Genomic DNA, 57671 nt, shown 5'->3' with positions numbered 1-57671 from the left:
AAATCCATTAGTGATCAGCAGCGCATTCAATTCTGGGTTATAATATGTGCCGTTGTTTTTTAACTCAGTTGTAAACCCAAGATCCTCTGCCATGCTTGAGATAGCCATGCTTCTGAATTTACCCAATCGCTTCCTCCTTCCTTTATTAAGATTTCTTGATAGTTAAAGATGAATTGCATCGGTTACAAGTTAAGACCAAACTTTCATCATTCACATAAAGGTCACTAACTGCGAAATGCTCTCCGCCTATTTCATCAGTACCGTAAATCTCGGAATCGAATGACAGGTGTATCTCGTGGTGACCAAAGTCATAATCAGAAATTTCACTATGTAAAAATCGTTCCTTATTAAACTCTGCTTCGTTTCCACACGTACAAGTTAGATTTAAAATCATTTCAATTTCTCCTTTTTAGATCATTTCTTGATATATCAAAAAGGCAGAGATTCAATCTCCCCACCTTTCTAATATGTAAAGCATTTAATTAAGCACCATGCCCAAATCCCGCTGTGTTGAAATCAGAAGCCGTATCAATTTGTGTACCTGCAACTACACCTCCAAAGAAAATTGCAGCTGCTACAATAGTAAGTGCGAATACTTTTTTCATTTTTTCACCTCCCTTCAAGCGATTAATTCATCTTAAACTGCCAATACTTCAAGAATGAGTTTATCTGTGCCTAACTTTTCAAGTTCAAGTAGTGGCAAGTTAGCAGAGAATTTATCCCCACTTAACTTAAAGTGCTTAATAGACTTATAGAAATATCCGTCTGAGCCGTACGCAAGCCCTTTTAGATACATATGCATACCTAACTGGTTGTCATCGTGTTCCTCGGCTTCTAGGGCTTCTAGAATTGATTTAGCAATTGACATTTCACCTTTGCGAATGTAGCTGTGAGCAACCTCTTGTCGGTCACTAATTTCCTCTGAGTCATGATGTAACCATTTGTTTTCTTTTCCCCATAAATTTTCAAGGAAGCACAAACTTCTTAAAGCTTGGATTGATCTCTCTCTGTTCTCAGTTGAATGTTCTAATGCAAAGAGAAAACATTTTTTACTTGAATCGTAGTCTGTAAACATTTGAGAGTTACCTTGCGCTAAATACGAATAGGCTGTAATTCTTCTTACATTGGAGTTGAGTATCCCATAGCTTGAATAATAGCGCACTCTTTCCAGCTTATTCTGCCTTAGTGAACAGTTAGCTAAGAGTAACATCAATCGGCTGTGGAACGATTGCTTAACATATGACTCTTCTAAACTTTCAATCACAACGTCTTCTGACAACGAATCAAGTCTGTTAAATTGGTTATTCCATAATGCGAAATACATCGGAATGATTCGACTGTAAACTTTCATCTCGTCTGTTTTTAATTTGAAACTCCCTAGTAACCTGACCAAATCTTCAGAATTTACAAGACCTTTTTCAGCATCCCTTTGTGCTTTGTAAGTCTTAGCCCACTCTAGACTTTTAATGTTAGCTGTGTTGTTAAGGATATTCTCGATGTGAGTATCAAGCTTTTCAATTTCAGCGTTAACAGAAAAGTATTCTAACGCTTGTCTTGAGCATTGCTTTCCTGGATCGAGCGTTGGTATGTATTCACTCATCATTTCCATTTCTCTGCCTGGATCAATTTCTTTAACAATATCTATGATGCTTTGAATATCAGATGTTTCCTTACTAGGTTCGTTCAGAAATCGGTAAAAACCACTTCTATCTGTATATCCTGCTATCTTTGCCAATTTCATAGCCATTGAAGAATCGTCTTCACACTTGCTTTTGATGAATGCTTTTAATTTGCTCAATCCAATATCCCCCTATTTATCTCTATATGAATTGCAATGTTCTATCTATCTCAACATCAGCTGCAGGATCAAATAGCTTGATCATCTTGTTGATTTCACTCTTTGGGAGCAAGTCAAATTCTCTGATATGCCTGTTGTGTTGAAGCCATAATGGAAATCGGTCTAATATATCTTCATTCTGTGCTATGAACTCATGCATCATTATGTTTTGCGCTAGTTGCCAAGATGAGAAGTTTTGCATATCTCTCATTATAAATCACCTCGCTTCCAATTAGATGTAAATTTATAATTGTGGGTTATTCAGTTGTCAAAGAACGTGAGTTGATTCTTAACGATTATCATAAATCAATTATAAATCATTGCATCATATGAATCAACATATTTCACATTTTTTATTTTTTATGATGCGTTTGATTATATTTGATTCATGATGTATAATTCGATATTGAGGTGAGAAATTTGAAAAGTAGTAATCATTTTTCCGAATTCCGAGATAATTTAGGTCAGTTCTTAAAAGTTAAAAGAGCATATCTCAATATAAGCTCTTCTGAATTATCTAGAACTTTAGGAAAAAACAGATCTTATGTAAGTCAGATAGAAAACGGATACAACAAAAAGCCAGATTATATAACTATGCGAAAAATGTTTCGTATTCTAGGTCTACCCGAAGAAGAAATTAAACCAGCGCTAAAACATTTCAATATCAGCCCTTCTTTAGAAGAAGAAATTGAAATGCATTGGGAAGAAGAACAAGAAAAAAAAATCGAAGAGGAAAATCAAGAGGCTCAAAATAATCCTGACTATGTGCCTCAGAAAGTTTTAGACTATATAGAAGAACAAAAAAGCCATGAAGAAATTGTCGTAGATAAAATAGATCGTATATCCGACAACTTAAAATCAGCTTTGGATTTGGGCTACTACGGATTTAATATCGCTGAGGGTTTATACAATTGTACCGAGGCCATGAAAAGCAAAAAAGAGTTCTTTTTATTCTTTGCTCATTTCTTTAAAGACATCAGTCCATACAATTTAGATGAGAAAGCATTATTGAGAGTCCTCAACACTTTAATCGAAGAGGAAAATCGAATTAACGAAGAAATGATTGCTTTTGGCAAACCACGCTTAAGAGAAAAAATTCGTTCTTTAGATACATCAGATGATATTTGGATCTAAATTTAATGTTTTAAAAGGAGGTGAATAGATGACATATTCTAACCAATTGATCTCATTACTAGCGAATTTATTATAGTAAATTACATAAGAGAGTTCATTCAGGGCTCTCTCTCATAATTAAAATCGAAAGGTGGCATTTTATTGGCAAGTTTCCGTAAAAGAGGTACGACATGGCAGTATAGAATTAAATATAAGGATCCTGTAACACAAGAAGTAACAGAGCTTTCTAAAGGTGGATTTAGTACAAAAAAAGAAGCACAAATTGCTGCTTCAAAACATGAGGAATTACTTAGAAGTGATATAGAGGTTGGTGGTGGAGAAACATCTTTAAAACATTTTCTTATTGAATGGTTAGAAGTTTATAAAAAAGGAAAGGTTGCAAAAAACACGTTTAACATTCACAAAAGAAATATTGAGAATAAAATCCTCCCCTACTTCAAAGAGATTAAGCTAAAAGACATAACACCAATGAGATACCAAAAATTCATAAATACTCTTGAGGAATCAGGTAAATACAGCACAAGAACTATCGAGATCATACACGGTACAATGTATCACGCTTTATCGATGGCTGTTAGACCACTCAAAAAAATTTCATCAAACCCATGCGATGGAGTTGTATTGCCCAAAAAAGATCGATCCAAATCCAAACACAGTTTGGAATATATCAACTCTGAGGACATTGGAAAGTTCTTAAAAACAGCTCGTCAGGACAACTATATCTATTACATTTATTTTAAGACTTTGATTGAAACTGGAATGAGAAAAGGTGAAGCTGCTGCTCTTCAACGAAAAGATATTGATCTAAAAAATCGGACAATAGCCATAAACAAATCACTAGACTTCCAAAGAGACCCTGGTGAAGAAGTATTCGGAAACACAAAAACATATCACTCAGAACGAACAATCAAGATTACTGAATCTTTTGCAAAGGAACTTCATGCTCATATGAAGTGGATCAACGATAACAAAATGGTCTTTAATGAAATATACGATCATGATCTAGATCTTGTTTTCTGCAGAGAAAAAGGAGATCCCTTACCAAAGTCCTCCCTCTTCAATGCTCTAAAAAGAATATTAAAAAAGGCTGAAATTGAAAATATCCCAATCCATGGACTAAGACATACTCACGCCGTTCTTCTGTTGGAAGCTGGCCAAAGTATGAAGTTCATCCAAGAAAGATTGGGACATAAAAACATAAGCATAACTTCTGACGTATACGCTCATATAAGTGAAAAACTCGAAAATAAATCTGTGGACAGTTTCGAGAATTACATCAACTCAATTCTGAGTTGAAATTTTTTGTTGAATTTGGTGGTCAAAAAGTGGTCAAACCATTTAATGGTTGTGGTCACTATAAATTTGACCACCAAATTCTTTTTATAAACCCTTTTAAATCAACGTTTATTTATTAATACTGAGACATATACTGATCGCGTTCCCATGGGTGTACTTGGGTGCGGAACATATCCCATTCAATTTCTTTTGATTCGATGAAGTGCTCGAATAGGTGATCGCCTAGTGCGTTGATCATGACTTCGTTTGATTTCAGCAGCTCGAGTGCTTCTGCAAGTGTTGCAGGAAGGTCAGAGATGCCGTTTTCAAGACGCTCTTCTTTGTCCATGACATAGATGTTTCTGTCGATTGGTGCTGGTGCTTCTAGTTTGTTTTTGATTCCGTCAAGACCTGCTGCAAGTAATACGCTTAGTGCAAGGTATGGGTTTGCAGATGGGTCTACGCTGCGCACTTCTACACGTGTGCTGATGCCGCGTGATGCCGGGATACGGATCAACGGGCTGCGGTTTTGTGCACTCCATGCCACATAGCAAGGTGCTTCATAGCCAGGTACAAGACGCTTGTAAGAGTTTACCGTTGGGTTTGTGACCGCTGTAAAGCTTGTTGCGTGCTTGACGATACCTGCGATAAAGTGTCTAGCAGTCTCGCTTAATTGTAAATCTGCTTTTTCATCAAAGAATGCGTTTTTACCATTTTTGAATAATGATAGGTTACAGTGCATACCAGATCCGTTTACACCGAACAATGGTTTTGGCATGAATGTCGCATGAAGACCATGCTTTCTCGCAATGGTTTTGACAACGAGTTTGAATGTTTGAATGTCATCACAAGAACGGATCGCGCCTGCATATTTGAAATCAATTTCATGCTGTCCAGGTGCTACTTCGTGGTGAGATGCTTCAATTTCAAAGCCCATTTCTTCAAGCTCTAGCACGATATCACGGCGGCAGTTTTCGCCTAGATCTGTTGGTGCAAGGTCAAAGTATCCGCCTTTATCGTTTAGTTCAAGCGTTGGCTCGCCTTTTTCATCTAATTTAAATAAGAAGAATTCTGGCTCAGGTCCAAGGTTGAAATCACTAAATCCTAGTTCTTCCATTTCCTTTAAGATACGCTTTAAGTTGTTACGCGGGTCTCCATCAAATGGTGTCCCGTCTGGCTTATAAATGTCACAAATAAAGCGTGCAACTTTACCTTTTTCTGCTGTCCAAGGGAAAATAACAAATGTGTTTAGATCTGGGTATAGGTACATATCTGATTCTTCGATACGTACGAATCCTTCAATAGATGAACCGTCAAACATACATTTGTTATCGAGAGCTTTTTCTAACTGGCTCACAGGAATCTCAACATTTTTAATCGTTCCGAGAATGTCTGTAAATTGCAGACGGATGTACTTTACGTTTTCCTCATTTACTAATTTTACGATATCTTCTCTTGTGTACTTTGCCATTTCGTAAAACTCCTCCCCTACAAAAGGTAAAATGTGTATAGCAATGCTTTTGCTAATTGGTTAACGGAAGAACCTTGACATATCCCCCTGCCTAAAGGTCGTTCCTTGTTGGAAACGTCCAGCCTGAATGAGTTCCTTCTTCAGTAGCTTCCTGAGTTCATCATCTGTCAAGTTGTGCTTAGCTGTAGCTTTTTCATCCGTCTTTGTATCAGACGATGGATTTTCTGCCTCAGCTTTGGCAAAAAGCTTTTTGATTCCCGCCATGTTTACACCTTGTTCGATGAGGTTTTTAATTTCTAGTAATTTATCAACATCATGAAAAGAAAATAATCGGCGATTTCCATCACTTCTTGCTGGAAATACTAAACCATTTTCCTCATAATAGCGAATTTGTCTTGCAGATAATTCTGTTAGCTGCATGACAATCCCAATTGGGAATAAAGGCATTGAGCGGCGAATGTTATCACTCATCTCAACTGTCTCCTCCTCTTTGCTTAAATTTATTATATGTCATGTTATATTATGTGTCAACAAGATGTTAGGAATATTAACATGGATTTTTTTATTGAGCAGGTACTTCAATAAAACCTTGTTCCAATAAGGCATCGACAGCACTGCAAATCGCATTTTTCACATGGGCATACGTGAGTCCGCCTTGAACATAGGCAGTATAAGGCGGTCTGATCGGACCATCGGCTGATAATTCGATACTGGCCCCTTGTACAAAGGTGCCCGCTGCCATAATGACATCGTCCTCGTAGCCCGGCATATAGCTTGCATGTGGTGTGACGTGACTATTAATCGGAGATGCATACTGGATTGCCTGACAGAACGCAATCATTTTTTTAGGATCTCCAAATTCGACTGATTGAATCAAATCCGTTCTTTTCGCATTCCACGCTGGGTTTGTTTGGAATCCGAGCTTCTCAAGAAAACGAGCCGTAAACACTGCGCCTTTTAAGCTTTGAGCGACAACATGCGGCGCCAAGAAAAAGCCTTGATACATTTCTTGGAGCGCATACAGCGATGCACCCGCTTCACTGCCGATGCCTGGAGATGTCATTCGATAAGAGCAAGCTTCTACCCATTTTTCTTTTCCAACGATGTAGCCGCCTGTTTTGGCAAGGCCACCGCCTGGGTTTTTAATGAGTGAACCGGCCATGAGGTCAGCTCCGACATGACACGGCTCTTTTAATTCAGTAAATTCACCATAACAGTTATCTACAAACACAATGATTTCTTCATTCATCTCTTTCACAAATGAAATCATTTGCTCAATTTCTTCTATAGTAAAGGATGGTCTTGACGCATAGCCTTTTGAACGCTGAATGCCGATGACTTTTGTTTTAGAGGAAATCGACTCTTTTACTTTCTCATAATCGACGGATCCATCTTGTCGTAAATCAATGGCTTTGTAGTCAATCTGGAAGTCTTTTAATGAGCCTGTCCCTTCTTTCCCGCGAATCCCGACAATTTCTTCTAGCGTATCGTATGGTTTTCCCGTCATATAGATCAATTCATCGCCAGGTCTCAGCACACCAAATAAGGCAATGGAAATTGCGTGTGTGCCGGAAATGATCTGCGGACGCACAAGCCCGCTTTCTCCTCCGAAGACATCCGCATAAATCTTTTCTAATGTGTCTCTCCCCATATCATCGTAGCCATATCCAGTTGTTGGATTAAAGTGAGAGTCACTGACTTTGTGCTTTCGATAGCTTTCAAGCACCCGCCACTCATTTTGTTCGCTCTTTTGATCAATTTGCTGATGCACGTGTAAAATCTCTTGTTCTGTTTCTGCTGCTGCTTTTTCTAAAATACTGCCGTGTTTTAATGTGTGAAACATCTTGATTTAATTCCTTTCCAACATATACTTCTTGATTTGACCTAAAATGGTCTGATCCTCACCACTAAATCCGGTGATATCATAAATCTCTGCTTCTTTTTGAAATTCTAGTGATTCCACAAGCGTTTCTGATTTTAATGCGGAGATGAGCTTGCCTTCATGCGCTGGAATCTTTACATGATATGGCTTTAAAAAGGCTTTTTTCAGCTCAGCCATAATATCCGCTTTTAACCTTTTTACATCTTCTTTGTGCTTAGCACTGATTAAGATGTGGCGATGCTTTGAAGATGGGATGAAATCTGGTCTAATTTGATCTTCCTTGTTATAAACAGTCAGCATCGGAATACGGTCCGCTTCTAATTCTTCTAAAAGCTCATGAACCGTTCGTTCGTGTCCTTCATAATCCTCATTAGAAGAGTCGATGACATGAAGCAAATAATCGGCTTCCTTCACTTCTTCAAGGGTGGAACGAAATGCGGCAATCAGTGTGGTCGGAAGGTCTTGGATAAAGCCAACCGTATCCGAAATGAGCACACTGTAGCCAGATTCTAATGTCATCTTACGTGTCATTGGATCAAGTGTCGCAAACAGCAGGTCCTCTTCATGACTATCCGCTTCTGTTAATTGGTTAAACAAAGTTGATTTTCCGGCATTCGTATACCCGACAATGGCAATTTGGAACACACCATTTTTCTTTCGGCGCTCTCGGTATCTTGTGCGGTGTTCTTTAACTGCAGATAACTGCCCGTTAATTTCGTGAATGCGGTTTCGAATATGGCGTCTGTCTGTTTCAAGTTTTGTTTCACCTGGACCTCTTGCGCCAATTCCGCCCCCTTGTCTTGAAAGGCTGATCCCTTGTCCACTTAGTCTCGGCAAGGCATACTGAAGCTGGGCAAGCTCTATTTGCAGCTTCCCCTCTCTTGTACGGGCTCTTTTTGCAAAGATATCTAAAATCAATTGCGTACGATCAATAATTTTCACATCTAAAGCAGTCGCCAAAGCTTTTAGCTGGCTTGGAGAAAGCTCGTCGTTAAAAATAATGACATCACATTCGAGTTCCTCGCAAAGCACTTCAAGTTCTTCTACTTTCCCTTTACCGATATACGTTGCACTGTCTTGTCTATTTCTCTTCTGCGTCATCACGCTGACAGCTTCACCGCCAGCCGTTTTGGTTAAGGAAGCTAATTCTTCCATTGAGTATTGAAAGCGTTCATCCGTTACATGCGGCAATTGGCAGCCGACAAGGATCGCTTTTTCAGTCATTTCATGTTCATTCAACGTTAGTTGTTTCCTTTCTGTACTTAAGTTTTCAGTAGTACCATCATACCAAACACATCACACGTATACCACTATTCGGATGGTTTATTTTAGTGACTCTTTATAAAAAGGATACGCCATTTCAAGAAGGCGTATCCTCTTTCATTTGAAGATCGTGACTTTTAATGGTCAGCAGATCTTTTTTATCATAATGATCCACAAGAAGCAGTCTCATCGCCTGGGTTCGTATGGCTTTTTCAATGGTGTTTCGCACAAACCGGCCGTTGCTGAATTTTGCCGGGCTTGTGGTACTTTTAATGTGCATTAAATAATCCCGCAGCTTCCATTCGGCTTCTTGTGTAAATACATATTCTCTGTCTGTCATCATTCGTTTAGCAATATCCATGAGCTGATCGACTGTATAATCAGGAAAGCTGATGTTGATTGGAAATCTTGATTGCAGGCCGGGGTTTAAAGAAAGAAAATGATCCATTTCCTTGGAGTAGCCAGCAAGAATGAGAATGAATTCGTGCTGTTTGTCCTCCATATGTTTTACAAGGGTATCAATCGCCTCTTTTCCAAAATCCTTTTCTCCTCCGCGTGCAAGAGAATAGGCTTCGTCAATGAACAAAATACCACCTAGTGATTTTTTAATTAAATCCCTTGTTTTTTGCGCTGTATGACCAATGTACTCTCCAACAAGATCACCGCGTTCTGCTTCAATTAAGTGACCCTTTGAGAGCACATTCATTTCAAAGAAAAGCTTCCCGACAAGTCTTGCAACTGTGGTTTTTCCTGTGCCAGGATTTCCTTTGAACATCATATGAAGCGCCTGCTTTCCTACCTTTAACCCTTGTTCCTGCCGCTTTTGATTAACAAAAATCCAAGCATAAATCTCTTTTATGTTTCGTTTCATTTCATCCATACCGACAAGGCTGTTCATTTCACGCTCTATTTCCCGTAAGATGCTGTGTTTTGCCTCATTTTTTTGCAAGGCTTCCAGATATTCAGCCTCAGAGTCTGCATCAACCAATACTTGCTTTTGTCCGTTAAGTATAATATTAATTTGGCCGTTGTTTTTATATGTGACAGCTCGCTCCAACGTATTCACCTCTCGCTCTTCTCTCTTTATTCTATTCGGGTGGAGCTGTAATCGTGACAATCGCCCGCTTAAGCCCAAGTTTGCTGTCAAAATGACCCGAGATACCGAATATTGTAGGGATTTCTGCGGTTTCCCAGGAAATGATGTGCTATTTCCATTGTATTCATCCCGTTTGGGCGGACAAACCAACAATTTGCTTTTTCTTAGAAAAATGTAGCTTTTTGATCACAAATGATGCAGAAAAGAGTCTCAATGATTTCCGCATTTTGTACAGGCAATTCTTCTATTTTCTCATAAAATAAAGACGAGGTGATGAATAGATGGTGAAAATTTTTATTGATCCTGGCCACGGAGGAACAGATTCTGGAGCTAGTGCTAATGGACTTTTGGAGAAAAATATAACACTTCAAATCGCGCTTTTATTGAGAGACATTTTGATTAGTGAATATGATGGGGTTTCCGTCCGCTTAAGTCGTTCAACTGACCAATCCGTCACTTTGTCCCAGCGTACGAATGCGGCAAACAGCTGGGGGGCTGACTATTTCGTGTCTATTCATATTAATGCTGGCGGGGGCACAGGGTTTGAAAGCTATGTGTATCCAGGCGTTTCAGCACCGACCACCACGTATCGCAATGCCCTTCATGATGAAATTGTCCGCTCGGTTGATTTTGCTAACCGCGGCAAGAAAACTGCGAACTTCCACGTTCTTCGAGAAACTTCTATGCCCGCTATTTTAACAGAGAATGGTTTCATCGATACGGCAGCTGATGCTAATAAGCTCCGCAACGCAACCTTCCTTCAAGGCATCGCTCGCGCTCATGCGACTGGTCTAGAAGAAGCCTTTCAATTGAAAAAAAAAGCAAGTAATCTTTATAAAGTGCAGGCAGGAGCTTTCAAAGTGAAAGCCAATGCAGATGAATTAGCAGCCACACTTAAATCCAAAGGCTTTGACGCGTTTGTTGTATTAGACGGCGGCATGTTCCGAGTGCAGGCCGGGGCTTTCCGTACAAAGCAAAATGCAGATGATCTCGTCGCAAGATTGAAGCAGGCTGGTCACGACGCATTCGTTTTCCAATAAGCTGAAGCTGTTGTAACGAAACAAACCGGCTCAAGTCTTCTGCTGAGCCGGTTTGTTGTGTATTCATTTACGCTAAGATGTTAACGACAAATTGAGACCATGTTTCAAGACGATCAAAGTATTCAGGCTTTTTCAAATCGGCTGCTTTCATCCATTTTCCTGAGATTTGATCTGTTTCTTTCACTTCCACATGAGCACCCGGAGATAGCTCAAGCGCTGATAACAGTCCGATGTGCACACGGCCGACACTGTTGTCATCGTCATTGATTAAACCAAGGGTTTTCATTTCAAGTTTGTCTTCTTCTTGAATAGAAAGTTCTTCGTCGAGCTCACGATCTGTATTTTCTTTTAGAATCTCAGCAAAGTTTTTTCCTTCGATGAAATTCATATGCCCCCCAAAGCCAAGAGATAACTTATGATGTAAGCGAGTCTCTCCCCCGCCTTGAAGTCTTTCGTATACATACACTTCGTCCTCACGCTTAATCACGACATAAGGAATCGGCTGCTTGAAGTCAGGATTTTCTTCTGCATCGCCTCTTCGCATTTGCTCGAAGTGCTCTTCGATTTCTTTCATAATGGTGCTGATTGTTTTCTCTTCACTGTTCACACCATTAAACGCAAGTGATTCGTTTTGGAACACGCGTGCGCGTGGTGCAACTAAAATAATTTCGTCCATTTTTCCCATGTTCGGTAACCTCCAGTATGTAACACATTGTTAGAAATGGCAAAAAGCCAAAACGAGTGATGCGTTTTGACTTTTACGCTTTCCTTATGATTCATCTCCAAAGAAGAAGTCGTCATCTTTTAACGGCTCAACTGTTGCTTTTTTGTAGCCGTTCCCTTTCATTGAGAAAAAGTCATGCGACTTTGTTTTTGTATTGAGTCCGTTCAATACAATAGGGTTGATCTCTTCTTCTTCAAAGTAAGGGGCAAATCCAAGGTTCATTAACGCTTTATTGGCATTGTAACGAATGAACTTTTTCACATCATGCGATAAATTGACTTGGTCATAAATATCTTCAGTGTAATGAAGTTCATTTTCATAAAGCTCGTTTAAAAGGTCAATTGAGAAATCATACAGCTCTTTTTGCACGTCAGGTGTTTGTTTGTTGTAAATTTCTTGTGCTAATAATCCAACGTATACACCGTGAATCGCTTCATCACGCAAAATTAAGTTGATGATTTCACCACTTTGCATGAGCTTTCCTTGTCCATAGAAATAAAGCGGGTAGTAAAAACCACTATAAAATAGGAAGCTTTCTAAATAAACAGAAGCAACCATTGCTTTAAAGAGGGAAATAGGATCGTCCTTTTGTATCGAACGGTATAAACTGACAATCATATCTGCTTTCTTTTGCAAGAATTTATTCTTCTTGACCCATTCAAACACTTCACTGATCGTTTCAGTTGGTGCGAGTGTCATGAAGATATTGGAGTATGATTTCGCATGCACCGCATTTTCCATCATTGCCATAAAGTTGAGTACAGCTTTACGCTGATGGCCGTCCACATGTTCAGCAACAATCGGCATTCCTGTATTTCCTTGTTCTGTATCAAGTAAAGTCAGTCCAGCAAGTACCTTCATGTACGTATCTCGCTCTTTTTCACCTAAATATTTCCATGTTAAGAGATCTCCGTTTAAGGAAATCTCTTCTGGAAGCCAGAACTGCTTCACATTTTGGTTGTAAAACATTTGTGTAAAATCGTCTTCGTGTTTTGACCAGTTGGCTGCATCATAAATTTTTGTCACGTTAAACTCTCCTTTAATCAAACAACACAAGAAAGACAGCCTTCCTGCCCTGTATCCTTCGTTCTTGCATAATAAAGTGTCTTAATGCCTTTATGGTGTGCATAAAGATCGATGCGGTTTAAATCACGCGTTGTCATCGTATCTTTTAAGAATAGTGTAAAGCTGATTCCTTGATCCACGTGCTGCTGAATTGTTGCGATCATATCGACCACTTTAAACATGTCCATATCGTACGCTTCTTTATAGAAGAACCAGTTTTGTGCTGAAAGACCTGGCATTGGGTAATAGGTTTTGCTGTTGCCATATGTTCTTTCTTCGATACGTTCCATAATTGGCATCACAGAGGCTGTTGCCGATTGAACATAAGAAATGGAACCTGTTGGTGCAATACATAAACGATAGCTGTGATACATGCCATGTTCCGCTACAAATTCTTTGAGTGCGGCCCAGTCTTCTTTTGTTGGAATGTGCATGCCTTCAAATAGTGCTGCTGCTTTTTCTGTTTTTGGTGTGAAATCATTTTCCACGTATTTATTGAAGTACTCACCAGTTGCATAGCCAGAGCCTTCATAACGATGGAATGTTTCTCCTTTTTCTTTCGCAAGCTCACTTGAGCGTTTAATTGAATAATAGTTCACCATCATAAAGAACGTATTTGCAAAATCTCTTGCTTCTTCACTTTCATAGGCAATTTGGTTTTGAGCTAAATACCCGTGAAGATTCATCGCGCCAAGTCCGATTGATTTCATCGCTTTGTTCGCTTTTCGAACAGCCGGTGCATTGCGAATGTCCGTTGTTTCAGACACAAGCGTTAGTGAATCTGTTGCAAGCTTAACCGTTTTTTCAATCGATTTGTTTTTCATGACATTCATAATATTTAACGAACCAAGGTTACAAGAAATATCAAGACCGATTTCATCTTCTTGATCATAGTCCGTGTAAGAAGAAACCTCTGAAGCCTGAAGAACTTCTGAGCAAAGGTTTGAGAATTTCACTCGTGAAATATGGTTCAAGGCATGCTCTCTGTTTACATTATCTTGGAACATGATATATGGATAGCCTGATTCTGAGCGTAGAACAGCCAATTTTTCAAGAAGCTTTCTCGGATTGACTTTTTCTTTTTTGACTTTCGGGTTTTCTACAAGCTCGTCATACATTTCTTCCATGTCCATCTCATCAAGATGCTGTCCATATTCTTTATAGACTGTATGCGGATAGAAAGTATAAGCTGTTTTATCTTCTCTAGCAAGCTCGATAAATTTATCCGGGATGACGACTCCAATGGACAGAGTTTTCACGCGAACATCTTCATCGGCAGAGATTTTTTTCGTATCTAAAAAATCATTGATATCTCTGTGGAAAATATTCAGGTAGGCGCTGCCTGATCCTTGTCTTTGCCCCATTTGATCTGCATATCTGAATGCATTATCAAGAAGCTTCATCACGCCGACAACACCTTTTGTCGCGTTTTCGACATCTTTGATTGCTTCGCCTTTTGCACGAAGTTTTGACAGGTTCAAACTGACACCGCCGCCTAATTTTGACAGCTGCATGGAAATATCAATCGCTCTTGAAATATCGTTTAGTGAGTCATTTACTTCAAGCAAGAAGCAGCTCACAAGCTCACCGCGTCTTTTACGTCCGGCGTTCAAGAAGGTTGGTGTACTTGGCTGGTACTCTTGATTGATCATCAGTTCTACAAACTCAAGTGCTTTTTCTTTATCTCCACCCGCAAAGAAAAGAGCAACAACTGAAATGCGGTCTTCATAGCGTTCAAGGATTTTCTTTTTATCATTTGTTTTCAGTGCATAGTCATTGTAAAACTTAAACGCACTCATAAATGATGGGAATCTAAATTTTTTGGCATATGCAGCTTCAAAGACTTCTTTAATATCTGCCATGCTATATTGTCTTAAAAATTCTTCCTCATAGTAGTCGTTTTCTATTAAGTAATCAATCTTCTCTTCTAGATTATGAAAAAAGACCGTGTTTTGATTAATGTAATCTACGAAATAACTATGTACAGCTTCTTTGTCCTTATCGAACTGAAACTTTCCTTCTTTTTGAATCATAATTTCGTTATTTAATTGTATCCACTTTGGAACCTGATTTTGTGACAATTCTTTCTACCTCCTGTGTAAACAATTCAACATCCCTTTTTGTTCCGCTTAGTTCAAAGGTGTGCAAAATAGGAACTTGATATTGTTTAGAAATCGTATCGGCGCTTTTTGCAAAATTATCTCCCCACACTTTGTTGCCACTCACCGCAACACCTAGTAAAAGGTGAGCATTTTTCTCTAAAAAGGACTGAGTGGTACTAGGGACTTGTCCAAATCCTGTCGTAAAGGTGACGAGAATAAACGGCGTATCCAAAAACTCTTCTCCAGTCAATTTTCGTTTGTCTGTAAAAGGGGTCTTGTCCAAAAAGCGTTGAACATTTCCTGTTTTTGAATCAAATACGATTTGAATCAATTCCATCACGACCTAGTTTTTAGTATTGTTGATCATTTCGCTATTCACTATATATAGTATACTATGTTTTTTCAAAACACAACATATAGATGTTCGAAACGAAAAAAATCAACCAACCCGGCCGAACCTTCATAGCCGAACTCGTACGTTCAAATAAATAGAGCAGAACAGGATCTAAAAATAGACTGCTCTACTCCCTATTCAACTGAAACCGAAATCTATCATAACACGAAAAAAAATCGCTTAGTAGACTAGACTTTTTGTTTTATTTTTTGTAGGCATCGCACTGTAAATCTTCTGACACTTCTGTAATTTCTACTTCAACACCTAATTCTTTTAGCACCGCTTCAAGCGCAGAGACGATTGAAGCTTCTCTCACTAATTCTTTCCCATTTACAGAAACACTCGTTCCATATTCGAAACAGGAATCGTCTTCACAAGTTTGTTCCCAATGATTAATTTTAATTTTATGTGTCATGAACTCATCCTTTTCTGTCTAGATGTCTGATGCATGATTATAGTGTAGCGGCTTCACATTCATTTGTAAATTTACGTGCTTACTCTTCTTCCTCAGAGCCATCATCATATTCTTCGTCGTCCCATTCATCTATGTATTTCGTTGTAACGAGAGTCAGCTCTCCTTCTTTTTCATCAAACCGGTACACATGTACTTGATCATCTTTCACAACTGCAAAATGATTATTTTTTAGTGCAGCAGATGATGGTAAAATTCCATCTGCATTTTCATGAGAATGGTTATTCCAACTTTCTTGTCTCGTTTCAATGTTTGAGATAGCGCACGATCCAAACAAGACAACAATTCCAATCAAAAGGAGGATCACTCTAATCCTTCTTAATTCAAGCTCTGCATTTTCCATATGAATCCCCTCACCCTTCTAATATCCAATAAGGAATTATACGGAAAATTGGCAGAAAAGTTTCATTGCATGCAAAATAGCCCCTCTGCACTGACAAAAAACGTAGCGGGTTCCGGCCGGTTTATTCGCAGAGGCATGGGGCTATTTTAAATACAACATATCCTATTCTAATTCTAGATTTACATTCTTTTGAGGTGCAAATGTAGAAATGGCGTGTTTATAAATAAGCTGCTGCTTCCCTTCTGTTTCAAGCAGCACCGTGAAATTGTCAAACCCTTTCACTTGACCGCGAAGCTGAAAGCCATTCAGCAAGAATACTGTGACAAATGTATTGTCTTTGCGGATCTGATTCAAAAACTGCTCCTGAATATTAATCGGTTTCATGTTTCGTCCTCCTTGATTCTGATAACTACAGTTTCGCTTTAAGTCCAAGCTTTCCTGCTATATATGCGAAAATTTCCTCTTTTTTGTCTGAAAAGTGGCAAGGCGGTGTCATATCAAACCAAGTGACCGCCATTTTATTACGGAACCACGTGAACTGACGCTTCGCATATCTACGGGAATTTTGCTTTAATTGCCCGATGGCTTCATCAAGTGAGCAGTCACCTTGAAAATAGGCATACAGCTCTTTATAACCAATGGCTTGAACAGACTGGCAATCCTTCAAGCCAGATTGATAAAGTGCTCTCACTTCTTCAATTAAGCCCTCATCTATCATCATATCAATTCTTTGATGAATGCGCTCGTACAAAACCTCTCGATCCATTTTCAGCCCAATGAAGGCTGTATCATAAAGAGGAACTTCTTGATGCCCGTTTTGCATCTCCGATATTTTCTGACCTGTTGTATGAATCACTTCCAGCGCCCGGATCACGCGGCGGACGTTATTTGGATGAATAGCGTTTGCCGCATCAGGATCTACAGCCTTTAGCTTCTCGTGCAGCAAAAGCGCGCCGTGCTGCTGTTCAAAGAGCGTCATTTCTTCTCTAAAAGCAGGATCACTTTTCTCATCCGTAAATGTGTAATCATATAAAACAGATTGGATATAGAGGCCTGTTCCGCCGACAATCATTGGCGTTTTCCCTCTAGCGGCAATCTCTTTGATTTTCGAACGAACCAGCTGCTGAAATTCAGCTGTCGAAAAAGATTCGTCCGGCTGTTTAATATCAATTAAATGGTGCGGGATGCCATTCATTTCTTCTGGAGTGATTTTAGCTGTTCCGATATCCATCCCTTTATAAATCTGCATAGAATCCCCGCTGATAATCTCTCCATTAAATGCTTTGGCTATATCAATGCTCAATTTGGTTTTGCCGACAGCCGTCGGCCCTACTAACACGATTACTGGCTGCTTCGCTTTATTCATAACATCACTCACTTTTACAAAACTGCCTACAGTATAGCATAACTTTTCTTACTCTCCTATATGCTGCCCATCACCAGCCAAGCGGTTCATTTCCAACCACTTCATATGTTTTTCCTTTTAAACGATGCTTATGTGTTGGCCGCTTCTCATCTGGACTATAGACGACACCTCCATATGGGATGGGAACAGAATCGAGATAGGCTGAATAGGTGACTTCCTCAATCTCGTGATAATGTGTTCCATCCACTCTCGGAATTGCAGGCCCTGTGATACCGTAGTACCTGTGAAAATGCCCTCTTTCAAAGGAAGTGATCCCCCGATAAAAATGAGTATGCCGGTCGGTACTGCTTCCATTTACAGGCTGAGAAATACCTTCTATTAAATGATAATGCCCCTCCGTTACATCTGTACGTGCTTTATATGCATGAGCATGTGGCGGACATTTTGCCCAATCTGATGGATACAGGCCCATTTCTAACATTCCTCCTTATATTAGGCGTCCACCCAAACATCTGTAGGCAACTGGAATACACTGATGTCAGTTACAGTGATTTTATGAGAAAGGAGCCTTTTATTATGAATTATTTTGATACACCTCCATTTATTCAAGAAGAAGACATGAGAAGACCTTTTGGTTTTGGACGCCCTGGATTTGGGTTTGGGAGACCCGGATTTGGCTTTGGGAGACCTGGATTCGGCTTTGGACGCCCTGGATTCTTTGGACCTCCATTTTTAGGAGGTTTTGCTGGAGGCCTGCTTGCTGGATCTCTGCTTGCGCCAGGATATGGCTATGGATACCCTTATCCGCCGCCATACCCGCCATATGGACCATACCCTTGGTATTAAATATGACGTTTAAGTGAAAACATCCATTCATAAAATGAATCGATTGACACACTCTTTTTTCATGGGTTAACATTTACTTTACCGACTGTTCAGTAAAGTAGGTGTTTTTTTTATGTCTAAAACCACAAAAGAGCCATTTTGATGCAGTTCACCGCCTGATAAGAAGGATTAAGACAGCTCTCCCTTCAGCAGATGGCAGAGCATGCTGGTTTTCAGAAATATTTCAGCTTGAACCGCTGAAAAGAGAGGATAAAAACCCTTTTTCTTCATCGGATTTTACACCTATTAGAGGAGGGATGATCATGATCCTCGGATATCTTTTTTTGGCTGTGGCCATTTTTTCAGAAGCCATTGGAGCCGCGATGTTAAAATTATCTCATGGTTTTACGCGCTGGAAGCCTAGCGCGGTTGTTGTGGCTGGCTATACACTTGCTTTTTATATGCTGTCATTGACACTCAATATCATTCCGCTAAGCATGTCTTACGCAACATGGTCTGGAGTTGGTACGGTCCTCACGGCTATTTTTGGCGTGCTCTTTTTCAAAGAAACCTTGAACCAAAAAGCAGTCATTGGCATGGCGATGCTTGTCTCAGGGGTCGTACTATTAAATATGTCATAAAGGATGTGGGAGATGATGAAAGGAATACTCTACTTAACAGGAGCCATTTTGACGGAGGTTTTTGGCAGTACAATGCTGAAGCTTTCTCAAGGCTTTTCGCAGCTGCTGCCGAGTATCGGGGTACTGATCGGATTTGGATGCGCCTTTACTTTCCTGAGCTTGGCACTTAAAACCATCGAGCTCTCGTCTGCCTATGCAACCTGGTCTGGCGTTGGAACAGCTCTCACTGCTCTTGTAGGACTTGTGCTGTTTAACGAAACGATCAGCACGAAAGGCTACATCGGCCTTGCACTTGTCATCTGCGGCGTGATTGTCTTAAATCAGTCCAAGAAGCAAAAGAACGAAACTAAAGCACAACTCGATCAAACCGAATGGACGTCATAAAAAAAGTCATTTTCTCCATATTTCAAGAGAAAATGACTTTTTTGTTTTAACGGCCGACTTGAATGGTTTCTTCTAAGGAAATGTTCACATTCCCCTGAACAGCTCTTGAAATCATACAAGAGCTTTCGGCTTTATGCGCAAGCTTTCGGGCCAGCTCAATTTCATGTGCGGAAGCGGACTCTTTGAGGGTGATGACAGGTCGATGAATGATTTCCTCATAAGTAAACACACCATTTGTCACATCTACGACGGCTTCAGAGCTCATCGATAAATCCTCTTTCTCTAATTGACTTCGCTCCATCATGGCTGCAAGTGTAATGATATAACACGTAGCCGCTGCACCTAAGAGCATCTCATCTGGATTGGTTCCAATACCTGGACCGTCCATTTCCTTTGGAATCGAAATCTTTGTTTTTAATTGTTCACATGCGATTGTACCCACATCGTTACGCAGACCGGGCCAGCTTGCCTGAAGATGAAAATGATGACGCGCCATATCCGTCTCTCCTTTTGTTATCACTGTTCATAGTGTAACAAGAATTCCACTGCTTGTCTTAACATGTGCACAGCCCTTATGTATATTCTTCATCCAGCACTGTCCGAATCGCCCTGACATAACGATAGAATGTCTCGTTTTTTGTACTTGACCGCCTCCGAAAATCGAAACTGTCAAATAAAGCTTCACGCTGACTTCTACTAATCTCAAGCTGCACACTCTGCCCTGTTTTTGTAAGATTATTAATATTATGATTGCTTGTCCCGCTCAGGGTTGCGTGTGCGACAGCTAGTTCAGCAGAAAACCCGTTCCGCTCTAATGAGTTGACAATTTTCTCTGCACGGTCGTAATCTGTTCCGCCGACGAGAGTATGGTCAATTCCTTCCTCGCCTTTGTATCCATGCACTGCTAAAATGTAATCATGTGCTTTTGCCTGCGCGACGCCGATTGGCTCATCAAAGTTTGTACTTGTAATATGAAGTTCTGATGCATTCTCTCTTAGACCTTCAAATAAATACGTCGAAAAATCGTTGTCAAAAAAATGGACGATCTCGCTCACGCCGCCTTCGATCCTCCCACCATGAGGTGACATCACAAGAAGGCGGCTGCCGGGCACTGGGTTGGCTGTAATGTTATAGCTGCTCGTTGATTCGTTTTCTTCAAGTTCTTTAAAATTTCGATAAATATCATTTGAACCGCTTTCGTCTTCCCCACCTGATGACACTGGCTCATCATGTTCCTGTGCTTGCATGGTATAATAAACGCCCCATCCGATCGCAAGCAGGAGAAGCAAAGCAAAAAACTTCTTCATTCCCGTTCTCCTTTAACAGATTTCTAAGCCGTTTCTATGATTTATATTGAATCATCATTTCTTATCATTTTTTCCACATTTTCTCTTCACGTTTGATCATAACACTCTAGATCATGAGATTCCTCAAAAATAAGATAATTGCATTTATATACACAGAAACGCCTCTCCTCTTTGAAAACAGAGTTAGAATAGTATGACAAACAAATGACGTTATGTTTAATATGACCTAGTCCTATCCAGTCTGTTTTCTTTAATTCGGCTTTTTTTGATAAGGATTTGATGTTTTCCATCTGTCACGCATCACATTTATATGAGCATTGACCCTGTCCACAGCCCTCCTTTTTCTGCAAAATCCTTTGTTTCACTGGTTCTCTCAGAAGAACTCTCCCACCTATCATCGGCAGATTCTATATGATTTCCACCTTTTTCTATTATTTTACAAAATGTAAGCGCTTTTCTTTTTTTGAAAGACTAAGCAAGCCGCCAATATAAAGAAAAGGAGGGACAAGAATCCGAACCAAGCAGTTCTCATTCTCATAACGTAAGAGTGTACGAGAATGGATAGCTGGAATGGAGGGCATCACATGTTTGGATTTTCTATGGTGCAAATGGTCAGAACACATGCTAGTAAACTAGATCAGCCTTTAAGAGAGACCGTTCTTCACCTTTATAAACCTTTTAAATGGACGCCATGCTTTCTTCATCGTTTTTTCGAAGGCAGGCTGAAGAAGAAAAAGAAGCTTCGTGTGATCATTGAATTTAAGGAAGGTGCAGCCGAGGCAGGGATTCAAAGCACAAAACAGTTCATGAAAAAAAGCAGAAAAACAAATATAAAACGGCATTTTTCACATATCGACTGCTGCGCTGCTGATTTAACGCCTGCTGCTTTAGAGGAGCTATTAGCAAACGGTGAGCATATTCGTAAAATTTATTTAGACCGGAAAGTTCATGCGCTGCTGGATGTAGCCACACAAGCGAGCCATGCTGAAGAAGTCACCCGAAACGGGACAACTTTAACCGGAGAAGGCATTACGGTCGCTGTCATTGACACAGGAATTTATCCGCATGAAGATTTAGATGGAAGAATTCGAGATTTTGTGGATTTCGTCAAACAAAAAACAAAACCTTATGATGATAATGGCCACGGTACTCACTGCGCGGGAGATGTCGCTGGAGATGGAGCCGCTTCAGATGGCTTATACAAAGGACCTGCCCCAAAAGCAAATCTAATTGGCGTGAAAGTGTTAAATAAACAAGGGGCTGGATCACTTTCTACTATTATAGAAGGGGTTGAATGGTGCATACAGTTCAACGAAGACCACCCTGATGATCCGATTCATATTATCAGTATGTCGCTAGGCGGAGCTGCGCAGCGTTATGATGACGAACAGGACGATCCAATGGTGCGTGCTGTCAATGCGGCTTGGGATCAAGGGATTGTTGTATGCGTCGCTGCCGGAAACTCTGGTCCTAACAGCCAGACGATTGCAAGCCCTGCTGTCAGTCAAAAAGTCATTACGGTTGGAGCCTATGATGACCGGAATACACCAGAATCAAGTGACGATGTCGTGGCACCGTTTTCAAGCAGAGGGCCAACTGTTTATGGGGAAGCAAAGCCTGATATCCTCGCACCAGGCGTAAACATCGTTTCTCTCAGATCACCAAGATCCTTTCTGGATAAACTCGATAAATCAAGCAGAGTCGATGAGGATTATACAACGTTATCTGGCACATCGATGGCAACACCGATTTGTGCTGGTATTTGCGCTCTACTGTTAGAGCATTCACCAGATTTAACGCCAGATGAAGTCAAAACCCTGTTAAAAGAAAATACTAGCAAGTGGTCTGGGGATGACCCGATGATTTATGGAGCAGGTGCAATTGACGCAGAAAAAGCAATCAAAGAATAAAGAAAAAAGCCCTTTACGTTTTGCGTAAAGGGTGTTGTTTGTCTCATTTTTAAGTGTGAAGTCTTTCATCTACTTGAGCAGCTGACATGTTATGCTTCGTTCTCATACATCTCATCTCCTTTTTGAATGTGCGTACGCGCTTCGATCACAATCTCAAAAAAAGTGGAGGATTCCTTGTACATGTCGCGTTCCTTATAATAATTAGCCGCATCAAGTGCTAATTCCTCTAAATCAGCAAACATTTTTTTATTTCTCAGACCAAAAAGGGCCGACCTCAATTGCTCACAGCCGTCTTTCTCTATATAGAGCGCCTGCAAAAATTGGAATTTCAACTGATAAATTTCATCTTCCAATACACAAGCTTCTTTCATTCCTATAGATATGGCCTCGCCCGCCCGCTGAAAATCTCCGAGTTTAAAACAAGTAAGGGCAAGTGAAAACAACGATTTGATCATCGTGGATGCTTGATCTTTCTGATAAAGTGAAATGGCTTGTTCAAAAAAGACAGTCGCTGTATGGTACGTTCCCATACTATAATGGCAAGTGCCTAAGTTATTAAGAGCCATCGCTTTAAAGTAAGATGTGCATTCTTTTTGTTCCATCGCTTCACAGACCTTTAACGCTTTTTCTAAATAAGGAAGCGCTTTTTGATACTGATTAACATCAATCCAATTACCTGCCATGACAAAATCACATTGAATGCTTCTTTTTCCATAAAGCTGATGTTTCTTGTAGATGTCTCTTGCCTTTTTAGCATAGTGCATGGAGAAATAGGTTTGTTTCATATGATAGTAAACTTCTGCGATTTTATAGTAAAATTCTGCTTTTTCAATCTCATCTGTCACTAAAATCAGTTGATGTTCAGCATGCTTGTAATATGAAATGGCCTCGATATAGCGGCGCTGGATAAACGCATACATTCCATGAAAAAAATGAAAATAATAGCCGAGTAAGCCCGTCATCTCATCTTCTGCATCGTCAATTTCTTTAGGAAAGGACACTGCTTGAAGCGTTTCACTCCCTGCATGGACTGGCGCTAAGTGCTGAAGCATCATTTGATGGCGAAAATCCATTAGAGAATAGTATAGGAGTAAATCTTGATCCTCTTCCATATCATGAATTTCTTCTTCAACAAGGCGCTTCATGCCGTTTGCCTGTTCAACTTCAAATTTGCAAATATGCGTGTACCATTGATTGATTTTTACACCTACTTCGGAAGATGGTATTTTATGTGCCATCCACTTCAGCCCCATTCTATCATATCAAACTGATAACTATTATTTTACATAATTTATGTTTTTAAGGCAAATTGTAAGTTATTACATATTCTATGTTCAAATCGCATATTCCTATCTTTTTTACCAAGTTTAAATAGAGTACTTTTGCCCATCAAATTTTTTTACGAAGAAGGGTCGAATTCTCTGAGCACTTCTTTTAACGCATTAATATAGCGTCTAAATGCTTTTTTCTTTCCCTTTCTCGTCTCAAAATTGTCAAAAAAAGCTTCTCTTTGCGCTGTACTAATTTCGAGCTGAACGCTTTCACCACTCGCATTTCGATTATTTATATTTTTAGGGTCTGTACCAGAAAGCCGTTCGCCTTTTTGTACCATTTCTGCGGAAAATCCCCGATCTTTTAGTTCTCGTACTACTGCTCTTTGCATTTTTTCATTTGTGCCGCCAACGAGCGTGTGTCTTTTATCACTTTTATAGCCATGGATGGAAATTGAAAAAGGATACGTTTTAATCATTTGAACCAAAATGGGTTCATCAAAATTGGTACTCGTGATATGCAGGTCCCGGTTATTGTCTTGCTTTGTACCTTCGAACAAATACGTAGAGTACTTTTCTTGAAAGGCTTCTACAATTTCACTTGTTCCTGGTTCAATGTCACCTCCATGAGGAGAAAATACAAGTAAATCACTTCCGCCCTTTTCGTGAAATTCTATCTCATACCCTTCTCTTTCATGTCGTATGAGCTGTTTAAAGCTTTCATATTGATCACCTTTTTTTCGCTCTTTTCGATACTTTTCTACCTCGTTATAATGCTGCTTTTGCTCTTTTTTTTCTTGCACAGAATGGCTGCATTTCACCATTAAAAGAGTACACAGAATAAGAAAGATGAATCCACATATTAGTAACCTTTTCATTTCACCGCTCCTTTTTTCTCTTAGGTGTCATCTTACCGCAATATTTTACTATCAATGACTTAAAAAATTCAAAGGTTGTCCGGCTCAATTGAATGAATCAGGAAAACTTACCTGTTTTTAATGTTATCTAGGTATTTCAGAGGTCTTTAAATTTTTGTTGTGAACGTAAAAACTAAATCGTATGACCTCATTTCAATTTTAGTTAAAACCACCTACAAAAATGGCAATATTACTCTTTTTTTCAAACAAAAAAGCTGTAAACAAAAGAAGTAGTCCCCTTCAGTTTACAGCTAGTCTCTGTATATCATCATTACATTCTTAATTCATTCTCTAAAGCTGTCATCACTTCATCTTGCGTCAATCCCTGTGCAAGTGAAATCTCACTCACTAACATGCCTCTTGCATCTTCAAGCATCTTCTTTTCACTTGAATTTAACGCTTTCTTCTGATTTCGTCTCATTAGATCTTTGACAACGTCTGCACCATCTTCGATCGCACCTGTTTTTAGCTTTTTCAGATTTTCATCATATCTTTGCTTCCAAGTAAGCGTGTCGTCGTTTGTTTCTTCTGCAAAATTGTTCATCACAACTTTCAGCGTTGCTTGATCTGCTACCGGACGTATACCTAGTTGATTGATTCTGCCTTTTGGGACCATCATCTGCATATTCGGCATTTGAATCAGGAAATATTCCTGCGTCTTACCTAAAATCTCTTTTTCTTCCATTCCTTCAATCACACCGGCTCCATGCATTGGATAAACAATTTTATCACCTATTTGAAACAAATCCGCCACCTCCGAAAGTATTCACAATATCATTATAACACATTTCATCAGAGGATAAAAATTTATATTTTATCATGTTAATTTAGCACTAGTCAATTCTTTTTATTTGAGTTTTTTCAGAAAAAGCCTTTTTTTATAAAAGAAGCAGAAGCATCCAGTCCTCATGACTCTTTCTTGCATATACTAGCATTGAGTCACATTTAGGAGGGATGACAATGTGCAAATGCAAGTGCAAACATTCCCACTCACACTGCCATAAAAAGCATGACGATCATTACCATGAGGATCCATGTCAAGAAAAAAAGTTTTGTCATAAAAAAGATAAATGGTTTGAGAGCGATTTTTGGGATACCTCTCGAAGCTACGATCCCTGTTATTTTCCTAAAAGTGTCTGCAGCAGATGTAAAAAGCGTCGCAGAAGAAGACACAGCTACACAATTTAACGCTTGACGCTTTACCTGCTTTTCCTTTTCCCGGCTGAAAAGCCGGTTTTTTTCTTTCATATGGATAGGCTCATGAAGCAGATCTGTCTCATAGGATATGGCAACCTGACATAAAGGATGAGATATACATGAACGATATGAACAGCCAAATGAATCATTATCACCAAGAAAATCCCTATCACACATTTGAAAATGTGTATACAGCCAATCATGAGCATATGGTCGCGCCAAACATGCATGATCATATGAATATGCCAAACCATTATCATAGCGGCAAAAAAGATGTGTATAACGCGCACCATCAACATCATCATTCAGTTTATTCACCGTTCCCAAATCAGCATGATACCTTTTCAAAGCATGTTCCAATAAAGGATCACCATCATCTAGGCCATTACGGTGGATATGGGATGATGCCACACCATCCATATGGTTATCAAGATATGCATATGATGATGCCAACAAACCAGCAAATGCCAGGCCATTATTACGGAATGAATCAACCAAATGCGCTTTTTCCCCGCTATTACTAAAGAATGACAAAATAAGGGTATAATATCCCATTTAATACCATATGGTAATATGGTAACATTATAGGTAAATAATGGGTGTAATCATCTATTATTTACCTATATTCAACAAGGGGGAAGGAAAAAATGAAAAAAACGTGGACGATTCTTATGATGGGGATGCTCACATTGGTTATGGCACTGTCAGTACCGCTTTCTGCATCTGCTGAGGAAGCCGGCAAAGCAACAACCAATGCAAAACCAGCTGCACTTTACGCAAAAATTACAGGAGCAAGTAAGCAGGAATGGTCTTTTTCTGACATTGAGCTGACGTACAGCCCAAATTCTGTTCTAAGTCTTGGTGCGGTTGAGTTCACTCTGCCAAAGGGTTTCCAAGCAACAACTAAAGATATTATGAATGGTAAAGCATTAAAAGACAGCTACATTTTGAACAACGGACAAACCGTTCGTATTCCGCTCAGACTGGATTTACTTGGAATTTCCAAATATACATTAAAGCTTTCACATAAAGTACTCCCTGCTGCAGGTACATACACGTTCCGTGCAGAAAATCGAGCCATCAGCATCGGTTCCACATTTTATGCAGAAGATACGATTGATATTAATACACGACCAGTTGTGGTCACACCACCAGATCCTTGCGGATGCTAAATAAAAAAGCGCTCTGATTAGAGCGCTTTTTTTATATCACATCACCCGTTTAAACATTTTCTCCATCTCATATGTCGAGTGATGAATGATGATCGGCCGGCCGTGCGGACAGGTGAATGGGTCCTTCGTTTGACGAAGTTCATCTAATAAGGCTTTGATTTCATCATCACGCAAATGACGATTTGCTTTGATTGAGCCTTTGCAGCTCATCATAATCGCCGCTTCTTCTCTTAGTTTCTTGATATCAACACGTTTTTCATCAAGCACTTGCTCGATAATCTCTTCGATCAGTTCAGCCTCTTCACCTTTTGGAAACCACTGCGGATGCGACCGAACGATGTAGCTTCCTGAACCAAAGGGCTCTAAGAAGACCCCCACTTTCGCTAGAATATCCTTATGCTCTTCAATGATCAGCATATCGTTTTTAGAGTAGTGAAATGTTAAGGGGACGAGCATTTCTTGCACTTCCTGTTCGATCTCTCCCACCTTCTCACGATAATACTCATACTTGATTCGTTCTTGAGCCGCATGCTGGTCGATGATATAAAGACCTCGTTCATTTTGAGCCAATATATATGTGCCATGCATTTGTCCAATTGGATACATCACAGGGACGCGTTCATTTTCAGGAATCGTTTCTCTCACTTCTTCGTGCAGTACCGTCTCTACATCTTCAAGTGAAGCGGCGGATTCCTCTGAATGCTCGCGCTCAGATGAGGCTTCTTCATAAAATATCTGTGATGATGCTTCTGTCTTCTCTTGTTTAGGCATTCCGTATGCATCGGTATAACTTGTCTCGTATACGACCGAATCGTGCAGCTCCGGCTGATAGGTTAGCGGTGTTTCCGCTGGGCTTGAGTTCCTTTGTTTCGCATCGAAGGTTAAGGATTGCTGCTCATTTTTCACAGCTGGCATTGGTGCTTTTTTTGGTACTGAAGCACTTGGAATGAGCTGCTGCTTTTGAAATACTTCCTTAATTCCTTGTTTAATCAGGTCATGAAGTTCCTGCTCTTTACTTAGCCTCACTTCTAGCTTCGAAGGATGAACGTTCACATCCACTAGAATAGGATCCATCTTCATCTCAATAAATGTAATTGGATGACGGCCAATCGGAAGCAGCGTGTGATACCCTTCATGGATCGCTTTCACGAGCGGAAAATGTTTGACATATCGGCCGTTTACAACAGAAGACATATAATTCCGTGATGCCCTCGTCACTTCTGGTAAGGAAATATATCCTTTCACTTCAAAATCAAGTGATTGTACGTGAAGCGGCAGCATTTTTTTAGCCACAGCTGTCCCGTAAATGGCCGCAAGTACATGACGCACATCTCCGTTTCCATTCGTCTGTAGCAGGACTTTCCCTTGATGACGCAAACGGATCGATACTTCGGGATGAGCTAGCGCAATTCGATTGACAACATCCGATATATTACCAAGTTCCGTATGAACGGTTTTCATGTATTTTAGGCGGGCTGGCGTATTGTAAAATAAGTTGGTGACCACAATTTCGGTGCCGCGGCGGCCAGAGGTTTTTTTCTCTGAAATGATCTTCCCGCCTTGCAAAGCTAAGTGTGTCCCAGCTCCTTCGCCAGTACTTGTTTTCATTTCTAGGTGAGAGACGGATGCAATACTTGGCAGCGCCTCTCCCCTGAATCCGAGCGTTCTGACACGAAACAAATCATTTTCGTCTTTGATTTTACTCGTTGCATGGCGCTGGAAGGCGAGCTTACAATCTTCAGCATCGATTCCAACACCATTATCAATAATCCTGATAGAAGAAAGACCTGCTTCTTCTACATCGATTTCAATCACTGTACTTTTTGCATCGATCGCATTTTCCACAAGCTCCTTTACAACAGAAGCCGGACGCTCGACCACTTCTCCTGCAGCAATTTTATTGGATAGGTCATCGGATAACTGAATAATCTTTGCCATTTCTGCTCACCTCACCTTACATTATAATTTCTTTTGCAATTCATACAGCTTTGTCATCGCTTCAAGCGGCGTCATATCCATTAGGTTGTAAGACTTTAATTCGTCTATGACCGCTTGATCCTTCTGTTTTAGCGCAGCTTTCGGCTGCGGTTTTTCTTCTACTTCAAAGAAAGATAGCTGCTGTTTTTCTTCAGCCTTTTTTGCTTTTGGTGCTGCAGATACGGTTGAGGTCACGTCATGTGATCCGCTCTCAAGCTCCGTTAAAATAGTCTGGGCTCTATTAATGATGGTATCAGGCAATTCCGCAAGCTGCGCTACATGAATACCATAGCTTTTATCAGCTGCACCTTCTTTGATTTGATGTAAGAAAACGACCGTGCCTTCATGCTCTTCAGCTCGCACATGAACATTTTTCAGCTCGCTTAATTGAGATTCAAGGACCGTGAGCTCATGGTAATGTGTAGAGAATAGGGTTTTAGCCCCAATATGATCATGAACAAATTCAATGATCGCCTGCGCAAGAGCCATTCCATCATAGGTGCTTGTCCCGCGTCCAATTTCATCAAATAAAATCAAGCTGTTTTTCGTAGCATGCACCATCGCATTTTTTGCTTCGAGCATCTCTACCATAAAAGTACTTTGACCAGAAATCAAATCATCTGCTGCACCAATACGTGTAAAGATTTGATCGAAGATTGGAAGCGTCGCCTTTGACGCAGGAACGAAGCAGCCAATCTGCGCAAGAATCGAGATGAGCGCCATTTGTCTCATATACGTACTCTTCCCTGACATATTTGGTCCAGTGATGAGTAAGGTTTGTCTTCCTTTTCCCATATGGCAGTCATTCGGTACATATTCCTGGTGATCGAGCACTTTTTCAACGACAGGGTGACGGCCATCTTTGACATCCACGTCATCCTCTGAGAATTCCGGCCGGATATAACGGCGCTTTTCACTGACAGTCGCAAAGCATTGAAGCGCATCAAGCTCGCTCATTTGTTTTGCGAGCAGCTGTAATCTAGGAATATAGCCTTTTACTTGCTCCCTGAGAGCTGTAAATAGTTCATATTCCAATTCGTTAATATTTGATTCTGCTTCAAGAATCAGTGCTTCTTTTTCTTTTAATTCAGGTGTGATATACCGCTCTGCATTGGCAAGCGTTTGTTTTCTTTCGTAACGCCCTTCCTCCAGCAGATGTGTATTCGCGCGTGTCACTTCGATATAATAACCAAACACTTTATTAAACCCGACTTTTAAGGAGCGAATGCCGGTATATTCTCTTTCCTGTTGTTCAAGCCGTGCAATCCAGTCCTTTCCGTTTCGGCTGGCATCACGGTATTCATCTAATTTTGCATTGTAGCCATCTTTAATCAAATTGCCTTCTTTTATCGTCATCGGCGGATTTTCATGAAGTGCATCTTCTAATAAATCAAGGAGGTCACCACAAGGATCAATCTCATTCGCTCTTGATTTTGCCATTTCCTCTGGTAATGAATGAACGAGTTGTTTAATATCCGGTACTTGTTTTAAGGATTCTTTGAGCTGGATGAGATCACGGGCATTCACGTTGCCAAATGCCACGCGGCCCGCTAAACGCTCAAGATCATATACTTGCTTTAATCGTTCGCGCAGATCCTCTCGCTCAAAGAAATGATCCATCAAGATTTGCACCATTTCCTGACGCTCATTAATTTGCGAAAGGCGAATAAGCGGCCGATCGATCCATTGCTTGAGCAGTCTGCCGCCCATAGCTGTTTTTGTTTCATCTAACAGCCATAATAAAGAGCCTTTTTTGCTTTTTGAACGAATCGTTTCTGTTAATTCAAGGTTTCGTTTTGAGTAAAGATCGATTTTCATCGTTTGTTCAAGCTCAAAGACTTGAACTTTCTGAAGATGATCCAAGCTTCTTTTTTGCGTTCTTCTTAAATAGGCATATAGTGTTAAAAATGACGTTTTTAACTTTTCGTCTAGATGGGAAACGAGCCGTTCAGCTTCATCTAATAATTCATCACTATCTTCGTATGAAATAGTTGCTTGGCAGCGTTCTTTAAGGGTTTTGATTGTTTCCTCATCCAGCTGCTTTGACACCACAATTTCTTTTGCACCGACAGAATAAATTTCTGATACGACTTCATCTAATCGATCGATGAAAGCTGCCATGTTTTCACCTGTTGATAAATCAGACAGCGCAAGACCGTACCCATTTTGAAAGCTGGTAACAGACGCAATAAAGTTGTTCTCGTTTTCACTTAAACCTTTACCATCCATGACGGTTCCTGGTGTAATCAGTTGAACGACTTCCCTTTTGACTACACCTTTTGCCGTTTTAGGGTCTTCCACCTGCTCACAAATGGCGACCTTGTATCCTTTTGAAATCAACTGTTCTATGTATGCAGAAGCAGAATGATAAGGAACGCCGCACATTGGAATTGTGCCGCCGTCTCTGCTTGTTAACGTAATTTCTAGTTCTTGCGCGGCTTCCTTTGCATCATCAAAAAACATCTCATAAAAATCGCCTAGGCGAAAAAATAAAAAGGCATCTTGATAATCTGCCTTGATCTTTAAATATTGCTGTATCATGGGCGTATAACTTGCCATATTTCTAATCCCTCACTATATTACTTTCGAATTCATACCATCTCTAATTATAGCATAAAAAATCACCTTTTTTCTCCTAGATCAAGCACAAAAAAACTAGGGGGATATGCGCCCTAGTCATTCCTTACTCTTCTGTCTCACCTGCTAGGAATTCTGGATGAATATCCTCTAACTCCTCATCCACTTCTTCTTCCCACTCGTGATCATCTTTTTCTTTCCAGCTTGAATCGACCTCTACGACAATTTTTGTTTCACCGACTACCTCAGCAATGAATTCACGCTCTGCCTGAACGATAATTTTATTGCCATTTGGAGAAATGGTCACTTCTAAGCAATTGGGCTGCTGCAATACTTTCGCAATTACTTCGTGCTCATCATCAAGGAAATTTTTATCTTTATATCTCAGTTTAATGATGTCTACATACTTCACACGCTCTGTGACGACTTCTGTTTTCGTGTTGTCGGCGTAAGAGTACCATACGTTAATATCAAATGTTCCTTCGATCTCAACGGTTTTACCGACCTTTTCAGCATCATACTTATGATTAATGATCCAACCACCTAGGATGCTGGTTGGTTTTTGCGATGGAGAAATGGTGTGTGTGCTTTGGGTGAATTTCCTCCCTTTTGCAACCACCGCTTTTGTAATAATTTCTCTGTATTCAGACATTCCGGCATGCCTCCTTGTTCTTGATCGTTTTATCTTATGCTGGGCATTCGTCTAGTGTGTCACGATTTTGAACTTCATGTTCAATTAAATTCATTTCTGTTTCAGTGTATGCATGGTCGCCCATAAACTTGCCTTGAAAATTGGAAAAGTTGGAGAGTGGGAGGTTTGGAGGTTGATTGGAATAGAAGGTTGTGGTTTAATGATGAAGTCACAGTCCCTTTAGGAGGGGCTATTTATAAAAATCAACATTCGGTTTTCTTTATATTTAAAATTAGATTTAAAAATAATAAAGAATATCATTAAAAATATATCCACCTTTTTTTAGTTTGTATTACGTGTTTTATGAAGAAATAAGGTAACCATAGAAAATAAAAAAGGGGCTGTGACATCAACAATTTGTTGATGTCACAGCCTATAAAATATAAATTACATATAAGGTGAAGTGAGTTTTTAGTGATCACAAAGATCTCACCTTTAATGAGGTATTATGCGGTTTTCTACTATTCCGTATTAATTTTCCTTAATATTAGATCGCAAGAAATCTCATCTATTTCTGTTATTCATGACTTATAGCAACATTTAAGCGTTAATAAACCTATAATGCCAAGGGATTTTAAATACTAAACTACAAATTACAAATAAATAAGAGTACACAAACAAAAAACCCCGCATCTGCGGGGTTTTCTCATTTAATGGAGCAACTTGGTGATGAGTTTTTTACTTTTGAACCGGTTTCTCCTAATAAGAGATCACCGCCGGTTGAAAGAATGATTTCATCTGTTACTTGATTCGAAATTGTGTGCGCTACAAGCTGAAGCAGGGAATTGACTTCCATTTGTGATTCTTTGAATTCTTGAATCACTGGGATGTCATCCAGTTCTTCTTGCAGGGCATCGATTTTTTCTTCGACTTGCTTTAAGGCTTCATGTTTGCCGTAATGCTTTAAGTTCACAGCTTGTTTTTGAAGCGCCTTAATTTGATTAATAATCGTTGAAATTTTTGTATTTTCATTGATTTGCGCTTCTGCTTTTTTGAAGAAATCAACTTCTTCAGTTTCAGAAATCATTTTAGCGAGCTCTCTTGCACGCTCGACAATCTCTTTCTTTGAATAAAGTGTCATTTTAATTCACCTCGATAGCTTCTCCAACCATTTCTCCGTCAAGAGACCAAGTTTTGGCTTGTGTGATTTTCACTTTGACGATGTTGCCAATCGCTTCTTTTGGTGCTTTAAAATTCACAAGCTTGCTTTTACTTGTATATCCGGCTAGGATCTCAGGGTTGTTTTTACTTTCACCCTCTACTAATACTTCGACAATCTGCCCTTCATATTCCTTCATTTTTTTCGCAGAAATTTCATTCACAAGTGCATTTAGGCGCTGCAGACGTTCTTTTTTCACACGCATTGGCACGTTGTCTTTCATTTTCGCTGCCGGCGTTCCTTCTCTTGGAGAATAAATGAATGTATAAGCAGCATCAAACTCAACCTCGCGATAGAGGGAAAGTGTTTCTTCAAACTGCTCATCTGTTTCATTTGGGAATCCCACAATAATGTCCGTTGTTAATGAAGCATTCGGCATAGCTTCTTTGATTTTGCGCACAAGATCAAGGTAACGCTCACGGTCATATTTTCTCGCCATAAGCTTCAGCACAGAAGAACTTCCGGATTGAACTGGCAGGTGAATATGATCGAGAAGATTTCCGCCCTTGGCTAAGACTTCAATTAAGTGATCATCAAAATCACGCGGGTGACTTGTTGTAAAACGGATACGCGGAATATCAATTTTTCGCAGCTCATCCATCAGGTGGCCAAGACCATATTCCATATCTTCAAAATCTTTTCCATATGCATTCACGTTTTGACCAAGAAGGGTAATTTCCTTATATCCTTCTGCTGCTAAACGTCTGACCTCTTGAATAATTTCATCTGGGCGGCGGCTTCTTTCCTTGCCGCGCGTGTAAGGCACGATACAGTATGTACAGAATTTATCACAGCCGTACATAATGTTCACCCAGCCCTTGATTTTACCTTGGCGGGCTCTTGGAAGGTTCTCAATCACGTCGCCTTCTTTTGACCAAACCTCAATGACCATTTCTTTTGAAAGGTAGCATTCAGATAACAGCTCTGGCAGGCGGTGAATGTTGTGCGTGCCGAAAATCAAGTCAACAAATGGGTGTTTCTTCAAAATACGGCTCACGACAGATTCTTCTTGTGACATACATCCGCAGACACCTAAAATTAAATCTGGCTTTTCACGTTTTAATGCTTTTAAATGTCCAAGCTCTCCAAACACTTTATTTTCTGCATTTTCACGAATAGCACAAGTGTTTAATAAGATGACATTTGCATCTTCCGTTGAGTTTGTTGGTTCATAGCCAAGCGCCATAAAAATACCAGCCATCACTTCTGTGTCATGCTCATTCATTTGACAGCCATATGTGCGAATATAAAACTTGCGGCCGTTTCCTAACCCTTGAAACTGCTCGTCAATTTGAAATTGATTGTATTCGACTTCTTCTTTACCCCGTTTTTTTGCATCTTTTAAGGAAGGCGGAATGTACACAGCTTCAAAATATTTGCTGTAGTCCTTCTCGGATTTTTTGTCCGATGAACTTACTTGTCCGCTCGCTTTTCTCTGCTCTTCATTCATGAATTTGTACTCCTTTCAAACCAAGTTCCACCCTACAGTATAGACTATTTTGTGATGAATTGAAAATAAATCATATACGGTTCTTCTATGAAAATTGCCTATTAGTCATAACCATTTTTCACAAAAAGAAAAAAGAGAGCCTGCGCTCTCTCAATCAAGTATGTTTAGTTTTTTTGCTTCTTCTTCAATGATTGTCAGTGCCCGGTCTAGTTCTTCTTTTGTGTGCTCGGCTGTGATGATGGCTCTAATTCTTGCCTTGCCTTTTGCTACAGTTGGGAAGGCGATGCCTTGGGCAAACACGCCTCGTTCTATTAAAGCCTTTGAGAAACGAAAAGTAAGTGCTTCGTCTCCAATCATGATTGGGATAATCGGTGTCTCTGTTCGGGCGACTTGAAATCCAAGGCTGATGACTTTTTCTTTAAAATAAGCGGCGTTCTCCCAAAGTGTATCGATTCGCTCCGGTTCATCTAACAGCACTTCAATCGCTTCTTCACACGCTCTAGTCACAGCTGGCGGATGAGAGGTGCTGAATAAAAACGGTCTTGCTTTATGCTTTAAATAATCAATTAAAACCGCTGAACCAGCCACATAGCCGCCGAGCACTCCGACAGCCTTACTAAGTGTCCCGACCTGAATGTGCACTCTGCCGTCGAGTTTAAAATGGTTGACCGTTCCGCGGCCATTCTCACCAAGCACGCCCGAGGCATGCGCATCGTCTACCATCACAAATGCATCATATGCTTCTGCGAGCCTGACGATCTCAGGAAGTGGCGCGATATCTCCATCCATCGAGAACACACCGTCTGTAACGATGAGGCGGACGCGGTAATTCATTGATTTTTTCAAAATCTTCTCCAGCTCTTCCATATTGGAATGACTGTATACCTTTTTATCTGCTTTTGTTAATCGGATGCCATCAATAATTGAGGCATGATTCAGTTCATCTGAAATGACAATATCATCTTTTGTCAAGATACTGGATAAGACCCCTTGATTGGTCGTAAAGCCTGATTGGAACACAAGTGCTGCTTCTGTCTTTTTAAATGCAGCAAGCTTTTTTTCAAGACGTTCATGCATCGTCATTGTGCCGGCGATGGTACGTACAGATCCTGTACCCGCACCGAATTCATCGATTGCCTCTTTTGCTGCTTTCATCAGCCTTGGGTGTGAGGTGAGCCCTAAGTAGTTATTTGAGGAGAGTTGTATGACAGATTGTTCATTTAATGTAACAGTGGATGATTGTTTTGAGTCGATCTCTTTCAAAATTTGATGGGTGCCTTGCTGCTTCATTGTTTCCAATTCATCTTGTAAATACGTGAATTCTTTCATCATTTCTTCCCCCTTTGATATGATGGCATCATCAGTACGACTTTTCCGCACGTACCGCTCTGCATAAGTTCAAATCCCTTTTGGAACTCTTCAAATGGCAGTGTATGAGTGACAACTGGCTTTACATCAATGGTATTCGTTCTTAATAGCTCAGATACTTGACGCCACGTCTCAAACATTTTTCTCCCCGTGATCCCTTGCACGGTTAATCCCCTAAAAACAATTTGATTCGTAATATCAATTGTCACTGGTCGTTCTGGCAAGCTTAGTATATTGACTTTTCCTCCATTTGCACAAGCTTCAAGTGCTTGATTAATGGCAGCTGGATGACCTGACATCTCACATATCACGTCTGCCCCTTCCATCCGCGTGAGCTGCTTAATCATGACGACTGGATCATCTTTTCCAATATCCACGATATGATCTGCACCCATTTTTCGGGCAAGATCGAGCCTGTATTCATTTTTATCAACAGCGAACACTTGAACAGCTCCGGAGGCTTTTGCAACAGCGATTGCCATTAAACCGATTGGTCCGCAGCCAAAAATCGCCACTGATTTACCTGAAACAGGTGTGTGCATTACAGTATGAACAGCATTTCCTAGCGGCTCTTGTATAGAGGCAAGCTCAACCGGCATTTGAGCTGTATTGTGCCACACATTTTGTTCAGGTACTTTGACATATTCAGCAAAACAGCCATCAATGTCTACCCCTAAAATTTTCGTTTCACTGCACAAATGCTGCTGCCCTGTTAAGCACATATAACATTGATTACATACAACATGCGTCTCAGCCGATACAAAGTCCCCTACCTTTGCTCGTGAGACTTGCTTCCCCACTTTAACAACTTCCCCTGTAAATTCATGTCCAAAAATGTAGGGCGCTTTGACTCTTCCCTTAGCCCAGTCATCCCAATTATAAATATGCACGTCTGTTCCGCATATCGAAGTGGCTTTCACTTGGATTAAAACTTCATGATCTTTGATTTCTGGAATCGGCATCTCCATCATCACCGCTCCGTAAGCGCTTTCTTTTTTAACAATTGCTTTCATCGTTCCACACATGACGTACAACCCCTTTGTTAAAAAACTTCTCCCAATCAGATTTTAACACGACTTATTTTAGCCGTAAATACCACTGTCTACTGGAAAAAGACAAATGAACACCCCGCATATTTTTTTGGATATTTTTCGAAAAAAAAAGCAAATCTCCTTTCGAGCGGAGATTTGCTTTCATCGTCAGCGTTTCTTTGAAACGGCAACATATAGGGCTGGCACAATGAATAATGTCAGTATTGTTGAGAAAAAGACACCAGATACAATGCAGATGGCCAGCGGCTTAAAGAGTGGATCATGACTTAATGCAACAGGCATTAGTGCAACAAGTGCCGTAAATGCTGTTAAGAGAATCGGTCTAATCCTTGCTCTTCCTGCTTCAATGACAGCTGTCTGTTGATCAAACCCTTGCTTGCGCCGCTGCTCAATAAATTCGAAGAGGACGACCGCATTTCGGACGACAATACCAGCCAATGAGACAATTCCCATTGTTGCCATAAAGCTGAATGGTGTTTGTGTGACAAACAGTCCAATAATGGCTCCTGATACGGCTAAGTAAACCGTTCCTAGAACTAACAGCGGAAGCATCAATGAATTGAACTGGAATGCGATGGTCACATAAATGAGCAGCAAGACAACTGCAAATAAGAGACTAATTTCAATAAAGAACTGGGTCTGATTTTCATTTTCTCCACCTTGTGAAATGGTCAAATCCTTCGCTGCAGCACTTTTTCCTACTTGATTGACGACTTCTTTCATATCGTCTTTAAACGAATCTGATGCACCGGGATACGCCTTCAGCGTAATGGTCGGCACTCCATTTTCATGTGGAATGCTTTCGTACTGCTCTGTTTCTTTTTCTTTTACATATCGGCTAAGCGGTTCAAGTTGAGGCATACCGCCTTCATTTGTCTTCACAGGCACATTCATTTCTTTTAGCTTTAAACCATTTTGATGTGTGCCTATATCCTGTTTCACCACTAAATCGATATCATTTGTTCCTTGTTGAAAGGTACCTAATGGAATCCCTTCTGTCACAAGACCAAGCTGTCTGCTGACAAATTGAGCACTGAGCCCATCCTCTGCCATCCGCTCACGGTTTAATTCAAAGGAGATCGTTTTCACCGGCTGATTGACATCGTCCGTAATCAAGCTTGCCCCTTTGTCTTTCATTTCATTTGTCAGTGTTTCTTTGACATCAATGAGCTTTGAAAAAGAGTCACCCGCAACCGTTACTGTCACTGGCGCTCCAGTTGGCGGCCCTTGTACAATGGTTTTCATAAAGATTTCAGCCTCTTTGAATGTCTCTCGCAAAGGCTCGGTCATACGATCTATTAATACCTTACTTGTCATCTGATCATTGTCTACTCTCACGACAACCTGACCTGTGTGGTCACTTGCATTTGAAATACTTTCATTAAACAGGTTCGGCACACCGCCGCCTGCAAAAATCGCCGTTTCTTCAATGCCTTTTTGCTGTTTGATCTCTTGTTCTATTTTCTTTAGTGTTTCATTTGTTTGGTCTAATGTTGTTTCACTTGGAAGCGTGACAGTGACGACCACTTCTTTCTTATTCGCCGCAGGGAAAAATTCAAATGGTGTGACGAAAATAAGTAAAAAGGCTAGGCTTGCAACGAGCAAACCACTTAGTCCAATAACGAGCGGCCGCTTCACAATGTTTGTCAGCACACGGTCTGCATAGAAATCAGCCAGCCTTTTTAATGGTTTCCCTAGGAATCCCGGCTCTTTTTGACTGTTTTTGTTCTTTCTTTTCCGGTTCACAGTATATTGATAGACCGGTACAAGTGTCAGAGAGATCACCATGGACGCAAGCACAGTGGTAACTAGAACAGACGGTAATGCCCGAATAAATGAACCGTTTGCACCTGATAGGAATACAAGCGGCAGGAAGGCAAACACAACAGCTAGTGTTGATGTCAAAATGGACCCTGCGACTTCTTTCACCCCTGCAATTGTTCCTTTAAGCGGACTTTCGTATTTTTTCATTTGTCTTAAAATATTATCATTGACGACTATGGCATCATCGACAAGTATCCCTAAAGCAATGATAAAGCCGATGATCGAAATTTGATTGAGGTCCACTTGTAAAAATGGCAGCGGAATCGTTCCAATTGTAATGGATAGCGGAATGGCGAGTGAAACGATAAACGCCCCGCCAATCGTGAGTCCAAGTGTGGTAACAATTATGACCGCAATGACCGCAACAATGGCTTCTTTTATTAAATCATTGAAAATGGTATCCACTTCACTTTTTTGTGAATAGTAGTCTACCCACTCCACCCCATTTGGCAGCTGCTTTTCTTTCTCAATGACATCACTGACTTTGTCATACATTTTAGGAATATCAAGCCCTGGTTTAATATTCACAGTAAATGAATAAGCGGGCTTTCCGTTATACGACACAATATCACTTTTCTGTTTTTCTACTTCTTTTAAACTGCCAAGCTGACTAATTGTGACCGGCTCTCTTTTCGTTTTTGAGAAAAGCTCAATTTTTTTAACCTGATCTAAGCGGTCATATGTATCGATGGACAGCTTCACCTTCTCTTTGCCTGCCCGAATATCGCCTAGTGGAGATGTGTCAAATTCCTGATTGATGGCATTTGTGACATCAGTTACATTGAGCCCTTCACCCTCCAGCTTGTTTGAATCTAAGTTTAATATCGCTTGTTTGTCATTGAAGCCTTTGATAACGACACTGTCTACCCCTTTGATGTCCTCTACTTTTTCCTTCAATGCACGCAGCGATTGCTGACTCTTTGCTAAGTCCGATGATTCACTCGACACAATCATATAAGAGCCAACCGGCACGCTGCCGAATTCATCCTTTACTTCCGGCTCCATCACCCCGTCAGGAAAAGACGACGCAGCACTAGTGGTTTCATTTTTAATTTGACTTGCCACCTTTTGAAAGTCGGCTTGGTCCTCAATTTCAAGCACAATATTTGAGAAACCAATGGCAGAAACCGAGCTCGTTTTCTCTACACCGTTGATATCAGATAGGGCTGATTCCAGCTTATTGGTGACATCTCTTTCCACCTGTTTTGCATCTGCACCAGGAAAAACGGTAGAAATCGTGACGAGATTCGCCTCAAATTCTGGCAGTTCTCGTTTAGGAAGCTGCGCGAATAAATAGCCGCCAGCAATGAGAACGATAAAAAATAAAATAAAAACAAGCTTTCCTCTTTTCAAAAAAGCTTCGAACATTATTTCACCTACTTAAATATTTATTTTTGATGAAGTAAATTCAACTTAATCTTAATTTATCATCATGGTGAAAAAATGCAAGCTCTAATATGTCATTTTTATCTATTTCACGAACTGAATATGTTATATAAGAAATGTATAGCGGTAAACAAAAACAACCTGCTTACATGATGTAAGCAGGTTGAAAATAATAAAATTAGAATTATCGTGGCTCAACAATCAATTTGATGGCTGTTCTTTCTTCTCCATCGATCAGAATGTCAGTAAAGGCTGGAATGCATATCAAATCCACTCCGCTTGGCGCGACAAATCCCCTTGCAATGGCGACAGCCTTAACCGCCTGATTCAGTGCTCCAGCGCCGATTGCTTGTATTTCCGCTGCACCGCGTTCACGTAAAACGCCGGCTAATGCTCCTGCTACTGAATTCGGATTTGACTTTGCTGAAACTTTTAAAATTTCCATTTCTGCTCCCCCTTAAATTTACAATGGATAAGTGAGTGTTCATTAGAACAATCTTTGTTAGATGATGCTATTTTTTTGAAAATCCATCCCCAAAATGTTTTTCAAAAATAGCAGGCTACCTACCATTTTTACTATATTCACGATAGAGGGCGCATATTCCTTCTTTCTGATTAATATTTTTCTGAAATAAATATGTGAACATTTATTCAAAGAAAATATGGTCATCATTTATCAAAATTCGATCAATTTTGACAGCTTTTTTCGACTGTTCGTCAATTTCTACGATTACTGCACTTAACGTCGTGCGGCCTTCTGCAATTTCAAACCGGACTGGGAGACTTGTTTTGAATCGTTTAATGATCGTTTCTCGGTCAACACCTAAAATGCCATCATAAGGTCCTGTCATCCCGACATCTGAAATATACGCAGTTCCTTTTGGCAATACGCGGTTATCTGCTGTTTGAACATGTGTATGCGTGCCAACGACACATGATGCACGGCCGTCTGTATACCAGCCCATCGCCTGCTTTTCACTTGTGGCTTCACCATGAAAATCAATAAATATAAACGGTGTCCGTTTGGATGCTTCCGCAATTAATTCATCTACTTTTTGAAATGGGCAGTCAATTGGCGGTAAAAACGTACGTCCTTGCAGGTTGATGACAGCCAATTCTTTTCCTTGTTTTTTAATAAACGTGAGACCTTTTCCAGGTGTGCCTTCTGGGAAGTTAGCAGGACGGACCATATTAGCTGCATCATCGATAAAATCGAAAATGTCTCTTTTATCCCATGTATGGTTGCCCATTGTGAGCACATCAGCTCCTGCTTGCAGCAGCTCATGATAGATTTTTTCAGTCAGACCTTTCCCGTGAGCAGCATTTTCTCCGTTGACAATGGTAAAGTGCGGCTGATATTTTTTCTTCAGCTTTGGCAAGTATTCTTTCAGTGTGTCTCTGCCAGGTGAACCGACAATATCTCCAACAAATAATATTTTCATGCGCTTTTGAACCCTTTCTCTTTTAAATTGATCTTCTTATCAGTGTTGCATATTTACACAAAAAAATAAAGCGGCGCTAAGCGCACCGCTCTATTTTGCATACTCTACTGCGCGAGTTTCTCGAATGACTGTCACTTTAATGTGACCAGGGTAATCGAGCTCGTCCTCAATTCGCTTACGAATATCCCTTGCTAGACGGTGAGCTTCAAGATCATTAATTGAATCTGGCTTCACCATAATACGTACTTCACGTCCAGCCTGTATCGCAAACGATTTTTCAACACCTTCATAAGATTCAGAGATATCTTCTAATTTTTCAAGTCTCCGAATGTAATTTTCAAGCGTCTCACTTCTTGCACCAGGGCGTGCTGCTGATAATGCATCAGCTGCCGCAACAAGAACAGCGATAATAGATGTCGGTTCTTGGTCACCGTGGTGAGAGGCAATACTGTTGATGACAACAGGATGCTCTTTATATTTCGTCGCAAGCTCAACGCCAATTTCTACGTGGCTTCCTTCTACTTCGTGATCAATGGCTTTTCCAATGTCATGCAGAAGACCTGCTCGTTTAGCAAGCTTTGCATCCTCTCCAAGCTCTGAAGCCATGAGACCTGCAAGATGTGCAACCTCAATTGAATGCTTCAGGACATTTTGTCCATAACTTGTACGGAATTTTAAGCGTCCGAGAATTTTGATCAGATCCGGATGCAGACCGTGAACTCCGACTTCGAATGTCGTTTGCTCACCCATCTCGCGGATATAATCATCGACTTCACGGCGTGATTTTTCCACCATTTCTTCAATTCGTGCAGGATGAATGCGGCCATCCTGGACTAGCTTGTCCAGAGCTATCCTCGCTGTTTCACGTCTAATCGGATCAAAGCCCGATAGTATAACAGCTTCAGGTGTATCATCTATGATCAAGTCAATACCTGTTAACGTTTCTAACGTACGGATATTTCGTCCTTCACGTCCGATAATACGACCTTTCATCTCATCATTTGGAAGATTGACTACAGATACCGTTGTTTCAGCCACATGATCAGCTGCACAACGCTGTAACGCAAGTGAAAGAATATTTTTCGCCTTTTTGTCAGCCTCTTCTTTCGCTCGGTTTTCAGATTCTTTCGTCATGACTGCAATGTCGTGGGAAAGCTCATTTTCAACTTGATCCAGAATGATTTGTTTCGCTTCATCTCGAGTTAGACTTGAAATACGTTCCAACTCGGCTTTCTGCAAACGAATCATATCATCCACTTTGCTTTCCATCTCTTCAATATGTTGTTGTCGTTCATTCAGAGAATGATCTCTCTTCTCCAACAGGGACTCCCGTTTATCTAAAGATTCGTCTTTGCGATCAAGATTTTCCTCTTTTTGAAGTAAACGGTTTTCTTGTCTTTGAAGCTCATTTCGTCTTTCACGAACTTCTTGCTCCGCCTCTACACGAAACGAATGAATTTCATCTTTCGCTTCCAAGAGCGCTTCTTTCTTCAATGCTTCCGCATCACGCTTTGCATCCTCAACAATTTGTTCGGCCATGTTTCTTGCGCCGGATATTTTTGCTTCTGCAATGGTTTTACGAACAAAGTAGCCAACAACTAAACAGATTAGGCTCAGCAAAATGGAGATGATCGTAAACATCGTAGGCGACATATTTTCACCTCCTCTTGCTATGAACTTGGTTTTACAAATAAAGTGTCGGCATGTACATTGTTTTGTGTCTCAACATACAGGGCCTTCACAGGGAATGAGATCCTCACTGCCCTTGTCAAGTTTAAATTAGTTATCAATCATGTTAAGAAAAACAAGTGATACATTCCCATTGTAATTGTGTCGGAAATACTTGTCAAGCTAGCTATCTTAGCGTTTGCAAAAGCAGATCAGAATTATTCTTGATTCAGCAGCTGATATACTTTATTGTTCACTTGGCCCAGTTTAGTGTTATTTTGTATATTTGAGAACAAAACAACGATGGTTTGCCCAGATTTGCTAAAGCTGTTCAAAATGTTGAAGCCCGGCATGACACCATGGTTTGAATAGCTACCGGGAGCAACATAAAATCCCATTCCGTATGTGGAGCTGCTTCCTGGCGTAAACATCTTTTTATAGCTCTTCTGTGAATACAGTTTGCCGTCTATCAGGGCTTGGTCAAATTTGTACATATCTATAGCACTCATATAAATATCTCCAGCACCGTAAAGCTGAGATAGATCGGGCATATACGGTGTAACCGCTTTGCTGCCTTTCAGCTTATACCCGACAGCAGGATAAGGTTCTTTTTCATATGTTTTGTAAAAGCCTGCATGCGTCATTCCCGCCGGTTTAAAAATATGATTCGTTATATATTGTTCATAGGACTCACCGCTTACTTCAGCCACAATATAAGCAAGAACAGAATAGTTGGAATCCTTGTAGCCCCATATGCCCGGCTGCCGATGAATTCCCTGACGTTCTATGTCTTTTATTAATTCGTCCGGAGTAATTGCGCCATTTCCTTCAATATGTCCGTTTATTCCCGATGTATGTGTCAGCAGATTTTTCAAAGTAATCGTTTGTCCGTTAGGGAAATGAGGTAAATACGTGCTTACCGGAGCACTTGTCTGAAGTTTCCCCTTTTCCTCAAGCTGCAAAATAGCGGTTGCAATCAGCGCTTTTTGTGACGAACCGACATAAAAAGATGTTAATGGATTATTTTGAATTTTTCGTTTACGGTCTGCATAACCAAAACCTTTATTTGTTACAATTTCTCCATTTCTAACAATCATGGCTGTTCCGCTGAAACCGATCTCATTTAAATAACTGCTGATTTTGTGATTGCGGTCCACTGTTTTGATTTGTTTCTCTGATATTTTGGCGGTTTTCCTTTTAACTTCTTTTTTCTGGCTATTTTCTAAAGCTACTGCAGTTTTTTGAAACGGGTTTTTCTCTTCACTATTTCGATGAAGCACATTCCACATCGTTAAGCAAATCGTCGCTGCTAAAAAAACAAGCACAAGTTTTCCCCTCTGACTCGGTTTTCTCCCTCTGCGTTTGGCAGTTCTTCTGCGGGTCGGGCTTGTCATTATTTTTTCCTCCCAAAATAAATTCCATTTTGTACACTTTAGACGGATGAAGTACTGAAAAAGTTGTCGAAAGTTTTTTGCAAAATAAAAAAGGCTGAGTTTTTTCACCCAGCCTTTTTTATCATTTCATACTAATTTTATTTTTATTCTAATTCTAATTGTTCTAGCGCCTCTTCAGATTCCTGCTGCGTTACTCCGTTAGTATCCAAGCCGTAATGTTCGCGAATTTGCTCCTGGATCATCAGCATGATATCTTTATTTTCTTTTAGGAACTGTTTCGCATTTTCACGGCCTTGTCCAAGACGTTCCTCTTGGTAAGAATACCAAGCACCGCTCTTTTGTACGATATCAAGCTCGCTTCCAAGGTCGATGATTTCTCCCTCTTTTGAGATCCCTTCACCGTACATAATATCTACTTCGGCAATACGGAATGGAGGTGCTACTTTGTTTTTGACCACTTTAATTCTCGTTTTATTCCCCATAATGTCATTGCCTTGTTTCAGCTGTTCAGCACGGCGCACTTCTAAACGAACAGACGAATAGAACTTCAGCGCACGTCCACCTGGCGTTGTTTCAGGGTTACCGAACATGACCCCAACTTTTTCACGAATTTGGTTAATAAAGATGGCAATTGTTTTTGATTTATTGATAGCACCTGATAGTTTACGAAGTGCTTGGGACATCAAACGTGCTTGAAGACCAACGTGTGAATCACCCATATCTCCTTCAATCTCTGCTTTTGGTACAAGAGCAGCTACAGAGTCAATAACAACAATATCAACTGCCCCGCTGCGGACAAGAGCTTCTGCAATTTCAAGTGCTTGCTCTCCTGTATCCGGCTGAGAAAGTAACAATTCATCAATGTTGACACCTAGTTTTTGAGCGTAAACTGGATCGAGTGCATGCTCTGCATCAATAAATGCAGCTTGTCCTCCCTGCTGCTGAACTTCAGCAATGGCATGAAGGGCTACTGTCGTTTTACCAGAACTCTCTGGACCATATACTTCGATAATACGGCCGCGGGGATATCCGCCTATTCCAAGCGCAGTATCAAGTGCTAACGAACCACTAGGTACTGTTGAAATACGTGTATCTGTTTGCTCTCCTAGTTTCATAATAGAGCCTTTACCAAACTGTTTTTCTATTTGTTTAAGAGCCATATCTAAGGCTGCTTGACGATCACTCATTCTATTGTTTCCTCCTTTATCAATTCCACTATCTATACTATACCTTGTTTTACGTCATTTGCCAAGAAAAAAACGAACACATATTCGATTTTTTTCTCGGCAGATTTTTTAAGAAAAGAGTGTTTTCTATTAGAAAAAACGCTCTTTTATAAAGGAGTAAACCTAACAAAAAACAAAATTAACTCTCTTTTAATAAGTTGAGTAAGTGATGCAGACCATATTTCACAGCGCGCTTTCGAATGCCCGACCGGCTACCTGTAAACATCCATTCAAACACGTCCGTCTGGTCTTTCGTAGATAGTCCAATGAACACTTTTCCAACAGGCTGACCCTCTTGGGTATCAGGTCCTGCTACACCCGTAAAGCTAATGCCAATATCACTTCCGGTCAGCTTTCTAACCCCTTCAGCAAGCTCTAAAGCACACTCTTTGCTGACAGCACCATGAGAAGACAGTGTTTCTTCCCGGCAGCCAAGTACCTGCTGCTTGACTTGGTTTGTATAACAAACCACACTTCCGTTCAAAATGGATGATGCTCCTTCGAGATCTGTCAGCCATTCGGAGAACATTCCGCCAGTCAGGCTTTCTGCTGCTGCTACTGTTTTCCCGTGCTCGTGCAAGGCTTTGGACGCTTCGCGGACAAGTGATGTATCACCATATCCGTAGAAGTACTCTCCTACCCGCGCTAAAATTTGCGCTTCTGTTTCTTTTAACAGACGCTCTGTTTCTTTTTCATCCTCATGCTTAGCAGTCAGCCTTAGCGTCACTTCACCGTCAGATGCGAGTGGTGCAATCGTCGGGTTGGTTTGAGCATCAATTAAATCTTCTAGGTCTGTTTCAAGCTGCGATTCACCGATTCCGAAGAAGCGCAGAACAACAGACACGATCTTTTCCTTTAAGCCAAGCTTCTCAGAAATCAGCGGCTTTGCCTCGTTTTCAAACATCGGGTGCAATTCACTTGGCGGTCCAGGAAGAAGCATATAAAACGTATCGTCTTCTTGAATAAACATACCCGGGGCCATCCCGAAACGGTTCACGAGCACATCAGATCCTTCTAGAACGAGTGCCTGCTTACGGTTGTTCGGTGACATAACGCGGCCGGTCTTTCGAAAGTAGTCTTGAATCGATTCAAATGCTTCTTCATTTAGTACAAGCTCTTTCCCAAGCGTGCTCGCAATGGTTTCTTTTGTTAAGTCATCTTTGGTTGGTCCAAGACCACCCGAGAAGATAATAAAATTAGATCTTTCCTGCGCCACCTGAATGGCCTGTTTTAAACGCTCTGGATTGTCACCAACTGCTGTGTGGTAATAAACATTCACACCAATTTCAGCTAGTTGTTTGCTGATGAATTGTGCATTCGTATTCGTAATTTGCCCTAGCAATAGTTCGGAACCGACTGCAATAATTTCTGCTTTTCTCTCTGACTTCAAAGCGTACACGTCCTTTTTAGTTAGAATTCTTTAAAGTTTCCCAGTTTTTTGCAAAGTAATCCCAGCCTGAGACAACAGTGAAGAACACCGCTACCCACATCGCCAGATCACCAAACGGGAATGATACAAGTTCAAACGGCAGGTTATGCAGTAAAAGTGCTGAAATCGCAATGATCTGCGCCCATGTCTTCACCTTTCCAAGCATATTCGCTGCCACTACTTCACCGCCTCCGGCTAATACAAGCCTTAGACCAGTTACAGCAAATTCACGGCTGATGATCACAATCGCCATCCATGCCGGTGTGAGGTTGTATTGAACAAGTATAATTAAAGCAGCTGAAACAAGCAATTTATCTGCAAGCGGATCTAAAAATTTACCAAAGTTCGTCACTAAATTAAGCTTACGTGCGTAGTATCCATCAATCCAGTCAGTTGTTGAAGCGACAATAAACAGGATCGCTCCAACAAGGTGCGTCACTTCGATGCTGACGTCGCCAAAGCGCGCAACACCCCAATCTAGCGGTGCAAGCATAATAATCATAAAAACAGGGATCAAGGCGATCCTAGAAAGGGTTATTTTATTCGGTAAGTTAAACATGAAATCCAATCCTCCAATAATGCAATTTTTTTATGTATATAATAGTAGGAACAAAAGAAAAGTCATCTACTTGCTTAAGATGACTTTTCCTTTCCTTTATTCACAATCACAATGTTTTGTGTCATGGTGTTCTTAGGGTCTAATTCGTACTTAAGTGTCTCGTCATTTACCTTGATATCAATTCCAGACGCATTGCCTAGACGGATATCGACCTGAGAAAGATCAGACAGGTCTGTTTTAAACGATTCGCCATCTTTTAGTTCGCCCATCTTCAACACTTTTCCAGATTCGTCTCTTACACGCAGCCATGAAGCTTGCGAGGCAGAAATTTTTAACTCCATTTCGTCTGCACCTGATACTTCATACGTTGTTGTCGAGCCTTCTGTATTCGTCGCCTTTAATGATACAGTTTCATCGTCTTTTGATGAATCATCTTTTTTAGATGATTTTTCTTTATCATCTGACGAAGCTTTTTCTTTTTTCTTTTGATCTTTTGCAAGAGATGAATCCTTAGATACTTCATATTTAGATTCTGATTGCTGAGGGGCCGCCTGATTATTCTTCTGTCCGCTATCATGATTGACCGCCTGCACGATCACATAAATGATGGCGATGACCACAATGATGCCTCCAATAATTAAAATTGTCGGCAATAGTTCAAGCACTTTCGAGGCAGGCTTTGGCAGCTCTCTTTGCGGCTTAATATTCGATAATTTATCAGATACTTCATCGTTATACGTGCTTGGAACATCTTTACGAAATTCTTCGAACAATTGTTCAGGATTCAGTCCAACGGCTTCGGCATATTGTTTAATAAACGCTCTGACGTAAAATTTACCTGGAATAATATCATAGTTTCCTTGTTCGATTGCTAGCAAATAGCGCTTTTGGATCTTGGTCACCGCCATCAGATCCTCCAGCGACATCCCTTTTTCCTCTCTGGCCTCAACGAGCCGTTTTCCCAATTCAGTCAAAACAAACACCTACCATTACCATATTAAAAATCGAAGCCAGAAAAACCAGAATGATCAAACACTTGTGGTTCTTCAGCGTGTTCATATGTAATCTCTTCGTCTGCGCTATTCCGCAATTCAATGATATAGTCGAAATCATCCATTGTATATTCTGAATTTTGAATAAAGATGTCTGGATGCTCGACCACCTTCGTTGCCGGCAGTCTCATAATTTCCCTTAAAAGTTGCAAATGCTTCTCAGAACCTCTTCTTGTCGACACAATCCCATCAATAATAAAGACGTTATCTGGGCTGTATTCATCTGCGATCAGCTGACTTCGGATCGTCTGTTTCAAAAGAGTTGATGATACAAACAGCCATCTCTTGCTGGCACAAACACTTGAAGCCACAATTGATTCTGTTTTTCCGACACGCGGCATTCCGCGAATCCCAATCAATTTATGTCCTTCTTTTTTAAAGAGTTCAGCCATAAAATCAACAAGAAGACCGAGCTCGTCTCTTTCAAAACGGAACGTCTTTTTGTCATCGGCATCACGCTGTATGTATCTTCCATGACGAACAGCTAAGCGGTCACGCAGCTTCGGCTGTCTTAATTTCGTTACTTTTATCGTTTCCATTGTATTTAAAATTGATTCAAGCCGCTTTATTTGATCTGTGTGGTCACAGCGTAAAAGCATTCCGCGTCTTGATACATCAACACCATTGATTGTCACAATATTAATTGAAAGCATCCCCATTAGAGAAGAAATGTCTCCTAAAAGTCCGGGACGGTTTACCTGTATCTCATATTCAAAATACCATTCGAGCTTTGCCAAATGATATTACCCCCTTCATTGTGGCAAATTTTTACCTTCCTTTATCATAAAGCATTTTCACATTTTTAGAAAGCACAATGTTGTCAAACGGTTAAAATAAAAAGAGAGGCACAATCGACCTCTCTTTTTGTTTAGTGCGAGCTATTATTTTCAACTAGCTTGACCATCATATTTGCAATGGCACGCTGCTCATCTTCTGATGCAACGCTCCAAAGGTCAGCAAGTACTCTTTCCTGCTCGTTCTTTGCGTCAACTTCGTTAGCTAGATATCCGCCAATTTCATACGCAAGGTTATTGATGGTCTCATCTTCTAAACCTTTATCCTGCGCATGATTTAAGCGATCACCTAAAAAGTTTTTCCAATGGTCCCAGTTCTCAAGTACAGACATGTCTATTCCTCCATTCGAAAAGATGAATTACAGCCATAGCTTTTGTCATGGAGAGACGAATTATACACGTTTTTTAACAGTACCAGCCGCCATTGACAGATAAAATTTGACCTGTGATATAACTTGACTGTTTTGAGGCGAGAAACCAAATGACATCTGCAACTTCCTCAGGGGATGCAAGCCGACCAAGCGGAATTTCTTCTTCCAGCATTGTGATGTCTTCCTGCGTAAAACGATTCATCATGTCTGTTTTGACAGCACCTGGCGAGACAGCATTTGCTCTAATTCCACTTGGAGCAAGCTCTTTTGCTAATCCTTTGATAAACGCATTTTGCGCACCTTTGACCATGCTGTACAGCACTTCACACGATGCTCCCGTTTCTCCCCATATCGAGCTGACCGCAATGATATGGCCTGCTTTCTTTCGAATCATGGCGGGTAAAAGGGATTGGGTAAGCTCATATGGACTTGTGACATGAAGCTGCACCATACTGGCTAATACGTCTTTTTCTGTGTCTGTCACCAATCCGACATGGCTTCTGCCGCTATTTAAAACAAGAATATCTGGACAGAGCGGCAGACGGCTGACAAGCTCATCTGCTCCGCCCGTTTTAGATAAATCTGCTTGAACAACGTGCGTTTGAATGGAATATGCCTCATCCAAATGAGCGGCGAGGCGCATAGCTGCCTGTTCATTTTTATGATAATGGAGCATCACATGGCAGCCTTCTTGGGCAAGCTTTTTCGCTGCTGCCTGCCCAATCCCGCCACTGGCACCTGTTATCAGCGCCCAACGACTCATCACATTGATTCCTTCTTTCTATATAGAATACCTATTCTTTTCGTTTAAATGGGAACCAGTTGGCTGATCCGAACAATTTCACCATCACAGGTACGAACAATGGTAGCACAACGAGTGCGTACAGTAAAAGTCCTGTAAGGACAAGTGTTGCAATCTGCAAGAGAGACAGCACACCTGATGGAAGCATGGCGGCAAATGTTCCTGCCAAAATAACAGCAGCAGACATAATGACAGACCCCATATTTTTCATCGATTCAGTCATGGCAAACTGGATGTCTTTTGTTTTGTATTCATTGAACCGCTCCATTAAGAAAATCGAATAATCGACTCCGAGCGCCATTAATATGACAAATCCAAAGAATGGTACAGCCCAGTTAATGCCTGGATATCCGAAGAAATGGGTGAAAATAAATTCTGTTACACCGATTGCTGTAAAGTAAGTCAATATGAGTGAACCTACCAAGTAAAGCGGCATGACAAGCGAACGGAACAAGATCACCAAAATAAGGAAAATACCAATCATCATATAAAGCACTGTCTTATTGAAATCTTGGTCTGACAGTTGTTTCAGATCAGCATTCATACTTGAGACACCTGAGACGCCAAATGAAGCATCTTTTAGGTTTGTTTCAGGAAGTGCCCGCTCGACAGAAGCTTCCACTTGTTTAATCGTCGACAAGGCGTCATTTCCATATGGATTTTTCTCTAAAATGACATCAATCTTTGTCATCTTGCGATCATCTGACATGTACGAATCAAATACTTGCTTGAATGCTTTATTTTTCAAGACGTCTTTTGGAATAAACCAGCCGGCCATGTCTTGATCTGGTGCATTTTTCAGTTCGTCTAAGTAGTCGCCTGCACCCATTAAGCCGCTCGAAATTTTCTCCAGTCCATTTACACTTTTGTTCAGGCCATCTGTCAGCTTGGTCAGGTTATCCCCAAAGCCGCCAATCTTTTCTTTCATTTGCTTTTGGCCATTCATGATGTCGCCCGCTCCATTTGCAAGCTTTGGCATATTGTCGGCTAATTGTCCTTGACCTTTAGACGTTCGATCCAGTCCATTTTCAACTGCATCTAAGCCAGCAATGAGTTCATCGATTTGATTCGTCAAGACTTTTTGCTGCTCAGAAGCTTTTGCGATAAAGGCATCAGCTGCTTCAAGCTGCTTTCTAGCTTCTTTCGCTTGTTTGGCATAGCTGTCTGCCTGTTTCGCCCCTTCTTGTAAGGTCGCAGAAAGTTCATTGTACGAAGCTTTAATGGCTTGATACGATTGATTTTCTTTTACCTGCGGGATTTGCTTTTCAAGGGTACTAAATTGTGTATTTGCTTGTTTGATTAACGCTTTTACATCTGCTGCGGCAGAGGATGACGTATCCACTTGCGCTAATGCTGCCTTTAATTCTTTGGAAATGCTTTTATATAGTGAAACTTGCTGATTCACTTGTGCGACTTGAGCCATTAATTCCTTTTTTGCACCTTTGATTTCATCTTTAATGGCTGCTACACCTTTTTTATTTTGGTCGATGCCGTTTTGCAATTTTCTTAAGGATTTTTCAACATTTTGAATCCCTGTTTGCACAGATTCTGTACCAGATATCAATTTGTTAATGCCTTTTCCTGATGATTTGATTTGCGGTGTTTGATCCTCAATGGATTGACTCATTGTCGTCAGTGCATCTTGGATGTTTTTCAAGCCCTCATTGCTTTTATCAAGTCCTGTGTTCAGTTCTTTGGCTTGTGATTTCACGTACAGATCACTCAGCCCTTTACCGACAGGACGTGTGGCACTTCTCACTTTACTGACCCCATCTGTTTGTTCAATTGCACGGCTGAGTTTTTCGATGGCAATCAGCCCTTCATTGTTGTCTAAAAGGTCAGATGATTTCACGACCACTGTTGCCGGAAGTGCTTCACCCGGTCCAAACTTATCAGAAATGGTATTGAATGCGTTAACCGATTCGTATTTATTACCAATTTCATCTAAGCTGTTATAAGAAAGAGTTCCTTTATACATGAGAATTGGCGGAAGCGTAATGATTCCTACAATTAATAAGCTGAAAAGCGGTTTCTTAAATGAAAAACGGCCTGCTGTTTCCCACATTTTTGACTGCGGATGGGCAATATCACCTTTAATCGGCCAAAATAACACCTTTCCTAAAACTGCCATAAAGAACGGCACAATCGTGAGAAGAGCTACAATGAGCACAGCAACCCCAACTGCTACTGCAACAGCTGATTTATAAAGCTGGAATTGTGCCAGACCAATACATGTAAAGCCGATCAGCACTGCAATTCCGCTGAATAAGACGGTCTTTCCTGCTGTTTTATACGTAATCAGAATCGCTTCAATTTTATCTTTACCGTGTGCGATCTCTTCCTTAAAGCGGCTGAGAAGCAGTATGCAGTAGTCCGTTCCAATTCCAAACATGATCGCGACCATAAAGATCTGAGTAAAGGTCGAGAGCGGAAAGTCTACATATTTCACTAAATAAGCCACGATTGATTGACTCACCAAGTAAGACAGTGCCACTGCGACTAACGGAACGAAAGGCGCCACAGCTGACCTAAAAACAAGAATAAGGACAACGAGAATAAACCCAATCGTAATGAATTCTGTTTTCTTCAGGCCTTCCTGCGAACTTGTGATAACATCATCATCAATTAACGGCTGCCCTGTCATTTCAAATTTCAGGTTTAAGCTTTTCAGCTTTTCATTGACTCTTTCTTTAAAATCGGACGCTTTGATTTTGTTTGAGTCATATGTAACTGGAACAAGGAGTGTCGTTTGATCTTTAGAGAGCATTTGTTTTTTGATATCTTTATTGGCTTCAAAGTAAGAAGTGATGTCCTCTATGTGGAGATCTTGATCTTTTTCTAAAATATTCATTGCCTTTTTTAAAGATGTTTCTCTTTCTTTCACAATGTTCTTTTCTTGAAAGACAATGACGATTGATTTTTCTGTATCGCCGTTTTCAGACATTTTCTTTAATAACTGATTGGCATATGAGGACGGATAGCCGTCTGGTACAGAAATTTGCCCCTTTTCTTTTGTTAATTGCGCCATATTAGGAGCGGTGATGAGTAACACTGCCGCTAATACGATCCACAAGATCGTGATCAGCCATCTACCCTTTATGATTGCTCTCATTAGTACTTTGTGCCTCCTCTTCGATGATCACTTGATAGATCTTTTCATATGTTTGAATAAATGATTCCATTTCTTTTTCTTCAAGCTTTTCAAAATAAGATCGAACTAGGTCTTGAAGCTGCTTTTCCATTCGGCTGACCACTTCTTTGCCCTCTGGCGTGACGTACAGGTGAACATTCCTTCTGTCAGCTTGATCATGTTCACGAAAAATATAGTTTTTCGTAAAAAGACGATTAGTCATGGATGTTACAGCACTTTTGTTTACATTACATACATTAGCAAGGTCCGTAGATGTACACCCTGGATGTAAATTGATGTATCGAAGCGAGTAATATTGATCAAGCGTCAGCTCTTTATCAAGCTTTTCGGTGATCATACTCGAGACTTTTTTCTCCATCCAGAGATAGACATCTGCATACCTCTGGATGAGCTGGGCAATTTTATTTTGTTCCATACGCTGCTCCTTTTTAGTTTAAGTGTTTAACTATTAAAGAGTTTAACTAATGTCCAAAACAATTGTCAATGAATATCCTTACAAATAAAACGGCTTTTTCAATGAACATAAAAAAGACAAACTCTGCCGATATGAGTTTGTCTTTTTAAATTTATTTTGTTTTTGGGACGACTTTGAAAACAGACATCCGTTCTTCATCAATTTCTTCATCTAAAATTTGCTGAATATCAGCTAATTGAATTTGTTCCAGCATTGTGACGACATCAAATAAGCTCATGTCTAAGAATGCATATCGAGTAAATTGGTTCGCAATATATTCTGGAGAATTCATGGCTTTTAAAAAGCTGCCGATTTTTTTCTTGCGCGCGAGTTCAATTTTCTCTTCTGTCATGAGGCTTTTTGCTTGAAGAAGGGTTTCTTTTAATACCTTTGCAAGTTGATCAGGATCATTTGTATCCCCACCAACTGAAGTGAAGCCAAAGCCGCCCTCTTCTGTATAATCGTAGCTGAATGTTTCATCAATTAAGCCTTTTTCATACATCTGTTCATATTGTAAGGAGCTTTTGCCAAACAGCGTCTCTAAAATGAGGTTCATCCCAAGCTCATGCTTTAGCAGCTGATTTCCTTTTTTATGCGGATTCTTTGTTTTCAAACCGAACATACATTTAGAGCCTTGTACGTTCATTGGAAGTTCGTATTCTTTCCGGTACACACCTTCAGGCTCATTGATGTCTTTTCTTTTGATCTCTGGCTGGTCTGTAAATGGCTTTTTCGCCTGATTCGCTCTGACTTGATCTAAAATTTGCTTCGGATCAACAGGCCCGACGACGAATAGAAGCATATTGCTCGGATGATAGAACGTTTCATAACATTCATACAAATGATCTTTTGTAATAGGGGCAATGCTCTCTACTGTTCCAGCAATATCTATTCTCACAGGATGCTCTTGATATAAATTTTCAATCAGACCAAAGAATAAACGCCAGTCCGGATTGTCATCATACATGTTAATTTCTTGACCAATGATGCCCTTTTCTTTTTCGACTGTTTTTTCAGTAAAATAAGGCTCTTGAACAAAATCAATGAGTGTCTCAAGGTTTTGTTCGACATTTGAGGTGCTTGAGAATAAATAAGCCGTTCTCGTAAACGTTGTAAAAGCGTTTGCGGATGCTCCCTGTTTACTAAATGTATGAAACACGTCTCCATCTTCTTTTTCAAACAGCTTATGCTCTAAGAAATGGGCAATTCCGTCAGGCACTCGAATCATGTCTTCTTTTCCAAGCGGCACAAATTCGTTATCGACAGAGCCATATTTTGTTGTAAAGGTCGCATAGGTTTTGTTAAACCCTTGCTTTGGCAGCACATAGACGTCAAGTCCGCTTTCCATTTTTTCGTGATAGACCGTTTCTTGCAGCTGATCGAATTGAATTGTTTTCACTGTCATGAAGCACCCTCCGTTCCTTTAAGAAAATAGGTCGTATCCCATTCGATTTTCTGACCCACTTTGATGATGTCCTCTTTTGTCACTCGGTCTAATGCTTCTAAAAAGGAATCAAGGGTTTCCCCAGTTGGCACAACGGCATGCTGATACAAATATTCTGCTGTTCCATAAGACGTATCAATCGTTTCAAGCAGTTGGTTTTTGACGACTGCTTTTGTTTGATCAATTGCTTCATCTGAAAAATCACCTTTTTGCATCGCTTCAAATTGTTCTTTGATGATGTCCACTGCCTGCTGGTAGTTGCCGACTTCAATTCCTGACATAACCATCATCAAGCCTTTAAAGCTCTCAAGTCTAGACACAGCGTAGTAAGCAAGACTTGCCTTTTCCCGAACATTAATGAATAGCTTAGAATGCGAGAAACCGCCGAATATGCCATTAAACAAATGCAGTGCCGGATAATCTTTATCCGCAATCGTTGTATGTGTGCGAAAGCCGATATTCAGCTTGCCTTGTTTTACGTCCTCTTCATCAATGACTTCTTTTGGTTCATTTTGAGCTCTTGCTGATTCAGTCTGCGTTTTGACTGGTTCTCTTTCACTTGTTTTAAAGTATTGGGAGACCATTCGGCTGATGTCTTGTTCGTCAACATCTCCGACAACATAAAGATCAAGCTGGTTTGATTGAAGCGCATGCTCATAAGCTTCAAAGAGCGAGTGAGCTGTAATTGCGTCAATGTCTTCCATTTCACCATTGACGTGCAGTGCATATGGTTCACCTTTACACATTTCCTGCACGAGTCTTAAGTTCGAATAACGCATTTTGTCATCATAAACTGCCTGAATTCGCTGTTTTAATGTGCGTTTTTCTTGATCTACATATAATTGACTAAACACTCCTTCTTCAACATACGGTTGGAATAATAGGTCAGATAGTAAGGCAATCCCTTTTTCTAGTAAAGGGGTTTGATCCTTTAAATATTTTTCATTCGCCATTTCTAGGCGAAAGGTAATGATGTGATTCTCACCTTTTTTCGCCATGTCAGCGGAAACGGTTGCTCCATAGAGCTCATCAAAATAGGCACGCAGTGCTCCTGTTTTCGGCATCTTTTCTGTTCCTCTTAACAGCACATGCGGGAAAAGAGAACGCATGGTGACGTCATCTTTGGATAGCGGTGCAAGCATTTTAAAAAGGATTGTCACGGTTTTAAATTTTTCTGTTTTGACAATATGAGTATGAAGACCCGGTGTGTCCAGTGTCTTCTCTTGTAAGTACGTCATGAGAAACCTCCTTTGTTCATCCTATTTATTATGTATTAGAACATAGCTGATATATACGTGAAACAGCCATTTAAT

General features: G+C 40.4%; 55 protein-coding genes (1 of these 55 only partly in view). 9 read left to right on the top strand and 46 right to left on the bottom strand.

Annotation, left to right across the window (positions count from 1 at the left end; genetic code table 11):
* The 3 genes from BAE31_RS05185 to BAE31_RS05175 form a co-directional block, all read right to left on the bottom strand.
* A protein-coding gene (locus BAE31_RS05185; protein WP_076839635.1) for a hypothetical protein crosses the window boundary here: on the bottom strand, positions 1–126 show its beginning. It extends 378 nt beyond the left edge of the window; the window shows 126 of its 504 coding nt (coding positions 1–126); the start codon lies at positions 124–126; its stop codon lies off the left edge, out of view.
* Between the two features lie 356 nt (positions 127–482).
* Positions 483–605 carry a hypothetical protein gene (locus BAE31_RS20000; protein WP_268412795.1) on the bottom strand — a complete coding sequence of 41 codons (123 nt, stop codon included), beginning with the start codon at positions 603–605 and terminating at the stop codon, positions 483–485.
* 32 nt (positions 606–637) lie between these two features.
* Positions 638–1798: an AimR family lysis-lysogeny pheromone receptor gene (locus tag BAE31_RS05175; RefSeq protein WP_083703969.1), complete on the bottom strand. Its 1161-nt coding sequence runs from the start codon at positions 1796–1798 to the stop codon at positions 638–640.
* 459 nt (positions 1799–2257) lie between these two features.
* Here BAE31_RS05175 and BAE31_RS05165 point away from each other — a divergent pair, with 459 nt between their 5' ends.
* A complete protein-coding gene (locus tag BAE31_RS05165) occupies positions 2258–2971 on the top strand; it encodes a helix-turn-helix domain-containing protein (RefSeq protein WP_076839629.1) in 714 nt (237 codons plus the stop codon).
* Between the two features lie 141 nt (positions 2972–3112).
* Positions 3113–4267, top strand: coding sequence for a tyrosine-type recombinase/integrase (locus BAE31_RS05160; protein WP_076839627.1), 1155 nt, complete (start codon positions 3113–3115; stop codon positions 4265–4267).
* Between the two features lie 115 nt (positions 4268–4382).
* On the opposite strand, the gene glnA is transcribed toward BAE31_RS05160, so the two are convergent.
* From glnA to spoVK, 5 genes are all read right to left on the bottom strand, one after another.
* Positions 4383–5717 carry a type I glutamate--ammonia ligase gene (gene glnA, locus BAE31_RS05155; RefSeq protein ID WP_024427046.1) on the bottom strand — a complete coding sequence of 445 codons (1335 nt, stop codon included), beginning with the start codon at positions 5715–5717 and terminating at the stop codon, positions 4383–4385.
* A 60-nt stretch (positions 5718–5777) separates the two neighbouring features.
* Entirely contained in the window at positions 5778–6188 is a 411-nt protein-coding gene (locus tag BAE31_RS05150) for a MerR family transcriptional regulator (protein ID WP_041109160.1), read from the bottom strand.
* Positions 6189–6279: 91 nt separating this feature from the next.
* Entirely contained in the window at positions 6280–7560 is a 1281-nt protein-coding gene (locus tag BAE31_RS05145; protein ID WP_034281939.1) for a methionine gamma-lyase family protein, read from the bottom strand.
* A gap of 6 nt (positions 7561–7566) precedes the next feature.
* A complete protein-coding gene (gene hflX / locus BAE31_RS05140) occupies positions 7567–8838 on the bottom strand; it encodes a GTPase HflX (protein ID WP_041109155.1) in 1272 nt (423 codons plus the stop codon).
* Positions 8839–8959: 121 nt separating this feature from the next.
* Positions 8960–9919, bottom strand: coding sequence for a stage V sporulation protein K (gene spoVK, locus BAE31_RS05135; protein WP_076839625.1), 960 nt, complete (start codon positions 9917–9919; stop codon positions 8960–8962).
* 320 nt (positions 9920–10239) lie between these two features.
* Between spoVK and BAE31_RS05130 the strand changes: the two genes are divergently transcribed.
* A complete protein-coding gene (locus BAE31_RS05130; protein ID WP_024427042.1) occupies positions 10240–10998 on the top strand; it encodes an N-acetylmuramoyl-L-alanine amidase in 759 nt (252 codons plus the stop codon).
* 67 nt (positions 10999–11065) lie between these two features.
* On the opposite strand, the gene BAE31_RS05125 is transcribed toward BAE31_RS05130, so the two are convergent.
* The 9 genes from BAE31_RS05125 to BAE31_RS05085 form a co-directional block, all read right to left on the bottom strand.
* Positions 11066–11683, bottom strand: a complete 618-nt coding sequence (locus BAE31_RS05125; RefSeq protein WP_076839623.1) for a hypothetical protein — start codon at positions 11681–11683, stop codon at positions 11066–11068.
* 84 nt (positions 11684–11767) lie between these two features.
* Positions 11768–12748, bottom strand: a complete 981-nt coding sequence (nrdF, locus tag BAE31_RS05120) for a class 1b ribonucleoside-diphosphate reductase subunit beta (RefSeq protein ID WP_024424085.1) — start codon at positions 12746–12748, stop codon at positions 11768–11770.
* A 17-nt stretch (positions 12749–12765) separates the two neighbouring features.
* Complete coding sequence (nrdE, locus tag BAE31_RS05115; protein ID WP_024424086.1) at positions 12766–14868, bottom strand: class 1b ribonucleoside-diphosphate reductase subunit alpha; 2103 nt, start codon at positions 14866–14868, stop codon at positions 12766–12768.
* Complete coding sequence (gene nrdI, locus BAE31_RS05110) at positions 14828–15220, bottom strand: class Ib ribonucleoside-diphosphate reductase assembly flavoprotein NrdI (protein ID WP_008360380.1); 393 nt, start codon at positions 15218–15220, stop codon at positions 14828–14830. Before nrdI ends, nrdE begins: the two co-directional genes overlap by 41 nt.
* 265 nt (positions 15221–15485) lie before the next feature.
* Positions 15486–15698 (bottom strand): hypothetical protein, encoded by a 213-nt coding sequence (locus tag BAE31_RS05105; protein ID WP_003212415.1) that lies wholly within the window; start codon positions 15696–15698, stop codon positions 15486–15488.
* 79 nt (positions 15699–15777) lie between these two features.
* Positions 15778–16098 carry a YmzC family protein gene (locus tag BAE31_RS05100; protein WP_041109150.1) on the bottom strand — a complete coding sequence of 107 codons (321 nt, stop codon included), beginning with the start codon at positions 16096–16098 and terminating at the stop codon, positions 15778–15780.
* 162 nt (positions 16099–16260) lie between these two features.
* Positions 16261–16482, bottom strand: a complete 222-nt coding sequence (gene hfq, locus BAE31_RS05095; protein ID WP_024424088.1) for an RNA chaperone Hfq — start codon at positions 16480–16482, stop codon at positions 16261–16263.
* 25 nt (positions 16483–16507) lie between these two features.
* Complete coding sequence (miaA, locus tag BAE31_RS05090; protein WP_076839621.1) at positions 16508–17464, bottom strand: tRNA (adenosine(37)-N6)-dimethylallyltransferase MiaA; 957 nt, start codon at positions 17462–17464, stop codon at positions 16508–16510.
* Between the two features lie 70 nt (positions 17465–17534).
* Positions 17535–17936, bottom strand: a complete 402-nt coding sequence (locus tag BAE31_RS05085; RefSeq protein ID WP_034623557.1) for a YmaF family protein — start codon at positions 17934–17936, stop codon at positions 17535–17537.
* Positions 17937–18040: 104 nt separating this feature from the next.
* On the opposite strand from BAE31_RS05085, the gene BAE31_RS05080 reads away from it, so the two are divergent.
* The 3 genes from BAE31_RS05080 (at position 18041) to erbB (ending at position 19314) form a co-directional block, all read left to right on the top strand.
* A complete protein-coding gene (locus tag BAE31_RS05080; RefSeq protein ID WP_041109145.1) occupies positions 18041–18310 on the top strand; it encodes a hypothetical protein in 270 nt (89 codons plus the stop codon).
* A 302-nt stretch (positions 18311–18612) separates the two neighbouring features.
* On the top strand, positions 18613–18930 hold the full coding sequence (gene erbA, locus BAE31_RS05075; protein ID WP_024424092.1) for an SMR family multidrug efflux transporter EbrA: 318 nt from the start codon (positions 18613–18615) through the stop codon (positions 18928–18930).
* A gap of 15 nt (positions 18931–18945) precedes the next feature.
* Positions 18946–19314 carry an SMR family multidrug efflux transporter EbrB gene (erbB, locus tag BAE31_RS05070; RefSeq protein ID WP_024424093.1) on the top strand — a complete coding sequence of 123 codons (369 nt, stop codon included), beginning with the start codon at positions 18946–18948 and terminating at the stop codon, positions 19312–19314.
* A 46-nt stretch (positions 19315–19360) separates the two neighbouring features.
* Here the strand turns inward: erbB and BAE31_RS05065 are convergent, their stop codons facing one another.
* Positions 19361–19810, bottom strand: coding sequence for an OsmC family protein (locus tag BAE31_RS05065; RefSeq protein ID WP_076839619.1), 450 nt, complete (start codon positions 19808–19810; stop codon positions 19361–19363).
* Positions 19811–19886: 76 nt separating this feature from the next.
* Complete coding sequence (locus BAE31_RS05060) at positions 19887–20621, bottom strand: poly-gamma-glutamate hydrolase family protein (RefSeq protein WP_024427035.1); 735 nt, start codon at positions 20619–20621, stop codon at positions 19887–19889.
* Positions 20622–21205: 584 nt separating this feature from the next.
* Between BAE31_RS05060 and BAE31_RS05055 the strand changes: the two genes are divergently transcribed.
* Complete coding sequence (locus BAE31_RS05055) at positions 21206–22531, top strand: S8 family peptidase (RefSeq protein WP_076839617.1); 1326 nt, start codon at positions 21206–21208, stop codon at positions 22529–22531.
* Positions 22532–22620: 89 nt separating this feature from the next.
* Here the strand turns inward: BAE31_RS05055 and BAE31_RS05050 are convergent, their stop codons facing one another.
* From BAE31_RS05050 to BAE31_RS19575, 4 genes are all read right to left on the bottom strand, one after another.
* Positions 22621–23769: a Rap family tetratricopeptide repeat protein gene (locus tag BAE31_RS05050; protein WP_076839615.1), complete on the bottom strand. Its 1149-nt coding sequence runs from the start codon at positions 23767–23769 to the stop codon at positions 22621–22623.
* Between the two features lie 161 nt (positions 23770–23930).
* Complete coding sequence (locus tag BAE31_RS05045; protein WP_076839613.1) at positions 23931–24680, bottom strand: poly-gamma-glutamate hydrolase family protein; 750 nt, start codon at positions 24678–24680, stop codon at positions 23931–23933.
* Between the two features lie 310 nt (positions 24681–24990).
* Positions 24991–25464 (bottom strand): CarD family transcriptional regulator, encoded by a 474-nt coding sequence (locus BAE31_RS05040; RefSeq protein WP_024424099.1) that lies wholly within the window; start codon positions 25462–25464, stop codon positions 24991–24993.
* A 245-nt stretch (positions 25465–25709) separates the two neighbouring features.
* Positions 25710–25967, bottom strand: a complete 258-nt coding sequence (locus BAE31_RS19575) for a hypothetical protein (protein WP_170871270.1) — start codon at positions 25965–25967, stop codon at positions 25710–25712.
* 68 nt (positions 25968–26035) lie between these two features.
* Here BAE31_RS19575 and BAE31_RS05030 point away from each other — a divergent pair, with 68 nt between their 5' ends.
* Both BAE31_RS05030 and bslA read left to right on the top strand, forming a co-directional pair.
* Positions 26036–26440, top strand: a complete 405-nt coding sequence (locus BAE31_RS05030) for a hypothetical protein (RefSeq protein WP_076839611.1) — start codon at positions 26036–26038, stop codon at positions 26438–26440.
* A 123-nt stretch (positions 26441–26563) separates the two neighbouring features.
* Entirely contained in the window at positions 26564–27088 is a 525-nt protein-coding gene (gene bslA / locus BAE31_RS05025; RefSeq protein ID WP_024424102.1) for a biofilm surface layer hydrophobin BslA, read from the top strand.
* Between the two features lie 36 nt (positions 27089–27124).
* Here the strand turns inward: bslA and mutL are convergent, their stop codons facing one another.
* The 23 genes from mutL to yfmF all read right to left on the bottom strand — a co-directional run bounded on the left by mutL (position 27125) and on the right by yfmF (position 57596).
* Positions 27125–29026: a DNA mismatch repair endonuclease MutL gene (gene mutL / locus BAE31_RS05020; protein WP_076839609.1), complete on the bottom strand. Its 1902-nt coding sequence runs from the start codon at positions 29024–29026 to the stop codon at positions 27125–27127.
* Between the two features lie 21 nt (positions 29027–29047).
* Positions 29048–31624: a DNA mismatch repair protein MutS gene (gene mutS / locus BAE31_RS05015; RefSeq protein ID WP_076839607.1), complete on the bottom strand. Its 2577-nt coding sequence runs from the start codon at positions 31622–31624 to the stop codon at positions 29048–29050.
* 124 nt (positions 31625–31748) lie between these two features.
* A complete protein-coding gene (cotE, locus tag BAE31_RS05010; protein ID WP_024424105.1) occupies positions 31749–32294 on the bottom strand; it encodes an outer spore coat protein CotE in 546 nt (181 codons plus the stop codon).
* A gap of 685 nt (positions 32295–32979) precedes the next feature.
* Entirely contained in the window at positions 32980–33414 is a 435-nt protein-coding gene (ricA, locus tag BAE31_RS05005) for a regulatory iron-sulfur-containing complex subunit RicA (protein WP_008358013.1), read from the bottom strand.
* A gap of 1 nt (position 33415) precedes the next feature.
* Positions 33416–34942, bottom strand: coding sequence for a tRNA (N6-isopentenyl adenosine(37)-C2)-methylthiotransferase MiaB (gene miaB / locus BAE31_RS05000; RefSeq protein WP_034281907.1), 1527 nt, complete (start codon positions 34940–34942; stop codon positions 33416–33418).
* A gap of 150 nt (positions 34943–35092) precedes the next feature.
* A complete protein-coding gene (locus BAE31_RS04995) occupies positions 35093–36274 on the bottom strand; it encodes a glycine C-acetyltransferase (RefSeq protein ID WP_139336368.1) in 1182 nt (393 codons plus the stop codon).
* Positions 36271–37335 (bottom strand): L-threonine 3-dehydrogenase, encoded by a 1065-nt coding sequence (gene tdh, locus BAE31_RS04990; protein ID WP_076839603.1) that lies wholly within the window; start codon positions 37333–37335, stop codon positions 36271–36273. The genes BAE31_RS04995 and tdh overlap by 4 nt, the downstream gene beginning before the upstream one ends.
* A 174-nt stretch (positions 37336–37509) precedes the next feature.
* Complete coding sequence (locus tag BAE31_RS04985) at positions 37510–40554, bottom strand: efflux RND transporter permease subunit (protein WP_076839601.1); 3045 nt, start codon at positions 40552–40554, stop codon at positions 37510–37512.
* A gap of 202 nt (positions 40555–40756) precedes the next feature.
* Complete coding sequence (spoVS, locus tag BAE31_RS04980; RefSeq protein WP_003211281.1) at positions 40757–41017, bottom strand: stage V sporulation protein SpoVS; 261 nt, start codon at positions 41015–41017, stop codon at positions 40757–40759.
* 202 nt (positions 41018–41219) lie between these two features.
* Positions 41220–42014: a TIGR00282 family metallophosphoesterase gene (locus tag BAE31_RS04975; RefSeq protein WP_024424109.1), complete on the bottom strand. Its 795-nt coding sequence runs from the start codon at positions 42012–42014 to the stop codon at positions 41220–41222.
* A 90-nt stretch (positions 42015–42104) separates the two neighbouring features.
* On the bottom strand, positions 42105–43667 hold the full coding sequence (gene rny / locus BAE31_RS04970) for a ribonuclease Y (protein WP_003211958.1): 1563 nt from the start codon (positions 43665–43667) through the stop codon (positions 42105–42107).
* 233 nt (positions 43668–43900) lie between these two features.
* On the bottom strand, positions 43901–45076 hold the full coding sequence (locus BAE31_RS04965) for a serine hydrolase domain-containing protein (protein ID WP_076839600.1): 1176 nt from the start codon (positions 45074–45076) through the stop codon (positions 43901–43903).
* A 143-nt stretch (positions 45077–45219) separates the two neighbouring features.
* Positions 45220–46263, bottom strand: a complete 1044-nt coding sequence (gene recA / locus BAE31_RS04960; RefSeq protein WP_039178719.1) for a recombinase RecA — start codon at positions 46261–46263, stop codon at positions 45220–45222.
* A 178-nt stretch (positions 46264–46441) separates the two neighbouring features.
* Positions 46442–47692, bottom strand: coding sequence for a competence/damage-inducible protein A (locus BAE31_RS04955; RefSeq protein ID WP_056766509.1), 1251 nt, complete (start codon positions 47690–47692; stop codon positions 46442–46444).
* Positions 47693–47708: 16 nt separating this feature from the next.
* Complete coding sequence (pgsA, locus tag BAE31_RS04950) at positions 47709–48290, bottom strand: CDP-diacylglycerol--glycerol-3-phosphate 3-phosphatidyltransferase (protein WP_076839598.1); 582 nt, start codon at positions 48288–48290, stop codon at positions 47709–47711.
* Positions 48291–48364: 74 nt separating this feature from the next.
* On the bottom strand, positions 48365–49264 hold the full coding sequence (locus BAE31_RS04945; RefSeq protein ID WP_056766505.1) for a helix-turn-helix domain-containing protein: 900 nt from the start codon (positions 49262–49264) through the stop codon (positions 48365–48367).
* 23 nt (positions 49265–49287) lie between these two features.
* The gene (locus BAE31_RS04940) at positions 49288–50079 is read right to left on the bottom strand and encodes a DUF3388 domain-containing protein (protein WP_003211480.1); all 792 of its coding nucleotides are present in this window, start codon (positions 50077–50079) and stop codon (positions 49288–49290) included.
* Between the two features lie 131 nt (positions 50080–50210).
* Entirely contained in the window at positions 50211–50468 is a 258-nt protein-coding gene (locus BAE31_RS04935; RefSeq protein ID WP_056766502.1) for a DUF3243 domain-containing protein, read from the bottom strand.
* Positions 50469–50541: 73 nt separating this feature from the next.
* Positions 50542–51270 (bottom strand): elongation factor P 5-aminopentanone reductase, encoded by a 729-nt coding sequence (ymfI, locus tag BAE31_RS04930; protein WP_056766499.1) that lies wholly within the window; start codon positions 51268–51270, stop codon positions 50542–50544.
* Between the two features lie 31 nt (positions 51271–51301).
* Positions 51302–54421, bottom strand: a complete 3120-nt coding sequence (locus BAE31_RS04925; RefSeq protein WP_056766497.1) for an MMPL family transporter — start codon at positions 54419–54421, stop codon at positions 51302–51304.
* Positions 54399–54875, bottom strand: coding sequence for a MarR family winged helix-turn-helix transcriptional regulator (locus tag BAE31_RS04920; protein WP_041109112.1), 477 nt, complete (start codon positions 54873–54875; stop codon positions 54399–54401). Before BAE31_RS04920 ends, BAE31_RS04925 begins: the two co-directional genes overlap by 23 nt.
* 151 nt (positions 54876–55026) lie before the next feature.
* Positions 55027–56319, bottom strand: a complete 1293-nt coding sequence (yfmH, locus tag BAE31_RS04915) for an EF-P 5-aminopentanol modification-associated protein YfmH (protein WP_025092606.1) — start codon at positions 56317–56319, stop codon at positions 55027–55029.
* Complete coding sequence (gene yfmF, locus BAE31_RS04910) at positions 56316–57596, bottom strand: EF-P 5-aminopentanol modification-associated protein YfmF (RefSeq protein WP_076839596.1); 1281 nt, start codon at positions 57594–57596, stop codon at positions 56316–56318. Before yfmF ends, yfmH begins: the two co-directional genes overlap by 4 nt.
* Positions 57597–57671 lie beyond the last annotated feature (75 nt).

Source organism: Bacillus sp. I-2, assembly GCF_001974945.1.
Taxonomy (GTDB): Bacteria; Bacillota; Bacilli; order Bacillales; family Bacillaceae; genus Bacillus; species Bacillus safensis.
The sequence above is the reverse complement of the archived record's forward strand: the minus strand, read 5'-3'. Positions and strand labels throughout refer to the sequence as shown.

Bases quoted from the DNA above. Each gene is read 5' to 3' on its own strand.
- BAE31_RS20000 (WP_268412795.1), bottom strand. From the start codon at position 605: ATGAAAAAAGTATTCGCACTTACTATTGTAGCAGCTGCAATTTTCTTT.
- glnA (WP_024427046.1), bottom strand. From the start codon at position 5,717: ATGGCAAAGTACACAAGAGAAGATATCGTAAAATTAGTAAATGAGGAA.
- BAE31_RS05150 (WP_041109160.1), bottom strand. From the start codon at position 6,188: ATGAGTGATAACATTCGCCGCTCAATGCCTTTATTCCCAATTGGGATT.
- BAE31_RS05145 (WP_034281939.1), bottom strand. From the start codon at position 7,560: ATGTTTCACACATTAAAACACGGCAGTATTTTAGAAAAAGCAGCAGCA.
- BAE31_RS05130 (WP_024427042.1), top strand. From the start codon at position 10,240: ATGGTGAAAATTTTTATTGATCCTGGCCACGGAGGAACAGATTCTGGA.
- BAE31_RS05125 (WP_076839623.1), bottom strand. From the start codon at position 11,683: ATGGGAAAAATGGACGAAATTATTTTAGTTGCACCACGCGCACGCGTG.
- BAE31_RS05105 (WP_003212415.1), bottom strand. From the start codon at position 15,698: ATGACACATAAAATTAAAATTAATCATTGGGAACAAACTTGTGAAGAC.
- BAE31_RS05100 (WP_041109150.1), bottom strand. From the start codon at position 16,098: ATGGAAAATGCAGAGCTTGAATTAAGAAGGATTAGAGTGATCCTCCTT.
- hfq (WP_024424088.1), bottom strand. From the start codon at position 16,482: ATGAAACCGATTAATATTCAGGAGCAGTTTTTGAATCAGATCCGCAAA.
- miaA (WP_076839621.1), bottom strand. From the start codon at position 17,464: ATGAATAAAGCGAAGCAGCCAGTAATCGTGTTAGTAGGGCCGACGGCT.
- BAE31_RS05085 (WP_034623557.1), bottom strand. From the start codon at position 17,936: ATGGGCCTGTATCCATCAGATTGGGCAAAATGTCCGCCACATGCTCAT.
- BAE31_RS05080 (WP_041109145.1), top strand. From the start codon at position 18,041: ATGAATTATTTTGATACACCTCCATTTATTCAAGAAGAAGACATGAGA.
- erbA (WP_024424092.1), top strand. From the start codon at position 18,613: ATGATCCTCGGATATCTTTTTTTGGCTGTGGCCATTTTTTCAGAAGCC.
- erbB (WP_024424093.1), top strand. From the start codon at position 18,946: ATGAAAGGAATACTCTACTTAACAGGAGCCATTTTGACGGAGGTTTTT.
- BAE31_RS05065 (WP_076839619.1), bottom strand. From the start codon at position 19,810: ATGGCGCGTCATCATTTTCATCTTCAGGCAAGCTGGCCCGGTCTGCGT.
- BAE31_RS05060 (WP_024427035.1), bottom strand. From the start codon at position 20,621: ATGAAGAAGTTTTTTGCTTTGCTTCTCCTGCTTGCGATCGGATGGGGC.
- BAE31_RS05055 (WP_076839617.1), top strand. From the start codon at position 21,206: ATGTTTGGATTTTCTATGGTGCAAATGGTCAGAACACATGCTAGTAAA.
- BAE31_RS05050 (WP_076839615.1), bottom strand. From the start codon at position 23,769: ATGGCACATAAAATACCATCTTCCGAAGTAGGTGTAAAAATCAATCAA.
- BAE31_RS05045 (WP_076839613.1), bottom strand. From the start codon at position 24,680: ATGAAAAGGTTACTAATATGTGGATTCATCTTTCTTATTCTGTGTACT.
- BAE31_RS19575 (WP_170871270.1), bottom strand. From the start codon at position 25,967: ATGAAAGAAAAAAACCGGCTTTTCAGCCGGGAAAAGGAAAAGCAGGTA.
- BAE31_RS05030 (WP_076839611.1), top strand. From the start codon at position 26,036: ATGAACGATATGAACAGCCAAATGAATCATTATCACCAAGAAAATCCC.
- bslA (WP_024424102.1), top strand. From the start codon at position 26,564: ATGAAAAAAACGTGGACGATTCTTATGATGGGGATGCTCACATTGGTT.
- mutL (WP_076839609.1), bottom strand. From the start codon at position 29,026: ATGGCAAAGATTATTCAGTTATCCGATGACCTATCCAATAAAATTGCT.
- mutS (WP_076839607.1), bottom strand. From the start codon at position 31,624: ATGGCAAGTTATACGCCCATGATACAGCAATATTTAAAGATCAAGGCA.
- cotE (WP_024424105.1), bottom strand. From the start codon at position 32,294: ATGTCTGAATACAGAGAAATTATTACAAAAGCGGTGGTTGCAAAAGGG.
- ricA (WP_008358013.1), bottom strand. From the start codon at position 33,414: ATGACACTTTATTCAAAGAAAGAGATTGTCGAGCGTGCAAGAGAGCTC.
- miaB (WP_034281907.1), bottom strand. From the start codon at position 34,942: ATGAATGAAGAGCAGAGAAAAGCGAGCGGACAAGTAAGTTCATCGGAC.
- BAE31_RS04995 (WP_139336368.1), bottom strand. From the start codon at position 36,274: ATGATGAAAGAATTCACGTATTTACAAGATGAATTGGAAACAATGAAG.
- tdh (WP_076839603.1), bottom strand. From the start codon at position 37,335: ATGTGTGGAACGATGAAAGCAATTGTTAAAAAAGAAAGCGCTTACGGA.
- BAE31_RS04985 (WP_076839601.1), bottom strand. From the start codon at position 40,554: ATGTTCGAAGCTTTTTTGAAAAGAGGAAAGCTTGTTTTTATTTTATTT.
- spoVS (WP_003211281.1), bottom strand. From the start codon at position 41,017: ATGGAAATTTTAAAAGTTTCAGCAAAGTCAAATCCGAATTCAGTAGCA.
- BAE31_RS04975 (WP_024424109.1), bottom strand. From the start codon at position 42,014: ATGAAAATATTATTTGTTGGAGATATTGTCGGTTCACCTGGCAGAGAC.
- rny (WP_003211958.1), bottom strand. From the start codon at position 43,667: ATGTCGCCTACGATGTTTACGATCATCTCCATTTTGCTGAGCCTAATC.
- BAE31_RS04965 (WP_076839600.1), bottom strand. From the start codon at position 45,076: ATGACAAGCCCGACCCGCAGAAGAACTGCCAAACGCAGAGGGAGAAAA.
- recA (WP_039178719.1), bottom strand. From the start codon at position 46,263: ATGAGTGATCGTCAAGCAGCCTTAGATATGGCTCTTAAACAAATAGAA.
- pgsA (WP_076839598.1), bottom strand. From the start codon at position 48,290: ATGTTTAACTTACCGAATAAAATAACCCTTTCTAGGATCGCCTTGATC.
- BAE31_RS04935 (WP_056766502.1), bottom strand. From the start codon at position 50,468: ATGTCTGTACTTGAGAACTGGGACCATTGGAAAAACTTTTTAGGTGAT.
- ymfI (WP_056766499.1), bottom strand. From the start codon at position 51,270: ATGAGTCGTTGGGCGCTGATAACAGGTGCCAGTGGCGGGATTGGGCAG.
- BAE31_RS04925 (WP_056766497.1), bottom strand. From the start codon at position 54,421: ATGAGAGCAATCATAAAGGGTAGATGGCTGATCACGATCTTGTGGATC.
- BAE31_RS04920 (WP_041109112.1), bottom strand. From the start codon at position 54,875: ATGGAACAAAATAAAATTGCCCAGCTCATCCAGAGGTATGCAGATGTC.
- yfmH (WP_025092606.1), bottom strand. From the start codon at position 56,319: ATGACAGTGAAAACAATTCAATTCGATCAGCTGCAAGAAACGGTCTAT.
- yfmF (WP_076839596.1), bottom strand. From the start codon at position 57,596: ATGACGTACTTACAAGAGAAGACACTGGACACACCGGGTCTTCATACT.